The sequence below is a fragment of the Lentilactobacillus sp. Marseille-Q4993 genome (assembly GCF_951230165.1).
Taxonomy (GTDB): Bacteria; Bacillota; Bacilli; order Lactobacillales; family Lactobacillaceae; genus Lentilactobacillus.
The window spans coordinates 115,343-156,168 of the sequence record NZ_CATNVB010000003.1 but is presented as its reverse complement, the minus strand read 5'-3'; the positions used below and the strand labels follow the sequence as shown (position 1 = coordinate 156,168).

Here is a 40,826-nt window from a genome sequence, read left to right as displayed (position 1 = left end):
CAAGCAAGGCTGCCAGTGATGCCAAGGTATCAAGTGATGCCAGCGATGCCGCTTCCAAGGCTGCCAGTGATGCAAGCAAGGCCGCTGAAGGTGCTGTAAGTGATGCTGCCGTAGCCTCTAAGGCTGCTAGTGACGCTGCTTCCAAGGCCGCTGCCGCAAGCAAGGCCGCCAGTGATGCTGCTTCAAGAGCTGCATCTAATGCCGCAAGTCAAGCTGCTTCAACAGCCGCTAGTGCTGCTGCATCAAATGCTGCTGCAGGACAAGCTTCAGGTGGTAGCTTTGTAAATGGTGGCAGTGCTTCTGCTGATGATTCTCAAAAGGCCAACGATAATTACTACCGTTCAGTTGAAAAGAGAACTTTACTCACAACCAAAGGATTGTACAGATACAATGGCAAATCGTTCAAGAATGCTAATAAGCTGAGTTACGTCAAGCCAGGAACTGTCCTTCACGTTGTTGCACTTACAGGTAGTGGTAAGACTTCAAGATTTATTCTTGCTGATGGATCATATGTAACTGGCCTTAAAGACTACAGTAACTTTGTAGACGTTAAGGATGGATACTCAATTGATCACGCAACCACTTGGTATGTAACAAATCCTAAGGGAGTTTACGAATACTCAGGCAAGAAGTTCAAGAGTTCTAAGAAGGTTCGTCACCTCAAGAAGGGCTCAGTTCTTAAGGTTAAGAGAATCGTTAGAAATGGTTCGATTACCAGATTAGAATTGACTAACGGCCGTTACGTAACCGCAAAATCATCAATGGTTAAGAAGTACATGAAGAAGGTTTACAAGTACTCAACACCAAAGACGGTTAAGGTTACAAAGGGTATTTACGAACACAAAGGTACTAGCTTTACAAAGGGAAGCCGAGTAAAGCCAGCCAAGAAGAATAAGACATTCAAGGTTAAGGCATATGTCAGAGTTGGATCTAAGGTAAGATATCAACTTACAAATGGGCACTACATTACTGCTAGCGCAAAGTTTGTAAAAGGACCTAAGAACAATTAAAATGGTTGTATAAGCCATGTGACAGGTGTCATTACCTTGACATAACAGACATGGTCTAATAGTTAAGTCGAAAGATGGTTATTGGATCAGAATTACCTGAATTGGGTAAATCGAAAGTAGGCGAGACATACATCTCGCCTGCTTTTGTACATAATCTATTGATACGGAGGGGAATTATGTATTACTTTTTAAATCCAACTGTAACGGTTCAACAATCTGGGGTTGGACACGCCGAGATTAAAAGATTTCAATTATTCAAGAGTTTCAATAAGCCTGTCAAAATATTGACGACTAACTTTGATATGTCACTAACGAAGGGACTTGAAGCGTCAGGTGTAGATAACAAGTCTTCACTTAACTTGTTTGACTTCTTTGGTGATATGGAGGGGATTGCATCTCAAAAATTCACCGTTGCTGACTTGAATATTGATAAGACCCTTGATGTTCAGCCGACTGAGAATAACATGATTGATGTTCTTCGTGGTGCGGAGAGAAAAATGCAAATCGTTCTTCGTGATGATGGTGAGCAATTCGATCACGTCAGCTACTTCGATACTAATAAGAGGTTAGTGGAAGTTGATTGGTGGGATCCTCGTGGATTTAAGTCATTACAACAAATCTATGACCGAAGTGGTTCGGCAAGAGTTGAACGAGCATTTAATAATAAAGGTAAGTTATTCTATGAGACTTACCACTTTGGTAAGGAATACGACAAGATCGATAATAGTTCTTATCGAATTATTGACTACAAGGGAGTAGATTGGGACTTCAACAGTACTAAGCAATTAGCAACATTTTTCTTTGATGAGGTGACTAAGCGAGATCGTGAACGTGGCGAGCACACAGTTATTGTCAATGATGCCAGTTTTGAACTGTCTTGGTCACTGCTGCATATGAAAGAAAATGCCTTCGTAGCAATGCAACTTCATAGTAACCATACGAACGATCCAATTGAGACGTTGCACTCGGGAATTAACTTTAACTACGAGTATGCATTGAATAACTTTAAAAAATGGGACGCTATGATTGCCCCAACAGAAACTCAAGCTACTAACTTGCGGAAACGGTTTGGTGATAATCCTGAGACGTTTGTTGTTCCCGTTGGTGTGGTTTCTGATGACGTACTGAACGCTCCTAAGCAGGATTTTGACAAACGAACACCAGGAAAAATCGTGATGATTGCTCGGTTATCACATGAAAAGAGAATTGACCATGCCATTAAGGCGTTTGCTAAGGCACTTGAGAAAGTACCTGGTATGACCCTTGATATCTATGGATATGCGAACGATAAGTCTGGCGATATTGCTAAAAAGTTAGTTAAAGATTTGAATCTTACTAAGGCAGTTAGCTTCATGGGATATACCCAAGATATTAATGCAGTATATGATCAAGCCCAGTTGTCGATTTTAACCAGTGAAGCGGAAGGATTACCACTATCACTTATTGAAGCTCAGTCACACGGTGTTCCTTTGGCTTCTTATGATATTAACTATGGTCCTCGTGATGTTATTAATGATGGTAAAGATGGCTTGCTAGTCGAAGCTGGAAATATCGATGCAATGGGAGACGCAATTGCCAAAATTATGGGTGATGATGAATTAAGACGTCAGTTTAGCGAAACGGCATACGAATCAAGAATGAAATACTCTAAGGAAAATGTCTGGAAACAGTGGCAGATATTTGATCAGGGAGCAACTAAATATTTTGAGTCAACCGAAGGAGGCAACAACTAATGTATTTCTTTGTTAATGAATATTTATATGGAATGAACTCAGGAATCGAGCATGCCGAGTTCAAACGACTCAATTTATTTAAGAGTATGGGGGTTGGAGCCAAGCTGGTGACTCGGATGTATAATCCAGAGCTCCATCGGACGATGATCAACTTCGGCCTTGAAAAGGATCAAATCGTGAATATGTTTGATTTCTTTCAAAAAGCAGTTGATATTGATACTAAGGAAGCAAAAATTGCTGATGCTAATATCAATAAAGAATATGAAATCGATCCAGACCCAACTATCTCTAAGATTTACCGTGGCGATATTTTAACCGAACGAATGATTTTCATGGGTGGTACGTATGGCCAGTTGAGTACCCATGAGTATTTTGACAAGTATCAAAACTTTCTTCGGGCTGATATTTGGGATTGGCGTGGATTCAAGTCTGCCGTCAAATACTATGACGCTGAAAGAAAACCAATCCGAGCAGAATTCCTTGATATTTACGGAAATACCGTTCTAGAAGCTTCTTATGGAAGTGAAAATGGCACTGATGATGATATGACCATGTTAAAGTTGGTTAACTATAAGGGCCAAGATAGATTGTTTGATAGTGTTGGGGATTTATTTACATTCTTCCTTAATGAATTGGATAAAGAGTACGGTGCCGGTAATAATACGTTTATCGCAGATCGACCTTTGTCAACCTACATGCCAGTTATCAATATTGATAGTGAATCTCGCAAGTACATTTACATGCCGATGATTCAAACTGATCAAACCTATTCATTGGCACTTGGGCAACTTAATGGAATCTATGAAGAAGCCTTTAAACCAGAGAACCTTAGCCGATTATCAGGGGTTATTACGGCAACTAAAGCCCAACGTGATGATATTGCTGAGCATATTGAGAAGAAAATCCCCGGGGTTAATACACCAGTATTCCACTTACCTGCTGCAACAGTTGATGAAGTTAATGGAATTTCAACAACTAAGAAAGACCAAATCGTATTTGTTGGGCGTCTCGGAAATGACAAAGGGATTACCCGTTTGATTGAAACATTCAAACAGGTACACAATAAGTCTACCAACACGCACTTCCTAATTTATGGGTATGGTCCTGCTGAAGATGATGCGAAAGAGTATGCTGAAAAGCTGGGAATTAAGGACGTTGTCGAATTCAAGGGTTATCAAACTGACCTTCATGACGCATACAACGATTCGAAATTGTTTGTTACGACCACGGCAACTGATGTTCAACCATTGGCAATGACTGAAGCTGCTAGTTATGGTTTGCCAATGGTAGCATTTGACATTGCCTACGGTCCTCGTGAAATTATCCGGGATGGCTGGAATGGTCTTATCTTCAAAGATGGAGAGGTCATGAACATGGGTGCCGCGATTGGTGACCTGTTAAAGGATGATAAGCGCTTGAACGAACTATCAAATAATGCATTGGAAACTGCTCATAAGTTCTCAAATGCTGAGGTTGCAAAGAGCTGGCGAGAAGCAATCGTCACCGACTAATCGAGAGGTAATTAATATGATTGAAAAAGTTTTAGTTACCGGTGGGGCTGGTTTCATTGGCTCTACGTTAGTTAATGATTTGTTGCGAGATGGCTATGAAGTTACAGTAGTTGATGATTTATCAATGGGTTTAAAGGAAAATTTACCTGCAAATACAAATCTGACGTTCTATGAGAAGTCGATAACTGACTATGATTTTATGGGTAAACTGTTGATTGATGAAAATTTCGATTATATATTTTTGCTGGCCGCGGTTGCCAGTGTTGCTGATACGATTGAACGTCCAGCTGAAACCCATGAGATAAATCAGAACGCAAACTTGTTTGTGCTGGAAACGTTACGGTTGAATCAACTGAATCCCAAAAAGGTCATGTTTACCTCATCTGCAGCGGTGTACGGTAATGATCCTGAGTTACCTAAAACGGAAACTTCGAGAATCGTACCGTTATCTCCTTATGCTGTTGATAAATTTGCGACTGAAAGGTCGGTTATTAATTATGGAACACTGTATGGAATGAATACTGCTGCTGTTAGATTCTTTAATGTTTATGGGCCAAGACGAAATCCAAGTTCACCATATTCTGGAGTTCTTTCGCTGATTTCTAGTAAGTTGAAGGATGGAACTGAGTTTACGATGTTAGGTGATGGACAGCAATCAAGAGATTTTGTTTTTGTTGAAGATGTGGTCTCGGCATTGCGGTTAATTGCTAGAACTCATGATACAAACGGCGAAGTATATAACGTTGCTACAGGTAGTTCAATTTCACTACTGGATACAATTAAAGAGTTTGAAAAAGTCGCTGACCGAAAACTGCAAATGAAGTTTGCGGATGAACGGAAAGGTGATATAAAGTACTCGAGTGCTGACATTAATAAGCTAAAAGCGATTGGATATGAACCAAAGTATTCATTAGCAGAAGGCTTGGAAGAGTATTGGCGGTCGTTGAAGTAAAGGAAAGGGCTGATTACGTGGTGGTCAGCCTTTTTAATTATCCATAGATTTATTGTTTTCGTGTGTTTGGCATAATAAACTCTGTGTATGTATTTAAACTTTGTGAATTTTAACTATAATTAAACACAAGGAGCGTGATACCCATGCAATCTGAACACATTGAAGTTAGGGGCGGCAACGTCAACAATCTCAAAAACATTGACGTTGATATTCCGCTGCACAAGTTCGTCGCCATTTCTGGTTTGTCAGGATCGGGGAAGTCCTCGTTAGCGATGGGGATTCTCTATTCTGAGGGAGCTAGAAGGTACCTTGATGCGTTGGCAACTTACACTCGTCGTCGCATCAGTCAGGTGGGGCGGTCTGACGTAAAATCGGTCAAACACATTCCGTCGGCATTGGCCTTACGACAAAGACCAACCGTACCAGGGGTTCGCTCAACAGTGGGAACCATGACTGAAATTTTCAACGTGTTACGGTTGATTTACTCGCGCCTAGGTTCACCGGTCTGCCCAAACGGTCACCGGGTTCCGCCGACAATTAAGATCGCCGAAGCAATGGATAAGATGGGCCACGAAATGGGCGTTATCAAATGCCCAACCTGTGGCGTGGAGTTTAACGCCTTTAGCGCGGAGGACTTTGCGTTTAACTCTGACGGGGCGTGCGAGGAGTGTGAGGGGCTAGGAGTTACTAAGCAAATTGATCCAGAGAAACTGATTGGTGATACTACCAAAACCATCCGCGAGGGAGCCGTGAACGCCTGGCACATTCCTGGCCGTAACTTTATGCCAATCGTCGCCCAGGCGGCTGGGGTGCGGATTGATGTGCCGTTTAATGAGCTGACCGAAAAAGAAGTCGATATTGTGTTGCATGGAAAGCAGAAGAAGTTTTCAATCAATATTCCGTCTAAAAATGGGCGGGTCTTCCACATGGATAACGCGTTGTACGAAAACGCCTTTAACGCCATTGAAGACAGCATGAAGACGACTAAGAGTGAGGTTGCTTTGAAACGGTTGAATCGGTTCTACAAATTCACCACCTGTCCGGTTTGTCACGGCACGCGAATCAAGCCAGACCGATTGAATCAGCTGATTGCGGGCAAGAATATCGTTGAGGCAAGTAAACTACCGTTAGGGGAATTGCCTGCGTTTGTGGCGGAAAGCAAAGAGTGGCTGCCGACTGACATGCAGAAACTGGCCGATAATTTAACTAGTGAACTTCTCAATCAACTGCAACCATTACTTGATCTGGGACTAGATTACCTGACGATGGACCGTGGTGGCTCAACCTTATCGACGGGTGAACTGCAACGGATTCAGTTAGGCCGGACGCTGAGAACGCAAACCACGGGAGTGTTGTATGTTCTCGATGAACCATCAGTTGGACTGCATCCGGATAACGTTAATGGGTTGATCAAAATTTTCCATCAGCTGGTCGAACAGGGTAACTCTCTGGTAGTAGTTGATCACGAAACTTCAATCATTGATGCGGCTGATTGGGTGATTGAAATTGGCCCTGGTTCTGGGAAAAACGGGGGTAACGTGATTACCCAGGGTACGCCAGCGGACATAAAGCGGAACCCGAAGTCGCTGATCGGTCCGTTTTTGACTGGCAAGGAACAACTGGTAACGAGGGCTGTTGCTGATGACGTTGGTGGAGCTGGTGATATCTCAATTACGATTGGTGACCGTTTCAATTTACATGATGTAACGGCTAAGTTTCCGATTAACCGATTGACTGCGGTGACGGGCTTTTCTGGTGCTGGAAAGACGACTTTGGTGTTGGATGGGTTACTTAAAGCGTTTGATCTGACGGAGCATAATCAGCCCTTACCTAAGTACATTCCGCAGTTCGACCCCAATCGTTTGAAAAAAGTGGTTAGCGTCGATGCAACGCCAGTTGGGAAAAACGCGCGCTCGACGGTGGCAACGTACACCAATATTATGAATAACTTACGGACGCTGTATTCTGGCTTAGCTGAGGCTAAGAAGCTGGGATATACTAGCAGCTACTTCTCCTATAACAACAAGCAGGGAGCCTGCCCAACGTGTGGCGGAACTGGTGAGATTTCACTCGATATTCAGTATCTCCCTGATATGGTGGAGGTTTGTCCGACCTGTGGTGGCAAACGGTTCAAGCAGGACATTTTGGCGGTTAAGTGGAATGGTCACTCGATTGCGGATGTTCTGGATTTAGATGTTAATTCAGCGATTTCCGTTTTCAAAAACAATGATACGATATTGGCAACCCTGAAAACCTTGCAGGGAATGGGGCTTGGCTACCTTCATTTGGGTGAAAGTACGCCTGCTTTGTCTGGCGGTGAGGCGCAACGATTGAAGTTGGCTTCGCATATGAAACGGTCCCAGAAGAACACGCTATTCATCTTTGATGAGCCAACGGTTGGCCTGCATCCAATCGATGTCCACGTGTTACTTGGTGTGTTTGACGGTTTGATCAAGCAGGGTGCAACGGTGCTGCTGATCACTCACGACTTGGACCTGATGGCTAATGCTGACTACATGGTCGACATGGGGCCGAAGGGTGGTCGCTTGGGTGGTAAAATCGTGGCGGCTGGCAAACCGCGGGAGCTAGTGAAGACCGCGGATAGTTTAACGGTGAGATATTTGAGAGAACATTTTAACAAGTTTGATTGAATTTTTATGGAAAAAAATAGCGACTCCCTATATTGGGAATCGCTATATTTCGTTGATAATCTTATATTTGATTCTTACTTTTCAGTTATCATCAAGTATAAAAGCATCAAGCAAATTTGATTAGGTACTGCCAAGGACCATTGGCGGCATTCACATTAATAATTTCGCCGTCGGTCAGCTTAGCTGGGCAAATGAATGATGGGTCGTAGTGGTTTGCGCTTTCAAACAAAAACCGTTGCTGGTCGAGCTTCTTTATGTAGCCGGAAGCCCCGTCCGAAAGCATCACGTGCTGTTCATTCATTTGAGGATCAAGTTGAATAGTAACCATTCTATCTCACCTCCCAACTGCATTTTAGCACAAATATTCGGTCGGATTTTCAAAAAAGCAAGCCATTTGATAAAAACTTCGTTATTATATAGGTAACAATAAAAAACGAGGAATCAAAAATGGCGACTAAGTTAAAGGATGTTGCCCAGTTGGCCGGCGTCTCAGTTACGACCGTGTCGCGGGTAATTAACAACAATCCAGTTATCAGTGAAAAAACAGTACTTAAGGTTCGCGAGGCAATGCGGGCGTTGAATTATCAACCTAATGCGTTGGCTAGGGCAATGCAGGGAAAATCATCGCGGTTTATCGGCCTGATTCTCCCTAATTTGACCAATCCATTTTATGCTGAACTGGTTAACGTTATCGAACGCAAACTGTTCAAGAAACGGTACAAGGCAATCATTGCATCATCTGCCAACAATGAACAGATTGAGCACGAGTATCTGGGGATGCTGATGGCGAACCAGGTTGAGGGTGTGATTTCTAGTTCACATAATCTAGGAATTGAGGAGTACAGTCAGGCATCGGCTCCAATCGTGTCGTTTGATCGTTATCTAGCAGATAGCGTTCCGACCGTTTCAGCAGATAACGCTGCGGGAGGTCGTTACGTTGCTCAGTACATGGTTGATCATGGTGCCACACGGGTGGCGCTGATGTCAGAGGATGATAGTTCGAACTCACCAACCATTGCGCGGACAACGGAATCAATCAAGATTCTGGAAGCAAACGGGATTAAATACGAATCAATCCCAGTTGACGCAGAAGTTTCGGCTGATTTGTTTCCTGGTGATTTTGACGGCGTGATTGCTAGTAATGACGTTACTGCCTTGCAAATTGCGAGGTTGGCTAGGGATGAAGGCCGCAAACCGTTTGAGGACTTTCTGATTACGGGTTACGATGGCAGTGAGTTTGTTAGGGATATCTGCCCTGAGTTGCCAACGGTGGTTCAGCCAATTGATGAGATTGCTGACCGCTTAATAGATACATTGTTGGCTCAGTGTGAAGATGGGGCTGAAATGCCAGCTCCAGAAATATTACCAGTTAAATTTGAAGATTAAAAAGCGGAAACCAATTTGGTTTCCGTTTTTATTATGACAACCAGTGAGTATCCGAAGGACCAGTAGCCGTATCGGCGTGAAGGGTCCGCTGCTCTTTTGGTTTCTCTTTCGGTTGTTCTTGTTCAGCTTTAATTTGTTCAGGCGACTTATCGTACTGAGGTGCCACAAACGTTTCGGGATCATAGGTAACTGATGCCCCAGTTGAAGTGTCGGGCTTTTCATTTTCCTCATCAGCAATGGTACTGCCAAGGTCACCGGGGATTTCTAACGCCCCTAGGTACTCACCGTTTCGATTTCGAACGGCATAAAAATTGATTGGTTCGTTATTTTTTCCAGAAATTGAACCATGATTATTACCCGCCTTTAGTGATTCAAGAACTTCGTTGTACTTACTCCATGCTCCGTCTGGGTGACGGTCCACTAGTTTGGCAGGAAAAGAGTCCTTGCTAGGTCGGGATGACCAGAGATAGTTATCGTCAGCGTCGATGAACGTGAGGTTGAACGGTAGAGATTTGAAGATGGCTTCGATTTGACTCAAGGTCAAGGTGCCGTTCTCAAACTGAATAATGCTGTCTTTGATGAATGGTTGGTTGTTAGCCATTGCTGTGAACTCCTTTATTGTTGATTTTTTAGAATGCCGGCTAATTTATAATTATCGTCGATTATCTGAAATTTATCTTCAATCCTGCTGGTAATAAAAACGCGGTTATCGCGGGTGACAAAAATTAGGTCAACGTCTGCTTTGAGCTGGCTCACTAATTGTGGTGCCTTAATGATTCCATTGAAGAATGCCAAACTAGACCAAATTTCGGCTTTGGTGGAAACTGGGGTGATTGCAGTAACACTAGCTAGTTCAGTTTCCAATGGGTGGCCAGTTCGGGGATCGATGATGTGGTGGTACATTTTGCCATCAACTTCAAGGTAACGCTCGAAGATTCCAGAGGTGACTAGTGATTTAGCCGAAGTGCTAATAACGGCTAGGTTCGGCTGGTCGGTTTCAACTGGTTCGCGGATGCCAACGTTCCAATTACCACCGTGTGGGCCGGTTCCAACTAACAGAACGTTGCCACCAAGGTTAATGATACCGCTTGTTACACCTTGAGTTTCCCACAGTTTTTTGATGCCGTCGGCGATGTAGCCCTTGGCAATACCGCCGAGGTCGAGTTCCATTCCACTTTTGGTGAGAAATACTGATTTGTCGGTTTCGTTCAGAATAACATTGTTGATGTCGATAAGCTCAGATGCCTGCTTAATCTCGGCTTCGGTTGGAATTCGGGCGTCTTTGAACCCGATTGACCATAGTTTGACCAGTGGACCGATTGCTACGTTGAAGCCTAGGTTAAGTCGACTTACTTCAACCGCTCGTTTGACTAAACGGAAACTGGAATCGGAAACCACAACTGGCTGGATGTCGGCAGCGTGGTTAACCGCCATGATTTCGGATTGGTCGCGATTAACGGTTAATGCATCTTCGAATTGATTAACCAACTGTTCCGATTCGTTCAGTAAATCTGCTGGGGCGTCGTCATCGATTTGCAGGTCAATTCTAGTGCCGAGAGCTTTGAATGTCTTAGTTTGCATGAGCTACCTCAGATATCTAACAGTTCTTCAGGCTTGTTGAGCAGGTAATCTGGGTGTTCGCTTATCAGACTATCCACATCGTGAGCACCCCATGAAACCCCGCAAGTCTTAACGCCGGCAGCTTTGCCCATTTGGAGGTCGAAAACTGCGTCACCAATCATCACGGCGTTGTTTGCCTTTTGCTTGTAGTGGTCTAGAACTTGAAGAACTCCATCCGGAGCCGGTTTATACTCTTTAACTTGGTCAGATCCAATTACGCCGGTGAAGAAGTTGGCGATGTCTAGAGCGGCCAGATTCCTTAGGAGTGCAGTTGAATGTTTGCTAGAAACGACAAATAGTGATTTGCCACGTTCAACTAGTTTTTCAAGGGTGGGCATAATCCCTTCGAATAGTTCTAGGTTGTCGATTTCGTACTTTTGGTAGTACTCGCGGAACTTTGCTAGGAGCTGGGAGAATTCTTCGTCCTCAAATTCATGTTCTGGAACCATTTCTTTGAATGATACTTCAATGGGGATTCCCATGTAGTAGTTGATAATATTTTCGCTTGGTTCGGGTAAACTAAAGTCTTTAAATGCGGCTTGGGTCGCCATGATTCCGGCCTTACCAGAATTGGCGAGCGTGCCGTCAAAGTCAAAAATGTAGGTTTGCATGCGATTACCTCGTTTTTATGATAAGTAAATTATAAGGCACAAATGTGATGAAAGGGTGAAAAGTGATAAATTGAAAAAACGGGAGTGGGGTAAAGGCAAAAATGCAACGATAATTTTCGAAAATGAAATTATCATTGCATTTTTTCGGTAATATAAATTATGTCGTAGCCTCGTATTTTAAATTAATATTATTTGGCAGTTGTAGTTAGCTGTTCTTTTTTAGCAATTATTCGATTCAAAACCACAATCAAAATCATCGATAAGGCCGCAAACACTGCTCCAGCCCAACTGATTTTCGTTAAACCAGCCAGAGCCAACATTGACGATGAGGTCGCGGAACCCAATGAGATTCCGAAGTTAAAGAAGATCGAGCTAAGTGATGAAGCTAGCACTAATGATTGGGGGAAGTCCTTTTCACTAATGTTGATGAAGTGAAGCTGTAGTGGAGCTCCGTTGATCGTAACAATCAGAGTTAGAATCAAGATGATTCCAAATCCAAGAACTTGGTTATGAAGGAAGAATGGCATGATAGAGAGCAGGACAATATCAGCTACATAGAACCAAGGGAGAATTTCCAAGTCGCGAGGACTTTCAGCGAGTTTTCCTGACAAACGGTTACCGACGATACTGAATGCTCCAATGACAACCAGGAGCCAGTTTAGCCAAGAATCACTAAATCCAAGCGCGGTGGTGATCAGTGGTCGAATGTAAGTATAGTAGGAATACATCGCAGCGGCGGTGAACAAAACGGAAAAGATACCGACGTAAATTCGTGAATCTAATAATAGGGTGAGTTGTTTGCGAATGGTACTGGTAGTTTGTTCGATCTGCTTTGGTAGGATGCGGGATAACAGGGTGGTGACAACTACAGTAATCACTGACACGCCAAAGAAAGCGTAACGCCAACCGTAACTGGTACTGATAGCAACCCCAATTGGCACTCCCGCGACTGAAGCGATACTGAACCCGGCAGTGATCCATGAAATCATGAATGCCCGTTTGTCACGAGGGGCGATTTGACTTGCAAACGCGGTAACGAGAGAAATGATTGATCCCGCTGTAAAGGCGGTCAACACCCGAGACACTAACATGAAAATGTAGTTTGGGGCGAACCCACTCAAAGTGTTCCCAATCAAAAAGATTATCATCAAGGTCATCAGGGTTTTGTAACGATTGTATTTACTGGTAAGAATCGTGATGAACGGGGTGCTGACGGCATAAACGGTCGCAAAAATTGTCACTAAATAGCCAATCAGTGAAATGGAAACGTGGAAATCCCGGGATAATTCGGAAATGACCCCGACAACCATGAATTCATTACAGCCGAGCATGAAAGCGACGAGAACGAAGATGATGGTTTGAACTTTGAATTTAGACAACGGATGTCCCTCCTTAGATAATGGCGATTATAAAAGCATACTTATAATATAATATCACAGGGTGTTGGCGGAGAATGTAAAAATTGAATTTGAATGACCGTTTTAAACCTAGTTGTAACACCGAGAAACTTCAGCTGAAGTTTCTTTTTTATTTACAGTCAGTTTAGTTTGAAATAATAAAAAAACGACCACCAAATAAAAATTTTGATGATCGTTCTACGAATATATATATTGAGTGATGATTCACTTTGGGTTGAACCAACACTATCGGAGGGTAGCCAAGATTGTGACTATTGCAAACTGTTCACGTCCACAGATACCATTCTTCTCTGGTGAACGTAAGTCATACCACCGAAGACAACGGTCCAGATGATGGCACCAACGGCACCGACAATATCTTCGGGAATGAAGAATAGGGTGACGAAGATGATGGCAAAGAAGCTAATGGTAAGTGGGCTGGTGAATTGGTAACCAGGCATCTTGAAGCCGTCTGGTAAGAAATCACTTGATTCACGGTAACGCCGGTGAGCAATCATTGCTAGGGCGTACACGATGATGTACATGTCGTTTGATGAACCGGCCACAATGGTGAAGACTGAGGCGGTGGCTTTCGTCAGACTCATGAGTGGGGTTATCAGTAGGAAGATTGCTGACAAAGTGATTGCGGCTGCGGGAACTCCGTTTTTCGAAATTTTAGCAACGTGCTTGTTAAGCCAGCTCTCTTCGGGCAATTCATCGGCAATTTGGTAAAGGTGACGACCAGCGGAGAAGATGAAACTGTTAAGCGAAGACGAAGCTGACGTCAAGACAACGAAGTTGATCAAAGCAGCAGCGGCAGGGAAGCCAGCTAGTTTGAACACCTGAACAAAGGGACTACTGTCGGCATTGAGGTGAGTCCAAGGGATGATTCCCATGATGACAATCAAAGCACCAAAGTAGAAGATCAAAATCTTGAGCAGGGTTTCGTTAACGGCTTTTTTGATGATTTTGTGAGGGGTGGTTGCTTCGCCGATGGTAATGCTGACAAATTCAATTCCTTGAAAGGCGAAGAACACCATTGGAAAGGCGGAGATGAAGCTCATTCCACCGTGAGGGAACATTGAAAAGTTATTGAAGATATTTCCCATTGAGGCGTGGCCAACTGGCGTAACTGAATGACTGAAAATCATGAACGCACCAGTAACGATTAGGGCAAGGATAGCGACGATTTTAATCAATGCAAACCAGAACTCAGCTTCTCCAAATAGTTTGGCGGCGATTAGGTTAACTCCCGCTAGCGTACCTAAAAAGGCAAGCTGGATGATCCACGCTGGCACGTTTGGGAACCAGAACTGAACGTATGTAGAGATGGCGGTAATTTCGGCCATGGCACAAAACGAAAGTCCAAGCCAGTATGTCCAACCGGTAAAGTGACCGACGGTTGGGCCGAGGTATTTGGTGATGAAAGCGACGAATGTGTGCTGTGATGGGTCGGAGTAAAGCATTTCCCCGATGGCCCTCATCATGAGGAAGAAGAAAATTCCTAGGACTAGGTAGACAATCAAGATTGATGGTCCGGTTTTGCTGATAGTTGTTCCTGATCCTAAGAACAGTCCAGTTCCGATTGTTCCCCCAATCGCAATCATCTGGACGTTTCGATTACTGAGAGAACGTTTGGTACCGTCCTCGTTTTCTGTTATCTGTGTTTTTTGCATACACGTTTCCTCCTAAAATATGAATTAAATTAGAGGCCTTCTAATCAACTGGGATTACCTTAGCACTCAAAATTCAAAATGTAGTGGTTTTAAGGGGATGTTTTTACATGATTTTGCAAACTTTGAAAATTTTTGATGAAAAAAAGGCAGACGCGGACGCCTGCCTAAGAAAACAAAATATTTTATTTCATGGGGATGTTACTTATCTTCCGGGAGCAAAAGCGGGCGTGGTCCAATGTTAGTAGTGAACGCAACGTTGGTGTGAGTGTTACCAAACTCCTTTAGTGACGCGTTGAATTCGTTAAGTTCGGTCATGTTTTTGTAGTAGACCTTGAGTTGGACGGCTGCGTCCCCAGTTATGTAATTACATTCCACAACGTTTGGTACCTTTGAAACAAAGTTGACGAACTTAGGGAGTTCCTTGTAACTGACGTCAATTCGGACAAATGCCTTGATTAAGTAGCCGAGTTTTTCATAGTTTACGTTCGCCGTGTAACCGTCGATGAAACCGTGGTTTTCCAGGTTCTGCAGGCGAACTGAAGCAGAAGGGGCTGAAATAAAGCATTTTTCAGCGATGTTTTTTATTGAAATCCGCCCATCCTCCTGAATGATGTTGAGAATTTTACGGTCTAGTTTGTCCATGGAAAACCTCTCCTTCATTTAATAGTTACTAATAATTATAACTTTAGGAGGGAAAAAGGGCGAATTGACGACTAAAAAAAGCTCTACCAGCCGGAGAGTTTCCGACTAATAAAGCTTTAGATTAGTTATTTCATACTTGCACCCATCGCAACGGCCACGTTAGGATCGTTTGCTTTAAGGGTATAAACGGACTTGCCATTTTGCCAAGTGATGGTTTGGGCGAGGCCTGTGTTTTGGCCAGATTCAAATTTCACTGAACCAACTTTTTGCGGAGCTGGTAATGAGTATTGTTCGAATAAAGCTACGGTTTGAAGGGCAGCTTTCTTTGGTGAAGTGTTATTGACGGGACTACCGTGCACAACAACTGACCAGCGGCCTTCGTTCCATGAAATGTACTGTTGACCAGCACCAGATTGGAGCCGACCAATAATTGAGTGCCCTAAGTTTACTTTTGGCAAGCCTTTGTTTTGACTACCATCTTGATAGTCGACGTTACTAGCAGCTTGGCTACTTGATGCGTAATCCTTCTTAGTCAAGGTTGCGTATGAAGCTTTGTTTGCAAGTCCTTTGTCATTCAGAGCCAGGTTTGACTGGCCAACTGAATAATAAACGGTGGCGCTTGAACTATTGCCAGTGTAACGAATGTTTACTGGCTGGCTACTTGAAAGACCGGTGCTTTGGGGTAACAATACCCCTGGCAATTTGGCCGCTAACTGTTTAGTATTTGATGCAAACGAAGGGGATTGGTTTTCGCTCGAACTTGCTTGGGAACCGCTAGAAGTAGAAGTTGATTCCGAGTTGGATGTTTGGCTATCTGAACTTGATTGTGAGCTAGAATTGCTCATCTCAGTCTTGGAGCTACTATTACTATTGGACGATTTTGAACTGTTATTACCGGCTGCACAGCCTCCCAAAACTAAAGCTAAGAGTAGCACACCGCTAAATTTAAATAGTTTCATTATGAATGATCCTCCTGATTATTCCTGAACGTACGACTTGTTTGCGGTGACAAAGTAGCCGTCAGCCGTAACGAAATAGTACGAGCCAGTGGAACGTTGCTTGATTCCAGTAATGGACAAGGTTGTCCCCGGTTGAATCGTTGTAACCCGATTTACTGCCTTGAACTTAGACTTATTATATTCGTAAACTTTCTTCGTTGCAGTAATTTGGGTTGGGACGTCTTCATAATAACTGGAAGTTGCTGTAGTTTCAAGCTGAGTTTGGTCCGTTGCGGCGCTTTGACCACCGATCCACCATGAAATTGGTTTGTCAGAGCTTAAAATCGTACTGGCATCGACTGAACGTTTCAAAGCTGGCACGTACTTCTTATTTGAATATTGCCAGAGGTCGGTCTTGATGGTTGGTCTGTATGAGTAGTTAGCAATCCACTGAGCGTCGAATTTTTTCCGAGCACTGTTTGCGTTTTGAGTTGCAAATGCCTGGTAGGAATAAAAAATCAGCTTTTTATCAGTTAGCTTTCTCATCTGCTTGTACCAAGCTTTGACGGCTGAGTTAGCTGAACCAGAAGTGACATCGTTTTCCTCAAAATCCAGAACGTAAAACTTTGCGTTCTTATTTGAATTTGCGTAGAAAATATTGGCTTCGTTTTTTGCTGCCGCTTTACTATTGAAAGTCGCATAGTCGTATTCACCGAATGGAACACCGTACTGAGTATATAGGTTGGTGTTATTGGTGGCGTATTTATCTTGGTAGCCGGCTCCGTATTGTCTACGGTTAATAATGAAAGAAACCTGACTCTTTAAATTTTGGACCTTAGTTGCGGATAATTTTCCTTGCCACTCAGAGATGTCAGGGATAACTGTACCGTCATCAGCTTTAGTTGTTTTGGCAAATGAAAGGGCGATGAGTAATGTAAATACTCCAGTGATAAACAAACGAACATGGTTATTTTTCCTCATAAAATCAGTACTCCTATTTGTAGTAGCAACCGTCAAGTTTCCCCTAAATTGGCAGTAGCGTTAGTTTTGATTATTGCGCTCAATGTATGACAAAATAGGTGACAACACAAGGGGTGGTACGGAACAGGTGGTTTACATCATCAACTATAAATGGCTCAGTGGTGCCTTGTGTTTGGGGTTTTATCGATTCCTTTACGTCTTTATTACGAAAAGATTTCGTTGTGAGCAACTAACTTGAACCGAGAATTAAAAAAATGTCAAGTTTCCTTTACTGGTTTCCGAAAACTTGTTACTATGTATAGTTGTAGAAAAATGCATTTCGGGGGTAAATTATGAATATTCTAAAACGAATTTACCTGGGAACTGTGTTGCTTATGGCATTGGTGTTAATTCCCGTCAATACGGGCGGTTCGTCAAGTCATGCTCCCGCTGACATTAAGCGGGCGGCAATCAAGCAACTCAATGGAATCGAGTACCATATGATTACCGAGTTCCCGGTTTACGTTAAGGATAAGCAAATCCAAACTAAATATCCCAACGAAAACTGGTTTGCGTACCAGAAATCTGATACGGGCGATCTCTACAAAATCTATAACGGCGATAATACGATTCACCTAACGGTACCTAAATCTGAATTAGGGACCATTAGAAATCGGCATTATCACGTTGAACTTCCGGGAACTAATTCCCTTAAGAAGAACAAGATTTTGTTTATGGGTGATTCAATTACTAAGGGTTACAACGGGTTTGTGACCTATAAGAATGCCAGTTACCCACTTTGGGTCCACAAGTATTTGCAAACGACCGTTTACAAACAAGGTCACATTCGTTCATCAATTACGGGTCACGCATTTAACGACTTGTTTACCATCTTGCCCCAAATTGACTTCAATGAAGCTAACGTCTTGGTCATGGGGTATGGTACCAACGATTATCGGCATTCTAATGCACCACTGAAGAAAGTGCAAAAGAAATTGAAGAAGGCAATCAAGTATATTCGTCACCAGAATCCTAGCCTTAAGATCTATGCTGTTTTACCATTACCAAGGTATGATTACGGCAATATGGATAAGAAGATGGGGCCGGGTGGATATACATTCAGTCAGTTGAAGGCTGGGCTCAAGAAGACGTATAATTCCATGGGAATCAAAACTTATGATGTTAAAAAAGAACATCCTAAGTTCATTACTTCAAAGAACTACAGGGTTCGTTATTATGATCAGCGATTACATCCAAATGTTGTTACTTATCAAAAATTCGCGTATTATTTTAGTTTGTGGTTAGAGAAGCAACTTGATTAAAAAAGTCAGCGACTAGTCGCTGACTTTTACTTTATAGAAAGAAAGGCAAGATAATGAGCACAAAAACACCTCAATGGCAAAAGAATATGCGGGCACTGTGGTTTGGTAACTTTGCAACGGGAGCGGGAGCCAGTATGTCACTGCCATTTTTACCGTTGTTCATTTCGGAAATGGGTAATTTTCCAAAGTGGCAACTTACTTTATACTCCGGAGCGGCTTTTGCAATTACCTTCTTAGCTCAGGCTATCGTTTCGCCAATGTGGGGTAATCTTGCTGATAGAACTGGTCGAAAACCAATGCTTTTGCGGGCATCAATTGGAATGACAATCAGTGCAACGCTGACTGGTTTTTCACCTAATGTTTGGGTTTTGATAGCGATTCGAGGAATTCAAGGATTGTTTTCAGGTTATGTCAACAACGCCTATGCCCTGGTGGCCAGTGAAGTGCCAATGGAAAAAAGTGGGAAAACAATGGGAAGTATGACCACTGGAGCTGTCGGTGGTCAGCTGATTGGGCCAATTCTAGGTGGCTATCTTGCTGGAATGTTTGGCTATCAAATTCCATTCTTTGTGTTCGGGTTTATGATGTTTTGTGCGGCCCTGATTACGATGTTTTTCGTTAAGGAAGATTTCAAACCGATTCCGCATAAAAATAAAAATAGTTTTAAGGATGCATTCATCAATATTGACCATCGCCGAGTGGTTTTCGCAATGTTCGCATCATCACTGCTGATCCAATCAGCAACCAACTCCATTAACCCAATTATCAGTTTGTTCGTCAAACAGCTGATGGATAATCATGGCAACGTTGCTTTGGTTAGTGGGGTGATTGCGGCCCTACCTGGGGTGGCAACGCTGTTTGCTGCGCCAAGGCTGGGGGCACTGGGTGACCGAGTTGGTCCTCAAAAGGTGCTACTTTATGGCTTGGCCTTCTCTGGAATTGTGTTTTTCCCGATGTTTTTTGTTCACTCGGTTTGGTTGCTCGGAATACTGAGGTTCCTAATTGGAATTGCTGATGCTGCATTACTGCCGGTGGTACAAACAGTGCTGACCCTTGAATCACCAGCTAACGTTACCAGCCGAATTTTCAGTTACTACCAATCATCACAGGCGTTTGGGTCTGTGGTTGGACCAATGTTGGGGTCGCTGGTAGCCGGAATTATGGATTACCGGCATATATTCTTGATGACCACGATTTTGGTAATTGTTAATTTTGTAATGGTTCGATCGGCGTATAAGAAGGATAATGTTTTGTAAAATTTAAGGCAATAACTATGGATATCGAAAAAAGCAGTGCTAATTTCAAGAAAATGAAGTTAGCACTGCAATTTTTTATCTAATTATTGTTCTTTTTGGGGCATTAAACCGAAATTAAAAATTTTTACGGTATTCCCTACTCCAAATTAGCATGGCGTTTCTGCATATCGGTCTCACTAACTTGGAAATCGTTCATGTACTTTAGAACGAAGGCATCACCAAAAATGAAAACCGATTGTTCAAATAGTGACCCCATTGGTTGGACGGTACTAGAATCGTTATCATATTTTGCCTTGCCGCCAAGGTTGGTAACTAAATCAGCTGTGGCTGCTAGTGGTGAGTCTGGTGAAGCGGTAATTAAAGCTACTTTAGCACCAGTCACCTTAGCTTTATCGGCTAGCGTGATTGCTTGAGAGGTGGTCCCAGAACCGGAAGCAACGGTGAATAAATCACCGTCACCAATTGGTGGGTTTGTGGTTTCACCAACAACAAAAGCTGGTTTCCCCAACTGAGAAAGTCGCATGGCGAAGGCTTTTATCGCTAATCCTGAACGACCAGCGCCAAAAACGAAAACTTGGTTTGCGTTTTTAACTAATTGAGCAAACTCATCAGTAACTGTTACATTTACGGCACTTAGTTCACTGAGAATAATTGACCAGTAATCATTCATTCAAATCGCTTCCTTAATCGGCTGGCATCAATGCTTTGATTGCTCTAGCTGCTTCAGCAGGATCATCAACGGTTGAGATACCACCACCAACAATCAGTAAATCAGGAACAGCATCAATGATCTGCTTAGCAGTGGCGAGTTTGATACCACCGGCTACTGCAGTCTTTGTTGTAGTTACGTTTTCTTTAATAGTGTTGAATGCTTCAAATGGAGTTTCGCCAAGAGCTTGGAGATCGTAGCCTGTGTGGGTTCCGATGTAGTCTGCACCCATCGCATCAATTTCCTTTGCGCGAGTGGCAAGGTCGTGAATTCCAATCATGTCGACAAGTAATTCTTTACCAGCATCATGAGCAGCCTTAACGGCATCTTTGATTGACTGATCCTCAGCGGCAGCTAAGATTGTGGTAATGTCAGCCCCATATTTGAAGGCTTGTTCAACTTCGTAAGAAGCAACATCCATAATCTTAAGGTCGGCGAGTAGCGTGATGTCTGGGAAGCGGTCACGAATCTTTTTAAGTCCTTCGAGACCGAAGTTGATGACAAGTGGGGTACCATATTCAAAAATATCCACGCTGTCTTTGGTCTTTTCAATCAGGTTAATTGCACCTTCAACGTCTTCAAGATCAATTGCTAATTGTAATTTCACTGTTCATCCTCCTAGAAAAATATTGGGATTCAAAATCCCATGTAAATTATATTTGATTTTTTTGAGATAGGGTGTATTTTATACCTTACAATCCAAACAGGAAATTAGTTACTTTCAGGTAACCGGTCAAGGAGTGATCAAATGAGCGATGATATTCGCGAAAGTGTCGCTAATAAACTAGCCAAGGGTGAATACGATTGTGCCAAGGAGTTTACAATGTCGATGTTTAGTGGCAAACACAAGTTATTTATTTTGTGGAATCTTAAAAATGGTGAGGAAGTTCACTTTAATGAGTTTGGACGATTAATTCCCAGTGCTAGCAAGAAGGTTCTGTCCAACCAGTTACAGGAATTACAAGAGGATGGATTAATCAATAAAGATTTTTATGATGAAGGTAAGGTTAAACGGACAGTTTACCGAATGTCAAAGTTAGGATATAGTTTGGTCCCAATCTTAGAAATGATGTACTCCTGGGGTGAGAATCGAATTGGAGATTTGGATTTAAATACTAAGTATGGCTAATTTTTTAAGTACGATAAATCCCTATGAAACAGCAATTATAAGAGATTGATTAAAAATAATTTTATAATGATGTTGACAACATAAAAAATCAACGTTATTGTACTAGACATTAGATATTGATTAAAAAGTGCTGAGAGAAAATCGGGAGTAGCTGATAAGTCCTGCCAAGAGAGCGCCGTTATCTGGAAGAGCGTGAGGACTTACTGGTAAAAGTGAATTTCGAGCATGCGGTTCGTAAGAACTAACTGGGAGCGCCCATTATAGCGCCAACGTTATCCTGATGACGATCAGGCGTACGTGAGAGGTGGGAGTGTTCCCATAATTAAGGTGGTACCGCGCAAAAGCGTCCTTTTAGAGAAATCTGAAGGGGCGCTTTTTTTGTTTTCCTGGCCAGAAAACGGTGGTGCCAATATCAATATCAAAAAACATTGCAGGAGGAATAGATATGTCCATATCAAAAAAGAACATCGTAATTATTAGTCTGATTTGCAGTGTGATGGCCGTCTTATTAACTGGGTGTGTGTCATCAATCACTGGTGCTAAGCAGGATGATGACTCCCAAACCTTAAAAATAACAATTCCGGGGGAACCGTTGACGATTGACCCAACTAAGGTAATTGAAACTAACGGTAGCGCGGTTGATGATCAAACCACTGAGGGAATTTATCGCAAGGATAAGAACAATAAAATCACTGCCGGTATGGTTGAGAAAGTAGTTACCCCAACCGAAAACGGCACCAAGTACACGTTTACAATTCGGAAGGACGCTAAGTGGAGTGATGGTTCTCAAGTGACGTCACAGGATTTTGTGACTGCCATTCAGAGGCAGGCGGATCCAAAAACTCAGTCCCAGGCTACCACGCAAATTCAGTATCTGAAGAACTTTGAGGCGGTCAATCAAGGAAAGATGAGTCCTAAGAAGTTGGGAATCGAGGCAGTTAATTCGCGAACCTTTACGGTTAAGTTGACCAAACCAGTTCCGTTTATGAATAACGAATTTCTGGGTTTCACGCCAATCAAGGTTTCCGAAATTAAGAAGTACGGTGCCAAGTACGGAACTTCAAGTGATAAGTTCCTCTCAAACGGAGCATACGTCATCAAAGGTTGGACTGGTCAAAATGATTCATGGACATACGTTAAGAATAAGTATTACTGGGATGCAAAGAACGTCAAGATTCCAAAGATCAACGTTCAAGTGGTTAAGGAAAATAACACTGCTCAGAACATGTTCAACTCAGGACAAATTGATTTCACCACGTTGACTGGTAGTGCGGTTAAGAATAACCAGAACAATAAAGCACTGGTGGTTACTAAGACAGGGCGGAATAATTACATTTACTTCAATGATAAACGGAAGGCAACCCATAACGAAAACCTTCGTCACGCATTGAGTTTGGTTATCGATCGTGATCAATTGGCCAACAAGGTTTTGCAAGATGGGTCGACCGGATCAAACAACATCGTACCAAAGGATTACGCCAAAGACCCTAAGAATGGCAAGGATATGATTGATGAAGTAGGGAACCTTGCTAAGACTGATTATGCTGAGGCTAAGACATACTGGGCAAAGGCTCAAAAGGAAATTGGCAAGAAGAACGTTACCCTTGATTTCTTGGTTGATGATACTGATACCGAGAAGCAATTGGCTGAATACGTTCAGGGTCAAGTTGCCAAGTACCTTAAAGGAATGAAAATCAACGTGGTTTCCGTTCCACACGCAACTCACGTTTCCCGAGACTTCTCGACCGAGTTTGATATTGCGACCGTTGGTTGGGGACCTGATTATCCAGACGCCCAAAACTTCTTGGATGGGATGAGAAGTGGCAATTCAATTAACTTCTCAAACTTTAAGGATGCTAAGTACGAAGAGCTGATGAACAAGGTTGCCGATACTACTAAATACAACAAGCAACAACGTTACGATTTTGAAAAACAAGCTGATCAAAGAATTATGGCGATCGCAGGGGTTGCCCCAACATATCAAGCAGCCCAAGCACATCTGATTAATCCAAAACTTGGTGGTTTGAAGTGGGATGCAATGTCCGGACAGTCAGGCAAACTGCAGTACGCTTATTGGAAATAACGATTAATTCCGCAATAAAGGAGGTGGTGTTCTTGAAATATCAGTTAAGAAACCCACGGAAAAATAATTGGCAGAAGAGAATGCAAATCGAAAGGAAGAGTTATTATGGCTATTGTTAAATACACAAACGTTTCAGTATACAGTTCAGAGGTTGAAGGATTCAAGGATAATCAGAGTGTTACGGTTGATACGGAAACCGGAAAGATTATTGGAGTCAACGATGACGTCCAAGCAGTTGATGAAGTGGTGGATATGGATGGAAAGTACATGACCCCTGGAATCATGAATGCTCATACCCATATCACAAGTATTCCAACATACTGGTGGCGAGATGGTGAGGAAGACCGGCATTCCAACTCACGTGAGTTTAATACAATGTACGCCGTGAAAAATATGGAAGATATGATCAACCACGGAGTTACATATATTCGTAACGTCGGCGCGCCATATGATATTGATGTTGAAATTCGTGAGATGCAAAAGAAGGGCTTTGTGAAAGGACCACGAGTGATGGCTTCTGGGCAGGCGTTTTCAATTACAGGTGGCCACGGTTCAGATGGCGGATACGAAGTGGATGGTGTAGATGAAGTCATCAAGGGAGTGCGGACGGCATTAAAGAATGGTGTCGACAATATCAAGATGATGGTTACTGGTGGAGTGCTGAAGAATGGCGAAACTCCTGACGATATTCAGTTCAACATGGATGAAGTTAAAGCCGCAGTTCGTGAAGCCCATCATAAGAATAAGACGGTTGCTGCGCATGTTCAGGGTGCCGAAGGGGTTAAGGAGGCCGTTGAAGCTGGAGTCGATACTGTTGAACACGCCTTTAACATTGATGACGAAACGATTGCGATGATGAAGGAACACGGAACTACGGTGGTGCCAACATTAAACGCAATGTATGCCATCTATCAATATGGTGAAGGAACGGTTCCTGACTGGGCGCGTAAAAAGGTAATCGTTAATATCAAGAAACACTTCGCAAGTATTAAAAAGGCTGCGGCAGCTGGAATTCCAATCGCAATGGGAACTGATGCGGGAACTCCATATAACGGTTTTGAAAGCGAAAGTGCTTACGAGATGCAATTATACGTAGACAAAGCTGATATGACGCCCGCTCAAGCAATTGATTCGGCAACTTTCAACTGTGCAAGGGCAATGCACGTTGATAATGAGTTTGGCTCAATTGAGGTTGGCAAGTATGCGGACTTTATCGTAATGAATGATAACCCAGTTGAGGATATTAAGGTATTCCAGAGAGATAACGATGTTTATCAAAACGGGGTTCGGGTTCATGCAAGTAGAGTGGTTGCTGATGTTAAAGAAGATAAGAGAGTGACGGAAGCGGCAATCTAGAATTAAAAAAAGCGGAAACTATTTAGTTTCCGTTTTTTTGTGGTTTGCGGTTGTTTGAACCACTCCTGCCGCGAATAAAGTTGCTGCGCCAATGGTTAGAAAAGTGCCACTAATAATGTGGAGAATAGCAGCGGAAGTGGGGATGTTAGTTTTCATAGCGTTCACTCCTTTAATAGCTTCAGTTTAGCATATTTTTTTATAGTTTGAGTGTGTCATTCTCTTTCAAAACAGTTATAATTAGTAATTGTAAAACATTGCAAATAAAGGCTTCTTCCATTTGGAAGAAGCCTTTTTGCGTTACTCTTTTATTTTAATTGATCGAGAATCGCTGAGTTAAATTGATCAAGATCATCAGGAGTCCGACTTGTAACCAAGTTGTTGTCAACAACGACTGGCTTGTCCTCAACCAAAGCACCAGCGTAATAGAGGTCAGGACGAACGGTATTATAACCAGTCATCTTACGACCCTTAGTCAAACCAGTTTGGATGAACAGTTGAGGGCCGTGGCAGATTGCGAAAGTTGGTTTGTTAGCTAATAGAAATCCCTTAACAAAGTCGACCATTCTCTCATCGTCACGAAGTTGATCAGGCGAGAAACCACCAGGAATCAATAAGCCATCAAAATCTTCTGGCTTAACATCGTCGATTGACTTATCGACTGTGATTTTAGTGCCATGTTTACCTTCGACGGTTTTGCCGGCTTCCATTTCGATGGTGGTAACATCGTGGCCAGCTTGTTTCATTGCTTCAACCGGGGAAGTATATTCAATATCCTCCACAAAGTCAGTAACGACTACGGCAACTTTACTCATAATAATTATCTCCTTTGGGTAGTTAATCGCAATTTTTATTGCATAGAGTATTTTAGCACTGGGGAAATGGTGGGTGCAAAGGTGGCATTTGGTTTAACTGGTAGCAATTTGGGTGTTTTTAAATAGTAATAATTATCATTTAGTTATTGTGACTTATGCTTATAACTAGATGGATCGCTATATAATAGCACTCTACGGGATAATATTTATTTTCTATAAATAGTAGAATTTAACCGGTTAGTTATACTATAATTAAAGTTATATATTTATTATTTATTTTATTTATATACATTATTTATCGGGGGGAAATTCATATGAAAATATGTCCAAATTGTGGAAAAGAAAATCAAGATACAGCTAAGTTCTGTGTGTACTGTGGGTTTAGTTTGGCAAACGTTGCTGCTGCGACGAGTAACGTGGAGCCAAGTAAACCGGTTGAGGATAATCATCCTGTGCAGGAGAACCTTAGTAATGAAAAAAGGTACTCGGATGTAACGGGTGATGGGTATGTTAATCATAATGAACCAAATGAATCGGGTTTTAGTGAAGGTAGGCCAGCTGGAAAAGCTAACTTTGATCATCAAGGATATGAATATCAGCAACCGGGCACTAACCATGCAACTGCCCATTCTTCTGCAGTAAATTCAGACGCAACTGTTCAATATAAAAGTTACTTCATGGATTACCTTTCATATTTGAAGAATTCTATTGTTAACCCAGTAGATACGCAAGAATTTCCAAAATATGCAGGATTCGTTTCATTAGTAATCTACGTTATTCTGGTATTAGGATTTTTTAAAGTTGGTGTTACAAAGTGGGAGAGCTACGTTCATTCTGTAGGTAGTTCAGAAGAACTAATGATGTCTGCTGTTAAAACTATTATTAGCGATGTTTCTGGTGGAATTATGAAGATTGGCTGGTTATTTGTCCTAATGTTTGCAGCCTACTTCATTGTTTCATTTGCAGTTAGAAAGGTGTTCCAAAAAGATGAAATAACTATTGTTCATTTTGCAGATGAATTTGGAGTATATCTAAATATTAGTGCAATGTTGATGGCTGTAAATGTACTGCTTTCCTTGACTGTTACGTCATCTGATAGTCCGTTTGCTTCAGTTATGCTATTTCTATTTATAATCAGCCAATCAATTATTTCGATTGCAGCTATCATGACACTTGTGAATGTGAAATCTAAATTTAATAAGTTTTATGCTGTTCTTATTTCTCAGTTGGTTCCGGTTGTTATTATGTTGTTTGCCACAAATTCACTAATTGCGGCCTTTGTTGAAAAGATACAAAACTGGGTTAATTCCTAATTTAGGGGGGGAATAAATTAACTATGCAAGAAAACTTTTTCTGTCCAAATTGTGGAACCAAAATCAGTAAAGATACCGCTTTTTGTCCTGAGTGTGGTTTTAATGTAAAGCAGTACTTGCTAGATCAAGCAAAGTTATCCGCAAAAAAAGAGGATGTAACACCTGAGGATAATAAATCAACTAATTCAGATGAGCATGAGCAACCTGTAAATAGCGGAAGTTCGCATCAATCGGATGGTAATCAGCAGTTTCAGGGCTCAAATTCTAACCGTTCTAAACAAGAAAATCAGCAGCAAATCAACGATAGCAGACAGAGACAAAATAAGCCTAGAAAACCCATTAAAAAGTGGAAAGTCTTTGTTGGAGTTGCTGTCGTGGCGGTAATTGCCGGTGGGTATATGTTTGGCCGATATTACTTCGGTCGAGCAGCTGCATCACAGCGCTTGATAAGTGATATTAAGAATGACGATGGTAAGGGAGTTGCTTCTTTTATTAAGACAACCGATCCTAGTTTTAAAGCGACATCAGATTCTGTCGAGCCGTTGATCAAGTATTTCAGTGACAACAAGGATCAGTTAGCTAAATTTACATCAGCCGCTAAGGGTAACGGTTATTTTAATGATAAATTGCAGTTTTCAAAATCTGGCAGTAAGTTTCTGCTTTTTGACAACTATGTTTTAAAAGCAAAAACAATCTATCCTAAAGTTAAAACTAATCGAGATAATGCAGTTTTGAAGCTTAACAATGAAGTAGTTTCTAATAAAATGGGGACGACGGGATATAAAAAGATTGGCCCATATTTACCTGGTGAGTACAGCGTTCAGACTTCGGCAAGCGTAGATGGCCGTAAACTACAAAACAATGGTAAATTTAACTGGGTTAGCTCAGATGACGATGATTTACAGCAGTCGTTGCCATTGGAAACAATTTCGTACAGTGTTAAGGGTGAACCAGGGGCGAAGGTGCTTCTTAATGGTGTAGAAATCGGTACAGTAGGTTCAGATGGCTTTTACGAAATGAAGAACTATCCATTTAGCCAAGACATGCAGGTTTCACTGTCATTTAAGTCTGCTAGCAAAAAAGTCCTTAAGTCAAAACCCGCCAAAGTTACAATGGATGATAACAACGGTACGGTTGAACCTGAATTTAGTGGCTTTGCAAACGAGTCAGATGTCAGTGATTTGTTGAATGGCATCTGGGGTGATATTGACGATGGAACTGTTACTGATGAGGAAAGTGCTGATGATGATAATTATGGTGATTACTTCGTCGGTGGAACTGGTAGTGTAGTTTATCAAGGATTTATGAAGATGATTGATGGTTATCAAAATGACGATAACATCGATGATTATTATATGTCTTCAAGTGTTCAAAGCGTGGCACCTTATGATACAAACCTTACCCGAGTGGTCTATAACGTGAAGTATAAATTTGAGTTGGATGATCATACTCATATTCAGGTTTTCCAATATCATGGGTTGATTCAAAAGCAGGATGATGGTTCTCTCAAGATGAAGACGAATGTAGTTGATAAGAAAGTCGCTGACTATGATAGGGATGACGATGACTAAAATTTAATTTTTCATTGACAGCATTACTTATTTCGATTATCATTCTGAGTAACAAATTAAAAAATTAAAATTGGATTAGCATTTGCGTTGAAAAGATAAGTAGTTTCGGAAGCGTGCCAAGAGAATCCACATTTGGTGAGAGTGGATGACGCAGAATTTACGAAAATGGTCTTCGAGCAATATGTAGGCGAGCTAAAAGTGAGTCTACATTGATTGGTTTCCACTATAAAACCGGAGTATGACTTGTTTGTCGCACTCTTAAGTTGGCTAGTGTGAACTAGTCGAGAGAAAAGGTGGTACCGCGAAACCATTCGCCCTTGGAATTTATTTCCGAGGGCGTTTTTTTATGCAAACGCTGAAGGGATGGATAATTTATGACAGTTGAAACAAGTGTAAAGGTACCATGTAGATTTGATATTGTGGGTAGTTTCTTAAGACCGGAGGAGTTAAAAGAAGCCCGGGAAAAGTTTAATAATGGCCAAATTAGTCAGGATGAATTGACTGCTGTTGAAGACAAACAAATTAAGCAGATTGTTGAGAAGCAAATTGAACTAGGGTATAAAGACGTTACTGATGGCGAATTCCGTCGGAGCTGGTGGCACTTAGACTTCTTTGATGGTTTAAACGGAGAAGAATTCTTTGAACCCGACCATGGTTTTGTATTTAATGGCCAAGAAACCAGAAAAGGCGGAATTCGGATTACTGACAAGATTGAATATAATCCCAATCACCCATTCTTTAAGGGATTTGAATTTTTACAAAGCATTGTGCCAGATGGCGTTTATGCAAAACAAACCATTCCTAGTCCATCAGTTCTGTTTCCAAATAAAGATGCCGAAATTTTTGACGAGTATTATAACTACGACTTGGATGCCTTTCTAGAAGATGTAATCAAGGCATATCAAAAGACTGTTCAAAAGTTTTATGATCTTGGCTGTCGTTACTTGCAGATTGATGATACTTCATGGGGAATGTGGGCAAGCTTCTCTGAAGGAGAAATTCGACCTGAGTTAAAGCCTTTGTGCGAAGCTGCTGTTAAGGCTATTAATGCCATTGCAGATAACAAACCAGATGATTTAACACTAACGATGCACATCTGCCGTGGAAACTATGATTCAAATTGGGCAGGGGCCGGAGCTTATGATCCAGTGGCAGATTACTTAGCTCAGCTCCACATTGATGGCTACTTCTTGGAGTACGATGATGAGCGTTCTGGTGGTTTTGAACCACTAAAGAAGATTGCTGATAATGGTCGTAATCAACGAATCGTTCTGGGCTTAGTAACCACTAAGACACCAGAATTGGAATCAGTAGAATTGTTGAAGAGCCGAATTCAAAATGCAATTGAATTTGCTGCCTTAGAAAATCTTTGTTTATCACCCCAATGTGGTTTTGCTTCAACTGAAGAAGGTAACCATTTAACTGAAGAACAACAGTGGCGTAAGCTTGAGTTGGTGCGAGATGTGGCTAACCAAGTTTGGCCTGAATAGAGCAAAATAAAAGAGTTGGGAGTTGTCGCTTGTGTGGCAATTTCTAACTCTTTTTGGTTATTTGTAGTAGACACCCTTCATTGATTGTCCTTTGACGTAAATCTTGTGGTGGCTGTACACTTTAACCCTTATCGATATTATGCTGCCGCCAACAGGTGCGTTTGCGTAATTCCGGCCAATCAGCTTATAGTGACCCTTTGATGTTCGTTTGTATTTAGCATGCATCATTCCTTCTGGATCAGGTGCCAGTCTGGAATGTAAATATACCTTGGTCTTGTGGACGTTCATTATCCCGTGACCAAGGGAAGTTTTCTTGGCGCTTCGCCAATGCCCCCTTAATATCTTTGGGGTTCCTGAATGATATGTAGCCGCGCTTACTTGTTGTGTAGTGGCAAACATCAAGAATGAGAAAGCCACCGCAACAATTACTAAATAAAATTTTTTCATCAATAATTCATCTCCCTCAATAACATAATATCACTTTGGTTATTGATAAGCTTAATTTTGATTACCAATTCTGCTAATCAGCCCGTTCATGCCATCCTCAATATACGTTCTCATGAATTTTGCCTCTTGATCAATCGATGCAGCTGGCGTGCTAAGAAATTTTTCCAATCGGGATATTAAGGCTGCACTGAGCATGTCTTCGCAAAAGCTTTGGTATGCTTCGTCGACTGGTAACCGTTTGACCAGAATCATCTCATTAAAAATTGAACCAACCATTTCCCTGATATGGCTTTCGATTACTTCTTCGGGAGCGTTTTGTTCGTCGATTTGAATGACCTTTTGGTAAAATTCACGGTTATCGTTGAAGTAAGTCAGCATTTTGACTAGTGTTTCTGGCCAAGTCGCATAATCTTCACAGCGACTAACCGCTTCATTCACCTCAGTTTGGTAGATCCACGCTAGGACATCATACTTGTCATGGTAGAAGTCATAGAATGTTTGTCGTCGTAATCCTGCCCCCGTCATAATATTAGTTACGGAAATCTGATTAAAATCTTTTTTTAAAATTAATTTTTTTGTTGCCTCAGCAATTTCAATTTGAGTTTTCAAGATAATTCCTCCACTTAATTAATTGTATGAAAAACTACGGCTTTTACCAGTAAAGTGTGCGGACAATCAATTAAATCTGTCCGTTATATTAACTCCGCAATCCTTGTATCATTATTTTTGAAAACAAGGGAGGAATTTAAAATGACAACAGTATTAATTCTTGGGGCAAACGGAAAAATCGCACGGTTGGCTGAAGATCAGCTTTTAAAGCAAACTGACGTAAATATGAAACTCTTCTTGAGAAAGGCTTCGCGGATGCAAACTAGTGACAGCAGTAGGCAAACGGTAGTTGAAGGGGATGCTACCGTTAAAAGTGATTTGGTTGATGCTTTAGCAGGCGTTGACGTTGTCTACGCAAACTTGGCAGGCAGTAACATCGAACAACAAGCTAAAGCGGTAGTTCAAGCAATGGATGAAGCTGGGGTGAAACGGCTAATTTGGATTTCCACACTTGGAATTTATGATGAAGTTCCTGGTAAGTACGGAGAATGGAATCACCAAATGCTCGATGGTGGCTATCTTGAAACATATTCAGCGGCTGCCAAAGTGATTGAAAGTTCTGACCTGGATTATACAATTATTCGGCCAGCATGGTTGTCCAACAACGACATCATTAGCTATGAAACAACCAGGAAAGGCGAACCGTTCAAGGGGACCGAGGTCTCTCGGAAGAGTATCGCTGACATCGTGGTTAAACACATTGTTGATCCAAGCCAAGACGTCCACGAATCACTTGGAGTAAACCAACCAGGTACCGATGGGGACAAACCAAGTTTTTATTAATGTAAACTAAATGGGACTAAATTAAGACTCATTCCTGTTGTAAAATTGGAATGAGCCTTTTTCGTTGGCTACGACAAACCGAAGGGAAAACCATTATGAATAATGAAGAGAACCTTGATGCAACAACCCCAAATAAAACGACAGTTCCTGGCGTTGATATGAATGCGGATGATTGGTTCGAACAAGCATCAAAGCATACTAACGCAGCTGAAGGTAACGACTATGTCAAACTCGATAGAGGGTTGCTAACGGTCAATCAACTAAACTTTTTTCTCAAGACAATTCCAATTGAATTGACGTACGCTGACGAAAATAACCAGTTTATTTACTACAATAAATTTTTAAGCAATTCCGAAATGCTTGCTCCCAGAACACCTGACCAAGTGGGAAATCCGTTAAGTGCCGTTCATCCAGAACGGGCGGTGGAACACGTCAAACACGTTATCCATGCCTTACGGGAAGGTGAAACTGACCTGATTTCAATGCCAGTTCCAGGTAACGGCCCCACAAAACACGTGATGCATTACTACAAAGCAATGCATGATGAAGAAGGTAACTACCGTGGAATTAATGAATGGGTTGCTGATATCTGGCCAGTTGTCGAGTCATACTTAAAGATGACCGGGCAAAAGTTAGTTCCAGATCCAGATGCAACAACGGGTCCTTCGGTGAAACCGCAGGCGGATACGCAGACGGGTGCGTCAAAACATGAATAGATAATAAAAAGCCTGAGCTTGTCACTGCGACTAGTTCAGGCTTTTAACAACCAGATATCAAAAATAGCACGGTATCAAATATCACCCACACAGCACTCAACACCAGTGCATACACCAGTACTTTGTTAACTGGGCGATTAATTGTTTTCAGTATCAGAATCCAAATTAATAGGATAATGAAGAATATCGTTCCGGTTAATAACAAGTCTTCACTTCCTCGTTTGAATTAGCAGCCATGATAAAACGAACCACCCATTGGGGTTAGCAACATGAGCAAGAGGACGATGATGACGACAGCCATTACTGGAACGATTAGGTTGTGTTGTTGATTGGATTTGCTAATCGCAACAATTAATCCACCAATCAGTAGTAAGAAGATTAGTCCTCCGAAGCCCATAAACATGAACGAAAAAGGTGACATGCCACCGAATTCAAACCCGTGCATCATAAACATACGCTCACTCCCAGTCCTTTTTACCATTACTTTATCACGTTTTTGTTATTATTGAGCTAGAAATTAAAAACGGGGGCCAAACTATGAAGATATCTGATGTGAAAACCGTAGCTAATATTGGGGCAGGAACGATGGGACACGCAATTGCCCTCCAGTTTGCAATTCATGGATACAACGTCAACTTATTAGATAACAATGACGCTGCGATCGAGCGGGGAATTAAACTGATAGATGAGGATTTAAAGACGTTTGTCGAAAACGGAATCGTCGATAATAAGGATGTTGATGATGTTTTAGATAGAATCGACGCGACGACGGATTATGAAACTGCTCTTACCGATGCTGACTTTGTGATTGAGTCAATCGTTGAAGATATCGATGTTAAGAAACAAGTTTGGCAGCGAGTGGAAAAATTTGTGGGGGATGAAGTGGTTCTTGCTACCAATACTTCAGGCCTAAGTCCGACAGAAATTGCCTCTGTTTTGAAGAACCCACAGCGGTTCGTCGTTGCTCATTTTTGGAATCCTGCTCAGTTGATGCCTTTAGTTGAGGTAGTTCCTGGTGAAAAAACGAATCAAACGACGGTGGACTTTACCACTGAATTGATTACTGAGATTGGTAAACACGCAGTGCCATTGAAGAAGGAGTCGCTTGGATTTGTTGGTAATCGAATTCAATTGGCCGTACTTCGAGAAGCCTTGAGCATCGTTGAGAAGGGAATCGCCACGCCTGAAGCGGTGGACGATATTGTAAAGTACAGTTTGGGTCGCCGGTGGAGTATCCTAGGCCCAATCATTAGTGCGGACCTTGGTGGCTTGGACGTGTTTGATAATATTTCCAAGTATCTTTACGCAGATTTGGCCAACGAAACTGGTGAGGATCAGGCATTAAAACAGAAAGTGTTGGCTGATGAGAAGGGGCGTAAGTCAGGTAAGGGCTTCTATGATTGGCAGGGTGATGAGGCGGAAAGAATTGTGAGTGAGCGGGATAGGTTACTGCTAAAGATGTTAAAAGAAGATAACTAACAAGTTGCCAATTTAGTTTGAACCCGTCAGCCCAAAAGGGGATAATAACAGCAACTACAACTCAGAAACGAGGAACGCTAATGAACATAGTCAAGATTGGTGCCACAACTTTAGGCACTGACCAACCTAAAATCGCGGTCCCGATTATTGGAACTACTGAAACAGAGATAATCTCTGCTGCCAAGAAGATTGTTTTAGCTAAACCAGATTTAGTTGAGTGGCGAATTGATTATTTTAGCCAAGTGACTGATAATGCTATGTTATCCGAGATTGGAAACAAACTGAAAGATATCCTTGAAGGATTACCGTTGCTAGTCACATTTCGGACTAAAAGTGAAGGTGGTAATCTTTCACTGGCAGAAAATCAATATATTCAGTTATGCAAACAAGTCTGTGAAGGTGATTATGCAGATGCTGTTGATGTTGAATTAAACCATGATTCTGAACAGATTGAGCGACTGGTTGATTACATACATCAAAATAAAAAAGTCGTGATTATGAGCAACCACGACTTTAAATCAACTCCAGACGAAACAGAGATCATTATCCGTTTGACCGCAATGCAAAATATCGGAGCCGATGTGTTGAAAATTGCTGTGATGCCAAATTCAGCGGCCGATGTTCTTACCTTGATGACGGCAACTAGTAAGGCAAGTACCTCTTTGCAGCAGCCGATTGTTTCGATGGCGATGGGAGATTTAGGTAAAGTAACGCGAATCAGTGGTCAGTTGATCGGATCTAGCATGACGTTCGCGACGGTGGGAGAGGTGTCAGCGCCGGGGCAGATGGGAGTGGAAAATGTTCGATTAGCAATGCAGTTACTACAGAATTTTAATTAAATAAAAAAGGTAGCCAATTAGCTACCTTTTTTCGTTTCATCATCTTTAAATCGGTCATCGTAATCGACACCTTCTTTGGTAATTGGAACTTCCGGGTCGAAGATACTGCTATCTAGGAATTTCTTACTGTAAGCACGCCGATATTCAGATGGAGTAAGGTTTAGTTGAGACTTAAAGTTCTTCATGAACCGTTTTTCATCTGGATAAAAAGACATGCTAGCTATTTGCTTAATCGGCAGGTTTGTTCTAAGAAGTAGTTCTTTTGCCGAATCAAGTTTAAGTGAATTGATGTATTGAATAACTGTCATATTAGTGTAGTTTTTGAATAATCTAACCAAATAATGGGGGTTAAGTTCAAATTCCTCAGCGACGTCATTTACTCTCAATTTCTCACTTAGGTTTGCCCTTATCCACTCCTTGATTCCGTCAATACGGGCCTCAACTTCCGAAATTGGTGCGTCCACGATTGATTTATAGTAATCTTCAGAAAGTTGAATTAGTAATGCTGATAACAAGAAATCAACTGAAAGTGAGGTAAAGTAATTGTTTTTTGCCACATCTAATACTTGGTTTGCGAGAATGATCACCTTATCAATTGCATTGATTTTGTACTTAATTGGTAATGCTGCTTGGTTCTTAGAGAAGAGCTGCTCGATTCCTGTTTTTGTATTTGGCACCTCTTGGATTGAAATGCCATCGGGCTTTGTAAAAAAGTGAAACCAGTAATACTGGGTATTAGCAGGGGACTCTTTGTAACCCTTGAGATGGTGAAATGGTGGTAAAGCAAAGCATTCGCCCTCATGTAGTTCGAAGTATGAGTTATCTACTTGGAGGTATGCTGTCCCGTGAACCATAACAATTATTTCAAAGTTACCGTCATGGTACATGTGCTTATGCTGCCAGTGTTCACCCGCAGTAAACCTTCCAGATGAAATATGAAGAACTGGTTCGCTTATATCAAGGCACGTGAATTTCAAAGTGAGTTCCTCCTTAGTGAAACTATGCACTACCATTCTTTCATATACTTAGAGTGATAACAACAAAAAGTTAGCTTAGACTTTTGAGAGTTGGATTAGAAATGGTTTTTGTGGTTGTGATTTGTGGAGCAGAACTGTTATGTGATTTTTTTATCGAGTTAAAACCTATAAAGAGGGCGTCAACCAAGATAATAATAATAATCATTACCCAAAAATTAACGACATGTTTCTTTTTATCATTACTCATTTTAATTTCTCCTTTAGTTTGGATAGACAACGAAAAGCAAGCGAATGGCTTGCTTTTCAAAGTATTGAATTATATTAAACCCGAGTAGTTTTTGATAATTCTGAAGTGATTTGACCTTCCATGTTTTCGTACTTCTGGCATAGGATTGCTGGGATGATAGCAATACCGTACATAAGGATGGTTACCCAGTTGAATGAAATTGAGATACCAGTTAATGCATGAGCAGTTTGGGCGTGATCAGCCACGTAACCGAATGATGACATAATTCCACCATTAAGGGCACCGGCTAAACCTTGTCCCATTGACATACAGAATGCAGAACCAATGGTAGTAAGAAGACCGGCAGCATTGACACCACTCTTCCATTCACCATAGTCAACAGCTGAGCCAAGCATTGCAAATGGCATTGAAACTGCGATACCTGATCCGATGTTAGCAAGTAACCAACCAGCGGTTGCCCCTGCAACACTCATTCCGGAGAACATAATAATGAATTGACCAAGAACTGCAAGTGCAAGTCCACTAGCCCAGATATGACTCTTTGAGAAGTACTTGTTAAGTAAAGGAATTGAGATAACACCGAGAACTTGAATAATTGAAATTGAGTTGAAGAATGTAACTAATCCTTTGTTGTGGAAGTTATAAGTAAAGTAGTAAACAAGTGATTGTTGACGACCTTGTTGAGCAACCCAGAATAAGAGGTTACCACCAACGATAAGGAACCAAGGCCAGTTTTTATTCATTGCGTGAACACTTTGTTTCAATGTAACTCGTTCGTCATTGTTTGAGATAACTCTTTCCCGAACGTGTCCAAATGAGAATAAGGTACCAATAACATTTAATGCAGCAAAGATAACGATAAAGATTCTAAAACCAACTGAATCGTTTCCGTGACCGAAAAATGCAACTAATGGGAGAGTTAATGAGTTAACAAGGAACACACCAAGGTTAGAACCAACCATCCGCCATGAGTTGAGGACGACCCGTTCGCCTGGTTTTGTACTAATCAATGAAAGAATAGTGGTGATGGGGGCGTTGATACCTAAGTAAAGAATACCGTAGATCATGTAAACAACCGCACAGTAGATAACTTTTGCGTTTGCACTTAAACCTGGATTCCAGAATAATAGAATACCACTTGCTGCGTATGGAATAGCTAACCAAAGGAAGAAAGGACGGGCCTTTCCGTATTTAGAATGTGTCATATCCATAATTGTTCCCCAAGCTGGTGCACTGATGGCATCAAGAACCCGGGCAATTAAAAGGATAATACCAGTTGCTGATGCTGAAATCATAGCAACATCAGTAAAGAAATACATTAAGTAACTGTTAACAACGGTTGCGACTAACTGACCAGCAAAATCAAGGTTTGCGTAACTTAGGCGTTCAAGGACACCAACCTTACCTTTCGATGATCCAGCTGGGAAGCTAGCAGTAGGTTCTGATTGATTATTATAAGCTTCAGCTTTCATTACTTCTCACTCTTTTCTGTTTTGATAAGATAAACGTCATGTGAATCGATTGAAATTGTGTCGTTATTTGATAATGAAACGGACTTGTTTGCCCAAATATCAGTTCCAGATAGAGGGACGTTAAGATTTTGGAGTTCGTCGGCACTTAGTTGAAGTTGACCATCAGAGATGTTAAAAATAGCTGTGTAATGGTTTGAATCGTTTTCTGCTTGCCAAACGATCTTGTTTTCATCACGATATGATTGGAATTTATCAGTGATAGTATCATCCATTTCCAACAAATCTTTATTTGTTAGCAAGCTCTTTGTCCAATCATCTAAATCTGTAAGTTCACCACCCATAATTAATGGGGAGCGCATAATCGTCCACAATGACATCATTGTTTTTTGTTCAGCTTTAGTAAATCTAGTTTGGCGGTTTCCACCAGGGCCATCAACTGAACGGATACCAATGTGACCTAATGGCAACATATCACAGTCTGGCCAGTTACCTGGTCTTGAGATTGGAGCCCATTTTTCTGCACGGTCAAACATATTTAGTAGTAATGACCACTCGTCCCAAAAATCATCGGTGATCCGCCACATGTTGGCGTTGGTTTGTAAGAATGCACGATTTTCAACTGGGGCAGGACCTGGTGAAAGTGAAAGAACCATGCTACGGCCGGTCTTATCAATAGCCTTCCGAAGTGCTTCTACTTCCTTTTTATGAGTTCCGTTGTAGAGGACGGAATTTGCGATATCGTCGCACTTGATGAAGTCAACTCCCCATGATGCGTAAAGTTCCATCAGTGAGTCATAGTAAAGCTGACCTTCTGGCATATCAACGTTAACCCCGTACATATCTGAGTTCCAAGGACAGATGTTATTTAGAGCAATGTCTCTAGCAGTTTTGTCAGTTCCCTTAATCGGACGGTTTTCATGAACGGCCTGGCGTGGAATTCCTCTCATAATGTGGATTCCAAACTTTAGCCCTAAGTTATGAAGATAGTCACCTAATTCTTTGAAACCGTTTCCGTTTTTTGCCGATGGAAAACGACCTGGATCTGGTAACAATCGTGAATATTCATCCATAACTAATGGATAAAAATCATGATATGTTGATGAATCAGCTGATGGTTCGTACCATTGAATATCGACCGTTAGATACTCCCAACCATATTGTTTTAAATTTTTTGCCATGTAGTCGGCGTTTTGCTTGATTTCATCTTCTCGAACCGATGCGCCATAACCGTCCCAACTGTTCCAACCTTTTGGTGGGACAGTTGCGAACGTTCTAAACTTTTGCATTTTGCATTTCCTCCAATTCAACATTTGATGTGGATAACTTCACATCAGAATTGCGCTACGTAGCATCTATCTCTTGTATACGCTTACATTATAAGCGGTGAATATTTTCAATTAAATGCCCCTTTTTATACAATGGGTGTCTTTTTGTACACATAGCAGTAACTTTAGGTGCCATTTTTTCACATTGAGGTAAAATTGCATGTTCTTGCTGAATAATTTTACTAGTTGGTTGCTTGCAAATAGTGTAGTTGAGCGATTGGTGTTGAAAGTGAGGTTAAGTAGTTAACTTTGGAGTTGGTGATTGAGAGAATAATATGATGAAAACTAATATGAGGATTTTTCTTTATATAATGAAAGAAAATAGTAAAATTGGTGAATTATAATTACTAATTGAAATTTGGACAACGCTTGGTGTAATCACAATGTTACGTAGAAGGATCGATTCCAAACGGATAAATTTTAGAGAAGCAAAATATAAAATTGTTAGCTTGTCATGTAAATAATCAGTTACAAAAAGATGCCTATTTTCATTTATTTGTTACTTTTTACCACCAAATATGTAAAAACACATATTGAAACCGCTTTCTCCAACGAATAATATAATGCCTGTGCACATTACCAAAAGAGATTACGTGATCCTTCTAATTATTAAAGTCAAATTCAATAATTGGAAAACTTACCTGCAGTTTTTTTCTAGCACATAATTCTATGAGGTGATATTTTGAGTTTGAGAAGAAGTTTTTACTATCTTGCTACAACGGCAGGAGCAGCCCTGTTAGGTTTGGGATTATCCGGTGAATCGGTTATGGCGGATAGAGTGGACCAGACGATTGACGTTGATTCAACACAAACAATTAGGCCGGCTGAACACGTTTCATCGGGAGGGTTGGTTGCGTTAAAAGATGCATCAACTCCAAACGCTGACTTAGTGTCTGCACTTCATCCACGAATGTTTACTCAAGTGGTCGATGGCGGAAAACAGATTTCAAATGGCCAAGCAGGCCCAGGCGGCTACTTTTCTGATGTGGCGCCAACTGCCCATAAGGTTGGAGCTAAAGTTGAGATTCGTCTAGCGGATTATCTTTCTGGATGGCCATATAAGTTTACTGGGATGGATGACTGGTTAAGCATGGTTGACAAGACAATGCAAGCTACAAAAAAATCTCAGTATAAAGATGATATTTATGGCTACGAGATTTTAAATGAACCCGATGGTAGTTACGAATCATTTAATGAGTCAGGTGGTCGGAATGGCCATGGTAGTTGGGGTAGCTTTTATGACCTTTGGGATAAGACAGTTCAGCACATCAAACAGGTTGATCCAGATGCCAAAATAGTTGGACCAAGTACTTACAAATGGGACAGCGCTTGGATGAAAAACTTCTTGGAACATTGTAAAAACGCTGACGTTAAGGTTAACGGCAAAAAAATCAGTGTAATGCCAGATTATATTAGCTGGCACATTGGTAAAGCCGGTAAGGATGTTGAAAGTAACTCGGAACAACTAACAAAAATTGAAAAAGAGTTAGGAATTTCGACAGATATTAAACTTAATATCAACGAGTACGGCGAAAGACAGGAGCTTGGAGTTCCTGGATTGATGGTTCACTATATGCAATCATTTGAAAATATTCCAAACTTGGACACCGCTAACATGTCTTATTGGTTCAATTATGGTCGGTTAAATAATTTGTTGACTGATCAGCAGAAACCAAATGGTGGTTACTGGTTGTACAAATGGTATGGCGATATGACTGGCAATATGGTGAAAACAAGTACTGATAGTAATCCAAGTGCTGACCTAGCAAGTGTTGCAAACACTGACAACAATGGTAATACTAAT

Annotated in this window: 38 protein-coding genes and 1 pseudogene (1 of these 39 cut by a window edge); 19 read left to right on the top strand and 20 right to left on the bottom strand. The window is 41.5% G+C overall.

Going from position 1 to position 40,826, the window contains the following annotated elements:
* From QOW94_RS02410 to QOW94_RS02390, 5 genes are all read left to right on the top strand, one after another.
* The coding region (locus QOW94_RS02410) for a DUF5776 domain-containing protein (RefSeq protein WP_283678545.1) at nucleotides 1-1,010 on the top strand (1,010 nt) is incomplete at its 5' end.
* Nucleotides 1,011-1,186: 176 nt separating this feature from the next.
* Entirely contained in the window at nucleotides 1,187-2,743 is a 1,557-nt protein-coding gene (locus QOW94_RS02405; protein ID WP_283678543.1) for a glycosyltransferase, read from the top strand.
* On the top strand, nucleotides 2,743-4,254 hold the full coding sequence (locus tag QOW94_RS02400) for a glycosyltransferase (protein WP_283678542.1): 1,512 nt from the start codon (nucleotides 2,743-2,745) through the stop codon (nucleotides 4,252-4,254). The genes QOW94_RS02405 and QOW94_RS02400 overlap by 1 nt, the downstream gene beginning before the upstream one ends.
* A 16-nt stretch (nucleotides 4,255-4,270) precedes the next feature.
* Entirely contained in the window at nucleotides 4,271-5,206 is a 936-nt protein-coding gene (locus tag QOW94_RS02395; protein WP_283678540.1) for an NAD-dependent epimerase/dehydratase family protein, read from the top strand.
* Between the two features lie 143 nt (nucleotides 5,207-5,349).
* Nucleotides 5,350-7,857 (top strand): excinuclease ABC subunit UvrA, encoded by a 2,508-nt coding sequence (locus tag QOW94_RS02390; protein WP_283678538.1) that lies wholly within the window; start codon nucleotides 5,350-5,352, stop codon nucleotides 7,855-7,857.
* Between the two features lie 106 nt (nucleotides 7,858-7,963).
* Here QOW94_RS02390 and QOW94_RS02385 read toward each other — a convergent pair whose 3' ends face one another.
* Nucleotides 7,964-8,185 carry a hypothetical protein gene (locus QOW94_RS02385; RefSeq protein WP_283678536.1) on the bottom strand — a complete coding sequence of 74 codons (222 nt, stop codon included), beginning with the start codon at nucleotides 8,183-8,185 and terminating at the stop codon, nucleotides 7,964-7,966.
* Nucleotides 8,186-8,304: 119 nt separating this feature from the next.
* Here QOW94_RS02385 and QOW94_RS02380 point away from each other — a divergent pair, with 119 nt between their 5' ends.
* On the top strand, nucleotides 8,305-9,243 hold the full coding sequence (locus QOW94_RS02380) for a LacI family DNA-binding transcriptional regulator (RefSeq protein ID WP_283678535.1): 939 nt from the start codon (nucleotides 8,305-8,307) through the stop codon (nucleotides 9,241-9,243).
* A gap of 31 nt (nucleotides 9,244-9,274) precedes the next feature.
* Here QOW94_RS02380 and QOW94_RS02375 read toward each other — a convergent pair whose 3' ends face one another.
* From QOW94_RS02375 to QOW94_RS02340, 8 genes are all read right to left on the bottom strand, one after another.
* The gene (locus tag QOW94_RS02375) at nucleotides 9,275-9,844 is read right to left on the bottom strand and encodes a hypothetical protein (protein WP_283678532.1); all 570 of its coding nucleotides are present in this window, start codon (nucleotides 9,842-9,844) and stop codon (nucleotides 9,275-9,277) included.
* A 14-nt stretch (nucleotides 9,845-9,858) separates the two neighbouring features.
* Nucleotides 9,859-10,824 (bottom strand): FAD:protein FMN transferase, encoded by a 966-nt coding sequence (locus tag QOW94_RS02370; RefSeq protein WP_283678530.1) that lies wholly within the window; start codon nucleotides 10,822-10,824, stop codon nucleotides 9,859-9,861.
* Nucleotides 10,825-10,832: 8 nt separating this feature from the next.
* Entirely contained in the window at nucleotides 10,833-11,474 is a 642-nt protein-coding gene (locus tag QOW94_RS02365) for an HAD family hydrolase (RefSeq protein ID WP_283678529.1), read from the bottom strand.
* Between the two features lie 188 nt (nucleotides 11,475-11,662).
* Nucleotides 11,663-12,853: an MFS transporter gene (locus QOW94_RS02360; protein WP_283678527.1), complete on the bottom strand. Its 1,191-nt coding sequence runs from the start codon at nucleotides 12,851-12,853 to the stop codon at nucleotides 11,663-11,665.
* A gap of 290 nt (nucleotides 12,854-13,143) precedes the next feature.
* On the bottom strand, nucleotides 13,144-14,547 hold the full coding sequence (locus QOW94_RS02355; RefSeq protein ID WP_283678525.1) for an amino acid permease: 1,404 nt from the start codon (nucleotides 14,545-14,547) through the stop codon (nucleotides 13,144-13,146).
* A gap of 198 nt (nucleotides 14,548-14,745) precedes the next feature.
* Entirely contained in the window at nucleotides 14,746-15,189 is a 444-nt protein-coding gene (locus QOW94_RS02350) for an Lrp/AsnC family transcriptional regulator (RefSeq protein ID WP_283678523.1), read from the bottom strand.
* Nucleotides 15,190-15,314: 125 nt separating this feature from the next.
* Nucleotides 15,315-16,148, bottom strand: a complete 834-nt coding sequence (locus tag QOW94_RS02345; RefSeq protein WP_283678522.1) for a hypothetical protein — start codon at nucleotides 16,146-16,148, stop codon at nucleotides 15,315-15,317.
* An 18-nt stretch (nucleotides 16,149-16,166) separates the two neighbouring features.
* Entirely contained in the window at nucleotides 16,167-17,108 is a 942-nt protein-coding gene (locus QOW94_RS02340; protein WP_283678520.1) for a GH25 family lysozyme, read from the bottom strand.
* Between the two features lie 332 nt (nucleotides 17,109-17,440).
* On the opposite strand from QOW94_RS02340, the gene QOW94_RS02335 reads away from it, so the two are divergent.
* Together QOW94_RS02335 and QOW94_RS02330 are read left to right on the top strand one after the other, a co-directional pair.
* Nucleotides 17,441-18,409: an SGNH/GDSL hydrolase family protein gene (locus tag QOW94_RS02335; protein ID WP_283678518.1), complete on the top strand. Its 969-nt coding sequence runs from the start codon at nucleotides 17,441-17,443 to the stop codon at nucleotides 18,407-18,409.
* 50 nt (nucleotides 18,410-18,459) lie between these two features.
* Nucleotides 18,460-19,665 (top strand): MFS transporter, encoded by a 1,206-nt coding sequence (locus QOW94_RS02330; protein ID WP_283678550.1) that lies wholly within the window; start codon nucleotides 18,460-18,462, stop codon nucleotides 19,663-19,665.
* Between the two features lie 136 nt (nucleotides 19,666-19,801).
* Here QOW94_RS02330 and hxlB read toward each other — a convergent pair whose 3' ends face one another.
* Both hxlB and hxlA read right to left on the bottom strand, forming a co-directional pair.
* The gene (gene hxlB / locus QOW94_RS02325; RefSeq protein ID WP_283678516.1) at nucleotides 19,802-20,335 is read right to left on the bottom strand and encodes a 6-phospho-3-hexuloisomerase; all 534 of its coding nucleotides are present in this window, start codon (nucleotides 20,333-20,335) and stop codon (nucleotides 19,802-19,804) included.
* A 13-nt stretch (nucleotides 20,336-20,348) separates the two neighbouring features.
* Entirely contained in the window at nucleotides 20,349-20,981 is a 633-nt protein-coding gene (gene hxlA / locus QOW94_RS02320; protein WP_283678515.1) for a 3-hexulose-6-phosphate synthase, read from the bottom strand.
* A 141-nt stretch (nucleotides 20,982-21,122) separates the two neighbouring features.
* Here hxlA and QOW94_RS02315 point away from each other — a divergent pair, with 141 nt between their 5' ends.
* From QOW94_RS02315 to QOW94_RS02305, 3 genes are all read left to right on the top strand, one after another.
* A complete protein-coding gene (locus QOW94_RS02315; protein ID WP_283678513.1) occupies nucleotides 21,123-21,503 on the top strand; it encodes a winged helix-turn-helix transcriptional regulator in 381 nt (126 codons plus the stop codon).
* Between the two features lie 445 nt (nucleotides 21,504-21,948).
* Complete coding sequence (locus QOW94_RS02310) at nucleotides 21,949-23,586, top strand: peptide ABC transporter substrate-binding protein (protein WP_283678511.1); 1,638 nt, start codon at nucleotides 21,949-21,951, stop codon at nucleotides 23,584-23,586.
* 105 nt (nucleotides 23,587-23,691) lie between these two features.
* Complete coding sequence (locus tag QOW94_RS02305; RefSeq protein WP_283678509.1) at nucleotides 23,692-24,942, top strand: metal-dependent hydrolase family protein; 1,251 nt, start codon at nucleotides 23,692-23,694, stop codon at nucleotides 24,940-24,942.
* Nucleotides 24,943-24,960: 18 nt separating this feature from the next.
* Here the strand turns inward: QOW94_RS02305 and QOW94_RS02300 are convergent, their stop codons facing one another.
* Complete coding sequence (locus QOW94_RS02300; protein WP_283678507.1) at nucleotides 24,961-25,098, bottom strand: hypothetical protein; 138 nt, start codon at nucleotides 25,096-25,098, stop codon at nucleotides 24,961-24,963.
* 149 nt (nucleotides 25,099-25,247) lie between these two features.
* The gene (locus QOW94_RS02295; protein WP_283678506.1) at nucleotides 25,248-25,754 is read right to left on the bottom strand and encodes a type 1 glutamine amidotransferase domain-containing protein; all 507 of its coding nucleotides are present in this window, start codon (nucleotides 25,752-25,754) and stop codon (nucleotides 25,248-25,250) included.
* A 314-nt stretch (nucleotides 25,755-26,068) separates the two neighbouring features.
* Here QOW94_RS02295 and QOW94_RS02290 point away from each other — a divergent pair, with 314 nt between their 5' ends.
* The 3 genes from QOW94_RS02290 to QOW94_RS02280 all read left to right on the top strand — a co-directional run bounded on the left by QOW94_RS02290 (nucleotide 26,069) and on the right by QOW94_RS02280 (nucleotide 30,128).
* On the top strand, nucleotides 26,069-27,067 hold the full coding sequence (locus tag QOW94_RS02290; protein ID WP_283678504.1) for a zinc ribbon domain-containing protein: 999 nt from the start codon (nucleotides 26,069-26,071) through the stop codon (nucleotides 27,065-27,067).
* Between the two features lie 23 nt (nucleotides 27,068-27,090).
* Nucleotides 27,091-28,638 (top strand): TcaA 3rd/4th domain-containing protein, encoded by a 1,548-nt coding sequence (locus tag QOW94_RS02285; RefSeq protein WP_283678502.1) that lies wholly within the window; start codon nucleotides 27,091-27,093, stop codon nucleotides 28,636-28,638.
* A 374-nt stretch (nucleotides 28,639-29,012) separates the two neighbouring features.
* Nucleotides 29,013-30,128: a 5-methyltetrahydropteroyltriglutamate--homocysteine S-methyltransferase gene (locus tag QOW94_RS02280; protein ID WP_283678501.1), complete on the top strand. Its 1,116-nt coding sequence runs from the start codon at nucleotides 29,013-29,015 to the stop codon at nucleotides 30,126-30,128.
* A 57-nt stretch (nucleotides 30,129-30,185) separates the two neighbouring features.
* Here QOW94_RS02280 and QOW94_RS02275 read toward each other — a convergent pair whose 3' ends face one another.
* Both QOW94_RS02275 and dhaS read right to left on the bottom strand, forming a co-directional pair.
* Nucleotides 30,186-30,575 (bottom strand): hypothetical protein, encoded by a 390-nt coding sequence (locus tag QOW94_RS02275; protein ID WP_283678500.1) that lies wholly within the window; start codon nucleotides 30,573-30,575, stop codon nucleotides 30,186-30,188.
* A 51-nt stretch (nucleotides 30,576-30,626) separates the two neighbouring features.
* Nucleotides 30,627-31,184: a dihydroxyacetone kinase transcriptional activator DhaS gene (gene dhaS / locus QOW94_RS02270; RefSeq protein WP_283678498.1), complete on the bottom strand. Its 558-nt coding sequence runs from the start codon at nucleotides 31,182-31,184 to the stop codon at nucleotides 30,627-30,629.
* 141 nt (nucleotides 31,185-31,325) lie between these two features.
* On the opposite strand from dhaS, the gene QOW94_RS02265 reads away from it, so the two are divergent.
* Together QOW94_RS02265 and QOW94_RS02260 are read left to right on the top strand one after the other, a co-directional pair.
* On the top strand, nucleotides 31,326-31,967 hold the full coding sequence (locus QOW94_RS02265) for an SDR family oxidoreductase (protein WP_283678497.1): 642 nt from the start codon (nucleotides 31,326-31,328) through the stop codon (nucleotides 31,965-31,967).
* 107 nt (nucleotides 31,968-32,074) lie between these two features.
* Nucleotides 32,075-32,683 (top strand): annotated as a pseudogene (locus QOW94_RS02260) (PAS domain-containing protein); the annotation flags it as partial.
* A gap of 226 nt (nucleotides 32,684-32,909) precedes the next feature.
* Here QOW94_RS02260 and QOW94_RS02255 read toward each other — a convergent pair.
* Nucleotides 32,910-33,137 (bottom strand): hypothetical protein, encoded by a 228-nt coding sequence (locus QOW94_RS02255; protein WP_283678496.1) that lies wholly within the window; start codon nucleotides 33,135-33,137, stop codon nucleotides 32,910-32,912.
* Between the two features lie 83 nt (nucleotides 33,138-33,220).
* On the opposite strand from QOW94_RS02255, the gene QOW94_RS02250 reads away from it, so the two are divergent.
* Nucleotides 33,221-34,162 (top strand): 3-hydroxyacyl-CoA dehydrogenase family protein, encoded by a 942-nt coding sequence (locus QOW94_RS02250; RefSeq protein ID WP_349630345.1) that lies wholly within the window; start codon nucleotides 33,221-33,223, stop codon nucleotides 34,160-34,162.
* A gap of 80 nt (nucleotides 34,163-34,242) precedes the next feature.
* The gene (gene aroD, locus QOW94_RS02245; RefSeq protein ID WP_283678495.1) at nucleotides 34,243-35,001 is read left to right on the top strand and encodes a type I 3-dehydroquinate dehydratase; all 759 of its coding nucleotides are present in this window, start codon (nucleotides 34,243-34,245) and stop codon (nucleotides 34,999-35,001) included.
* A gap of 17 nt (nucleotides 35,002-35,018) precedes the next feature.
* Here aroD and QOW94_RS02240 read toward each other — a convergent pair whose 3' ends face one another.
* The 4 genes from QOW94_RS02240 to QOW94_RS02225 form a co-directional block, all read right to left on the bottom strand.
* The gene (locus QOW94_RS02240; protein WP_283678494.1) at nucleotides 35,019-35,978 is read right to left on the bottom strand and encodes an AraC family transcriptional regulator; all 960 of its coding nucleotides are present in this window, start codon (nucleotides 35,976-35,978) and stop codon (nucleotides 35,019-35,021) included.
* A 70-nt stretch (nucleotides 35,979-36,048) separates the two neighbouring features.
* Entirely contained in the window at nucleotides 36,049-36,225 is a 177-nt protein-coding gene (locus tag QOW94_RS02235) for a hypothetical protein (protein WP_283678492.1), read from the bottom strand.
* Between the two features lie 74 nt (nucleotides 36,226-36,299).
* Complete coding sequence (locus QOW94_RS02230; protein WP_283678491.1) at nucleotides 36,300-37,697, bottom strand: MFS transporter; 1,398 nt, start codon at nucleotides 37,695-37,697, stop codon at nucleotides 36,300-36,302.
* On the bottom strand, nucleotides 37,697-38,983 hold the full coding sequence (locus QOW94_RS02225; RefSeq protein WP_283678490.1) for a glycoside hydrolase family 27 protein: 1,287 nt from the start codon (nucleotides 38,981-38,983) through the stop codon (nucleotides 37,697-37,699). The genes QOW94_RS02230 and QOW94_RS02225 overlap by 1 nt, the downstream gene beginning before the upstream one ends.
* 721 nt (nucleotides 38,984-39,704) lie before the next feature.
* Here QOW94_RS02225 and QOW94_RS02220 point away from each other — a divergent pair.
* Nucleotides 39,705-40,826 carry the 5' portion of a DUF5776 domain-containing protein gene (locus QOW94_RS02220; protein WP_283678489.1) on the top strand. 1,278 nt of this gene lie beyond the right edge of the window, so 1,122 of the gene's 2,400 nt are visible here — the first part of the coding sequence; its start codon is at nucleotides 39,705-39,707; its stop codon lies off the right edge, out of view.

Coding starts and splice junctions, on each gene's coding strand:
- QOW94_RS02230 (WP_283678491.1), bottom strand. CDS start 37,697: ATGAAAGCTGAAGCTTATAATAATCAATCAGAACCTACTGCTAGCTTC.
- QOW94_RS02345 (WP_283678522.1), bottom strand. CDS start 16,148: ATGAAACTATTTAAATTTAGCGGTGTGCTACTCTTAGCTTTAGTTTTG.
- QOW94_RS02255 (WP_283678496.1), bottom strand. CDS start 33,137: ATGTTTATGATGCACGGGTTTGAATTCGGTGGCATGTCACCTTTTTCG.
- QOW94_RS02400 (WP_283678542.1), top strand. CDS start 2,743: ATGTATTTCTTTGTTAATGAATATTTATATGGAATGAACTCAGGAATC.
- QOW94_RS02265 (WP_283678497.1), top strand. CDS start 31,326: ATGACAACAGTATTAATTCTTGGGGCAAACGGAAAAATCGCACGGTTG.
- QOW94_RS02365 (WP_283678529.1), bottom strand. CDS start 11,474: ATGCAAACCTACATTTTTGACTTTGACGGCACGCTCGCCAATTCTGGT.
- QOW94_RS02350 (WP_283678523.1), bottom strand. CDS start 15,189: ATGGACAAACTAGACCGTAAAATTCTCAACATCATTCAGGAGGATGGG.
- QOW94_RS02295 (WP_283678506.1), bottom strand. CDS start 25,754: ATGAGTAAAGTTGCCGTAGTCGTTACTGACTTTGTGGAGGATATTGAA.
- QOW94_RS02385 (WP_283678536.1), bottom strand. CDS start 8,185: ATGGTTACTATTCAACTTGATCCTCAAATGAATGAACAGCACGTGATG.
- QOW94_RS02285 (WP_283678502.1), top strand. CDS start 27,091: ATGCAAGAAAACTTTTTCTGTCCAAATTGTGGAACCAAAATCAGTAAA.
- QOW94_RS02310 (WP_283678511.1), top strand. CDS start 21,949: ATGTCCATATCAAAAAAGAACATCGTAATTATTAGTCTGATTTGCAGT.
- QOW94_RS02305 (WP_283678509.1), top strand. CDS start 23,692: ATGGCTATTGTTAAATACACAAACGTTTCAGTATACAGTTCAGAGGTT.
- aroD (WP_283678495.1), top strand. CDS start 34,243: ATGAACATAGTCAAGATTGGTGCCACAACTTTAGGCACTGACCAACCT.
- QOW94_RS02380 (WP_283678535.1), top strand. CDS start 8,305: ATGGCGACTAAGTTAAAGGATGTTGCCCAGTTGGCCGGCGTCTCAGTT.
- QOW94_RS02300 (WP_283678507.1), bottom strand. CDS start 25,098: ATGAAAACTAACATCCCCACTTCCGCTGCTATTCTCCACATTATTAGT.
- hxlB (WP_283678516.1), bottom strand. CDS start 20,335: ATGAATGATTACTGGTCAATTATTCTCAGTGAACTAAGTGCCGTAAAT.
- QOW94_RS02225 (WP_283678490.1), bottom strand. CDS start 38,983: ATGCAAAAGTTTAGAACGTTCGCAACTGTCCCACCAAAAGGTTGGAAC.
- QOW94_RS02235 (WP_283678492.1), bottom strand. CDS start 36,225: ATGAGTAATGATAAAAAGAAACATGTCGTTAATTTTTGGGTAATGATT.
- QOW94_RS02390 (WP_283678538.1), top strand. CDS start 5,350: ATGCAATCTGAACACATTGAAGTTAGGGGCGGCAACGTCAACAATCTC.
- QOW94_RS02405 (WP_283678543.1), top strand. CDS start 1,187: ATGTATTACTTTTTAAATCCAACTGTAACGGTTCAACAATCTGGGGTT.
- QOW94_RS02290 (WP_283678504.1), top strand. CDS start 26,069: ATGAAAATATGTCCAAATTGTGGAAAAGAAAATCAAGATACAGCTAAG.
- QOW94_RS02250 (WP_349630345.1), top strand. CDS start 33,221: ATGAAGATATCTGATGTGAAAACCGTAGCTAATATTGGGGCAGGAACG.
- QOW94_RS02355 (WP_283678525.1), bottom strand. CDS start 14,547: ATGCAAAAAACACAGATAACAGAAAACGAGGACGGTACCAAACGTTCT.
- QOW94_RS02280 (WP_283678501.1), top strand. CDS start 29,013: ATGACAGTTGAAACAAGTGTAAAGGTACCATGTAGATTTGATATTGTG.
- QOW94_RS02370 (WP_283678530.1), bottom strand. CDS start 10,824: ATGCAAACTAAGACATTCAAAGCTCTCGGCACTAGAATTGACCTGCAA.
- QOW94_RS02375 (WP_283678532.1), bottom strand. CDS start 9,844: ATGGCTAACAACCAACCATTCATCAAAGACAGCATTATTCAGTTTGAG.
- QOW94_RS02315 (WP_283678513.1), top strand. CDS start 21,123: ATGAGCGATGATATTCGCGAAAGTGTCGCTAATAAACTAGCCAAGGGT.
- QOW94_RS02395 (WP_283678540.1), top strand. CDS start 4,271: ATGATTGAAAAAGTTTTAGTTACCGGTGGGGCTGGTTTCATTGGCTCT.
- QOW94_RS02340 (WP_283678520.1), bottom strand. CDS start 17,108: ATGAGGAAAAATAACCATGTTCGTTTGTTTATCACTGGAGTATTTACA.
- QOW94_RS02335 (WP_283678518.1), top strand. CDS start 17,441: ATGAATATTCTAAAACGAATTTACCTGGGAACTGTGTTGCTTATGGCA.
- QOW94_RS02275 (WP_283678500.1), bottom strand. CDS start 30,575: ATGAAAAAATTTTATTTAGTAATTGTTGCGGTGGCTTTCTCATTCTTG.